Annotated in this window: 34 protein-coding genes; 15 read left to right on the top strand and 19 right to left on the bottom strand. The window is 65.8% G+C overall.

Annotation, left to right across the window (positions count from 1 at the left end; all coding sequences use genetic code 11):
• The 7 genes from ACE3SL_RS11970 to ACE3SL_RS11940 all read left to right on the top strand — a co-directional run.
• Window positions 1-835 (top strand): phosphomethylpyrimidine synthase ThiC (locus ACE3SL_RS11970; RefSeq protein WP_374525966.1); only part of this gene is annotated, 835 nt, incomplete at its 5' end.
• Window positions 836-936: 101 nt separating this feature from the next.
• The gene (gene tcmP, locus ACE3SL_RS11965) at window positions 937-1836 is read left to right on the top strand and encodes a three-Cys-motif partner protein TcmP (RefSeq protein ID WP_374525965.1); all 900 of its coding nucleotides are present in this window, start codon (window positions 937-939) and stop codon (window positions 1834-1836) included.
• Window positions 1836-2594, top strand: coding sequence for a DUF5131 family protein (locus ACE3SL_RS11960; RefSeq protein ID WP_374525964.1), 759 nt, complete (start codon window positions 1836-1838; stop codon window positions 2592-2594). Before tcmP ends, ACE3SL_RS11960 begins: the two co-directional genes overlap by 1 nt.
• A gap of 56 nt (window positions 2595-2650) precedes the next feature.
• A complete protein-coding gene (locus tag ACE3SL_RS11955) occupies window positions 2651-3157 on the top strand; it encodes a 2'-5' RNA ligase family protein (protein WP_374525963.1) in 507 nt (168 codons plus the stop codon).
• Window positions 3158-3385: 228 nt separating this feature from the next.
• Entirely contained in the window at window positions 3386-3694 is a 309-nt protein-coding gene (locus ACE3SL_RS11950) for a hypothetical protein (protein WP_374525962.1), read from the top strand.
• Between the two features lie 127 nt (window positions 3695-3821).
• Complete coding sequence (arr, locus tag ACE3SL_RS11945; protein ID WP_374525961.1) at window positions 3822-4268, top strand: NAD(+)--rifampin ADP-ribosyltransferase; 447 nt, start codon at window positions 3822-3824, stop codon at window positions 4266-4268.
• A 108-nt stretch (window positions 4269-4376) separates the two neighbouring features.
• On the top strand, window positions 4377-4832 hold the full coding sequence (locus ACE3SL_RS11940; RefSeq protein WP_374525960.1) for a glycine zipper 2TM domain-containing protein: 456 nt from the start codon (window positions 4377-4379) through the stop codon (window positions 4830-4832).
• 22 nt (window positions 4833-4854) lie between these two features.
• Here the strand turns inward: ACE3SL_RS11940 and ACE3SL_RS11935 are convergent, their stop codons facing one another.
• The 4 genes from ACE3SL_RS11935 to ACE3SL_RS11920 all read right to left on the bottom strand — a co-directional run bounded on the left by ACE3SL_RS11935 (window position 4855) and on the right by ACE3SL_RS11920 (window position 7555).
• On the bottom strand, window positions 4855-5733 hold the full coding sequence (locus tag ACE3SL_RS11935) for an arylamine N-acetyltransferase (protein WP_374525959.1): 879 nt from the start codon (window positions 5731-5733) through the stop codon (window positions 4855-4857).
• Between the two features lie 107 nt (window positions 5734-5840).
• A complete protein-coding gene (locus ACE3SL_RS11930) occupies window positions 5841-6698 on the bottom strand; it encodes a TauD/TfdA dioxygenase family protein (RefSeq protein WP_374525958.1) in 858 nt (285 codons plus the stop codon).
• A gap of 77 nt (window positions 6699-6775) precedes the next feature.
• Window positions 6776-7183 (bottom strand): DUF1801 domain-containing protein, encoded by a 408-nt coding sequence (locus ACE3SL_RS11925; RefSeq protein ID WP_374525957.1) that lies wholly within the window; start codon window positions 7181-7183, stop codon window positions 6776-6778.
• A gap of 12 nt (window positions 7184-7195) precedes the next feature.
• Window positions 7196-7555 (bottom strand): DUF1801 domain-containing protein, encoded by a 360-nt coding sequence (locus ACE3SL_RS11920; protein ID WP_374525967.1) that lies wholly within the window; start codon window positions 7553-7555, stop codon window positions 7196-7198.
• Between the two features lie 194 nt (window positions 7556-7749).
• On the opposite strand from ACE3SL_RS11920, the gene ACE3SL_RS11915 reads away from it, so the two are divergent.
• A complete protein-coding gene (locus tag ACE3SL_RS11915) occupies window positions 7750-8307 on the top strand; it encodes a hypothetical protein (protein WP_374525956.1) in 558 nt (185 codons plus the stop codon).
• 89 nt (window positions 8308-8396) lie between these two features.
• A complete protein-coding gene (locus ACE3SL_RS11910) occupies window positions 8397-8981 on the top strand; it encodes a 2'-5' RNA ligase family protein (protein ID WP_374525955.1) in 585 nt (194 codons plus the stop codon).
• Here ACE3SL_RS11910 and ACE3SL_RS11905 read toward each other — a convergent pair.
• The 4 genes from ACE3SL_RS11905 to ung all read right to left on the bottom strand — a co-directional run bounded on the left by ACE3SL_RS11905 (window position 8978) and on the right by ung (window position 11652).
• On the bottom strand, window positions 8978-9406 hold the full coding sequence (locus tag ACE3SL_RS11905) for an OsmC family protein (RefSeq protein ID WP_374525954.1): 429 nt from the start codon (window positions 9404-9406) through the stop codon (window positions 8978-8980). The genes ACE3SL_RS11910 and ACE3SL_RS11905 overlap by 4 nt on opposite strands.
• Window positions 9407-9714: 308 nt before the next feature.
• Complete coding sequence (locus ACE3SL_RS11900; protein ID WP_374525953.1) at window positions 9715-10173, bottom strand: YaiI/YqxD family protein; 459 nt, start codon at window positions 10171-10173, stop codon at window positions 9715-9717.
• Entirely contained in the window at window positions 10170-10928 is a 759-nt protein-coding gene (locus ACE3SL_RS11895) for a sulfite exporter TauE/SafE family protein (protein ID WP_374525952.1), read from the bottom strand. Before ACE3SL_RS11895 ends, ACE3SL_RS11900 begins: the two co-directional genes overlap by 4 nt.
• Before the next feature lie 10 nt (window positions 10929-10938).
• Complete coding sequence (gene ung, locus ACE3SL_RS11890) at window positions 10939-11652, bottom strand: uracil-DNA glycosylase (RefSeq protein WP_374525951.1); 714 nt, start codon at window positions 11650-11652, stop codon at window positions 10939-10941.
• Window positions 11653-11734: 82 nt separating this feature from the next.
• Between ung and ACE3SL_RS11885 the strand changes: the two genes are divergently transcribed.
• The 5 genes from ACE3SL_RS11885 (at window position 11735) to ACE3SL_RS11865 (ending at window position 22332) form a co-directional block, all read left to right on the top strand.
• Entirely contained in the window at window positions 11735-12061 is a 327-nt protein-coding gene (locus ACE3SL_RS11885) for a phosphoribosyl-ATP diphosphatase (RefSeq protein WP_374525950.1), read from the top strand.
• Window positions 12062-12072: 11 nt separating this feature from the next.
• Window positions 12073-12450, top strand: coding sequence for a histidine triad nucleotide-binding protein (locus ACE3SL_RS11880; protein WP_374525949.1), 378 nt, complete (start codon window positions 12073-12075; stop codon window positions 12448-12450).
• Between the two features lie 133 nt (window positions 12451-12583).
• Entirely contained in the window at window positions 12584-18433 is a 5850-nt protein-coding gene (locus ACE3SL_RS11875) for an alpha-2-macroglobulin (RefSeq protein ID WP_374525948.1), read from the top strand.
• A gap of 126 nt (window positions 18434-18559) precedes the next feature.
• A complete protein-coding gene (gene pbpC, locus ACE3SL_RS11870) occupies window positions 18560-20692 on the top strand; it encodes a penicillin-binding protein 1C (RefSeq protein ID WP_374525947.1) in 2133 nt (710 codons plus the stop codon).
• A gap of 101 nt (window positions 20693-20793) precedes the next feature.
• A complete protein-coding gene (locus ACE3SL_RS11865) occupies window positions 20794-22332 on the top strand; it encodes an amino acid permease (RefSeq protein ID WP_374525946.1) in 1539 nt (512 codons plus the stop codon).
• A 54-nt stretch (window positions 22333-22386) separates the two neighbouring features.
• Here the strand turns inward: ACE3SL_RS11865 and ACE3SL_RS11860 are convergent, their stop codons facing one another.
• The 4 genes from ACE3SL_RS11860 to ACE3SL_RS11845 form a co-directional block, all read right to left on the bottom strand.
• Window positions 22387-23598, bottom strand: a complete 1212-nt coding sequence (locus tag ACE3SL_RS11860; protein WP_374525945.1) for a multidrug effflux MFS transporter — start codon at window positions 23596-23598, stop codon at window positions 22387-22389.
• Window positions 23599-23854: 256 nt separating this feature from the next.
• Window positions 23855-24157, bottom strand: coding sequence for a hypothetical protein (locus tag ACE3SL_RS11855; protein ID WP_374525944.1), 303 nt, complete (start codon window positions 24155-24157; stop codon window positions 23855-23857).
• A 25-nt stretch (window positions 24158-24182) separates the two neighbouring features.
• Complete coding sequence (locus ACE3SL_RS11850) at window positions 24183-27056, bottom strand: M16 family metallopeptidase (protein ID WP_374525943.1); 2874 nt, start codon at window positions 27054-27056, stop codon at window positions 24183-24185.
• Between the two features lie 93 nt (window positions 27057-27149).
• Entirely contained in the window at window positions 27150-29303 is a 2154-nt protein-coding gene (locus ACE3SL_RS11845) for an acylase (RefSeq protein WP_374525942.1), read from the bottom strand.
• Between the two features lie 128 nt (window positions 29304-29431).
• Between ACE3SL_RS11845 and clpB the strand changes: the two genes are divergently transcribed.
• Window positions 29432-32011, top strand: coding sequence for an ATP-dependent chaperone ClpB (gene clpB, locus ACE3SL_RS11840; protein WP_374525941.1), 2580 nt, complete (start codon window positions 29432-29434; stop codon window positions 32009-32011).
• A 51-nt stretch (window positions 32012-32062) separates the two neighbouring features.
• On the opposite strand, the gene ACE3SL_RS11835 is transcribed toward clpB, so the two are convergent.
• The 7 genes from ACE3SL_RS11835 to ACE3SL_RS11805 form a co-directional block, all read right to left on the bottom strand.
• A complete protein-coding gene (locus ACE3SL_RS11835; RefSeq protein WP_374525940.1) occupies window positions 32063-32323 on the bottom strand; it encodes a hypothetical protein in 261 nt (86 codons plus the stop codon).
• Between the two features lie 80 nt (window positions 32324-32403).
• Window positions 32404-33924 carry a 2OG-Fe(II) oxygenase family protein gene (locus ACE3SL_RS11830; RefSeq protein ID WP_374525939.1) on the bottom strand — a complete coding sequence of 507 codons (1521 nt, stop codon included), beginning with the start codon at window positions 33922-33924 and terminating at the stop codon, window positions 32404-32406.
• Window positions 33921-35078: an aspartyl/asparaginyl beta-hydroxylase domain-containing protein gene (locus tag ACE3SL_RS11825; RefSeq protein WP_374525938.1), complete on the bottom strand. Its 1158-nt coding sequence runs from the start codon at window positions 35076-35078 to the stop codon at window positions 33921-33923. Before ACE3SL_RS11825 ends, ACE3SL_RS11830 begins: the two co-directional genes overlap by 4 nt.
• Window positions 35075-37078, bottom strand: a complete 2004-nt coding sequence (locus ACE3SL_RS11820) for a sulfotransferase (RefSeq protein ID WP_374525937.1) — start codon at window positions 37076-37078, stop codon at window positions 35075-35077. The genes ACE3SL_RS11825 and ACE3SL_RS11820 overlap by 4 nt, the downstream gene beginning before the upstream one ends.
• Before the next feature lie 80 nt (window positions 37079-37158).
• Complete coding sequence (locus ACE3SL_RS11815) at window positions 37159-40293, bottom strand: TonB-dependent receptor domain-containing protein (protein WP_374525936.1); 3135 nt, start codon at window positions 40291-40293, stop codon at window positions 37159-37161.
• A gap of 267 nt (window positions 40294-40560) precedes the next feature.
• The gene (locus tag ACE3SL_RS11810; protein WP_374525935.1) at window positions 40561-41481 is read right to left on the bottom strand and encodes a M23 family metallopeptidase; all 921 of its coding nucleotides are present in this window, start codon (window positions 41479-41481) and stop codon (window positions 40561-40563) included.
• Window positions 41478-41684, bottom strand: a complete 207-nt coding sequence (locus tag ACE3SL_RS11805; RefSeq protein ID WP_374525934.1) for a DUF2093 domain-containing protein — start codon at window positions 41682-41684, stop codon at window positions 41478-41480. Before ACE3SL_RS11805 ends, ACE3SL_RS11810 begins: the two co-directional genes overlap by 4 nt.
• Window positions 41685-41914 lie beyond the last annotated feature (230 nt).

The following is a 41914-nucleotide window of genomic DNA, read 5'->3' as shown; positions in this document are numbered from 1 at the left end:
GGAATCGTTCCTCTACGAACGCTTCGACGAGATTACCGAGATCATGAAGGCCTATGACATCGCCTACAGCCTCGGCGACGGCCTCCGCCCCGGCAGCATCGCCGACGCGAACGACGAGGCGCAGTTCGCCGAGCTCTACACGCTCGGCGAACTCACCAAGCGCGCTTGGGAGCAGGATGTGCAGGTGATGATCGAGGGCCCGGGCCACGTCCCGATGCACAAGATCAAGGAGAATATGGACAAGCAGCTCGAAGCGTGCGGCGAGGCGCCCTTCTACACGCTCGGGCCGCTGACCACCGACATCGCGCCGGGTTACGACCATATCACCAGCGGCATCGGCGCCGCGATGATCGGCTGGTACGGCACCGCGATGCTCTGCTACGTCACCCCCAAGGAGCATCTCGGCCTCCCCGACCGCGACGATGTGAAGGTCGGCGTCGTCACCTACAAGCTCGCCGCGCACGCCGCCGACCTCGCCAAGGGCCACCCCGCCGCCAAGGTCCGCGACGACGCGCTGTCGAAGGCGCGCTTCGAATTCCGCTGGCGCGACCAGTTCAACCTGTCGCTCGACCCCGACACCGCCGAGCAGTACCACGACCAGACGCTCCCCGCCGAGGGCGCCAAGTCGGCGCATTTCTGCAGCATGTGCGGGCCGAAATTCTGCTCGATGAAGATCAGCCAGGAAGTCCGCGAGTTCGCGAAGCTGCAAAATCAGGACAGCGCCGCCTTCATCGCCGCCGAAGAAGCCGAAAAGGGCATGGCGCAGATGAGCGAGGTTTATGAGGAAACCGGGCGCGAACTGTACATGGGCGCGGGTGGCCGGGAGCATGATTGAGGACGCGTCCATGACCCCAATCTGCATCCAGAATGGCGCGTAGAGATTGAAATCTGCATAAAAGGAGTCTATCGTTCCCCTAATGTTCTAAGGGGCACGCGATGGAACCTCAGGCTTTCGGCGATGAACACACACGGCGGAAGCTCGAAACCGTCGAAAAATACCTTGTTGCTTACACCACCGCTCTCAAAAAGCAGGGCTTTGAATTGTGGTATATAGATGCGTGTGCGGGATCGGGTGCGTCGATCCCGCGCTCTGCTCTGGCGAGCCCAAACAGTCAAAATGGTCTGGGCTTGCTTGAGACAGATGACTCAATTCTCGATGCTGACCAGATTATCGTTGGATCCGCCATTCGGGCGTTGGGGATAAATACGCCTTTCGACCGTTATCTTTTCAACGACGTCAAAAAATCGAACGTGGATGCCTTAAAGGCTCAGGTTCAGAAGAATTTTTCGCATCTCGGAAACCGAGTTTCGATAACACAATTCGACGCGAACAAGATGCTTTGCGATATGTGTGACAGGATCAATTGGCGAAGCTCTAGAGCGGTCGTGTTTATTGACCCGTTCGGACTACAGATTCGATATTCGACTCTGCAAAGGCTTGCGCAAACAAAAGCGATCGACCTTTGGTATCTCGTTCCTGTTTTCGCGATGTACAGACAAATCCGTGGAGACGGCGCAGTTCTGGAAGACGGAGGCAAGAGTGTCGACGAGGCGCTCGGCACCGACGCATGGCGCCACGTCGTCGCAATCGAAGAAAAAGGGCAGATTGACCTCTTTGGCCAGCAACAGGTGATTTCCAAGCGAGCCGTCGATGTAGCTTGGTTCGAGAAAGTTGCAAAAGACCGTTTAAAGCTGGCATTCGATGACCGGGTTGTCGATCAGGTTTTGCCTCTTGGCCGAAACGGCCTACACGAATTTTCGTTAATGTTCGCTTGGGCCAACCCCAGCGACAAAGCAAAACTTGCAGCAAAGCTGGCTCGGGCGGTACTCACATAATGGCCGGAAGTTCTGAAATAGAGTGGACAGACGTAACTTGGAATCCGGTTGCCGGATGCTCAATTGCATCGAGCGGTTGCAGCAATTGTTATGCTATGAGGATGGCTGCTCGCCTTCAAGCGATGGGACATCCAAAGTATAAGGGCACCACCCGAAAGAGCGGCGGACGCTATGTCTGGACTGGTCGAGTGAATATCGACGAGGGCAGCCTTTATGCGCCAGCTGAATGGAGAAAGCCGAAACGCATTTTCGTCAATTCCATGGCAGACCTCTTTCATCCGGACGTTCCTGATCATTTTATCAAGCGTGTTTGGGAAGTAATGTCAGCCTGCCCACAGCACCATTTTCAGATATTGACTAAGCGACCAGATCGCATGGCGGATATGTTTGAGTCTGGGGCTCTCAAAAATATCGTCAATGTTTGGGTCGGCACGTCGGTAGAAAATGCCGAAGTTTCCAATCGCGTGGAGCAGCTGAAACGGATCAAGGGCTCCACCCTGTTCATCTCTTTCGAGCCATTGATCGGTCGAATTGCCGAGATCGATCTTCAAGGCATTCATTGGGCAATTGTCGGTGGTGAGTCCGGGCCTCGAGCACGGCCAATGGAAGAAGAGTGGGTCGAGAGACTTTTCGATATATGCCGGCGCGACGACGTGGCATTCTTCTTCAAGCAATGGGGTGGGCGAAACAAAAAGGCCACCGGCCGCGAATTGCATGGCCGGACCTACGACGAATATCCATTAGAATTGGAGCCCTGAACTAGACTTAATGGTGTAGGGCTACTCCACCCCCACACCATGCTACACTCCCACCCATGCGCGCCCGGAACCCCCTCTACGTCATGGCCAAGCCGCCGCCGGAGGTGCAGGCGGCGATCGCCGCGCTGCCGCGCAACGACCCCGGGCGCGGGCCCGACCTGCTCCATGTCACGCTCATCTCGCTCTACGACCTCCATTATGCGCCGCCGGAGTGGCTACCCGCGACCGTCGCCGCGCTCGACGGCTTCGCCGCGGCGCCCTTTCCGCTCCGCTTCGACCGGATCGAGAACCGCAAGGCGGTGACTTTGCGCACGCGCGAGCCGCTCGCCGAGGCGCGGGCGTTCCAGAAGGCGCTGGTCGACCATCTGCTGCGCGAAAAGGCGCCGATCATGGACGGCACCACCCCCGAACCGCACATCACGATCAACTATCGCGGCGACCGGCTGAATGCGCAGAAAATGCCGCCGATCGGCTGGACGGTCGACGAGATCATCCTGACCGAAAGCATCGTCGGCAAGACCACCCATGTCGAACACGGCCGCTGGCGCCTCGGCGGGGGCTGACGGAGGCGACGGTTTGGGGGTGGGGAGCGGATAGCCCCTCTCCCATGGGGAGAGGGATACGCAGGCTTGGTTGCGTAGCAACCTGGCCGAAGTCGGGTGAGGGGATCGAACCTCTATCTCCCAAACACCCTAAGAGCCCCTCACCCAACCCTCTCCCAATGGGAGAGAGCTCAATAGCCGCCACCGCCCGCTTGCCCACATCCACCCCGTCAGCCTATCCTCCGCCCAATGTCGCACCCCTCGGCCATCGTCCATTGCACCGGCCCGCACGATCCGCATGCGCTCGACGGCATTTCGCCGCGCCCGCGAACCGGCGATCTCGACGTGCGTTGCCCGCTGTGCGGCGGATATGGCCAGTGGAACAGCCAGATCGACCTCGTCAGCCAGCGCTCGATCCGCGTCCCCTGCCCCAAATGCGACGGGCGCGGGTGGATCGAGACCGGCGCCGACATGGTCCCCAGCCATGACATCGCGCTGTCGCCCGACGGAAAGCCGATGTGGGTGGTCCGCCTCGACCCCTCCGACGATATCGAGTGACCCGCCGGGCGCGGCGCCCGATCGCCCTGCGATTTCATCCCTATCGCGATGCCCGGGAACCGATCCGCGCGATGGCGGTTGTTCCCGGTTCCGCCAGCCTGTCCTCTCCAGCGAAAGCGAGCCAGCGATGACCGATACCGCCAACCCCGCACCCACCGGCCCCGATGCCGGCGCCACCTTCTATCACGGCACCCGCTCCGACCTGAAAACCGGCGACCTGCTCGTCGCGGGATGGAAAGGCAATTTCCAGGCGCAGGCGCTGTCGTGGATCTATTTCTCCGCCGCGCTCGAATCGGCGATCTGGGGCTGCGAGCTTGCGAAGGGCCCGCCCGGCGACGAAACCGCGCGCGAGCGCATCTATATCGTCGAACCGACCGGCGACTGGTTCGACGACCCGAACCTCACCGACAAGAAATTCCCCGGCAACCCGACGCGCAGCTATCGCAGCCGCGCGCCGCTGCGCATCGTCGGCGAGGTCGAGACGTGGGAACCGCACGCGCCCGAAGTGCTCGCGCAGATGAAGGCGAATCTCGCGAAGCTGAAGGCCGAGGGAAAGGACGTGATCATCGATTGAGGCCACCGCGATGCGGAACCCATATCGGCTTCGCGGGTCTTGTTACGCAGAGGGGCCGTTCGCATCGCCTGCCGTTCGGCCGGCCTGCGACCAACCGGAGTAATGTCGATGAACAAGCTTCTGATCCTGCCCCTCGCCGCGGCGACCGCGATGGTCGGCGCCTGCGCCACGACCGGCAATGGCTATGCCTATGACGATGGCGGCTATGGCTATTACGACCGCAACTATTACGACCAAAATGGCCGCTACGACTGGGATCGCCCCGACCCGCGCCACGGTGGCTATTATGCCGACGATTATTACAAGAACGACCGCCGCTATCGCGAGCGCCGCCTGTCGAACAACGACCGCATCTATCGTGGCCGTAATGGCCAATATTATTGCCGCCGCAACGACGGCACCACCGGCCTGATCGTCGGCGGCATCGCCGGCGGCGTGCTCGGCAACGTCATCGCGTCGGGCAAGTCCGAAACGCTCGGCACCGTGCTCGGCGCGATCGGCGGCGCCGCGGTCGGCACCGCGATCGACCGCAGCGGTAACAAGAACGACGTCCGCTGCCGCTGACCCACGGCGGGGTGCGCTGCCGCTAGCCCGCGATCTCGGCGGTCGCCGCGCGTTCGATCGCGCGGCGCCAGCCGGGTTCGGGGGTCAGCAGAAAGATATCGGCCAGCGCCGCCTCGATCTCGTCCGCCGACAGATAGCGTTGCTCGATATTGCCGCCGACGTGGCGGATCGTCAGCCGGTTGTCGCGCAGCCCGTGCCGCGCCTCCGCCGTCGTCCGCGCCGCGATCAGCTGGTGCCGGAAATGCGAGGCGGGATGCGTCGAGGTATACCAATTGCCGATCTCGAAATCGATCGCCGGCGCCGGCGCCGCCTCGATGTCGTACAGCGTCTGCCACGTCCCGGCGATGTCGGCCTCGACCCGGTATCCGGCGTCGAGCGGCCGGACGCGGTAGGTCTCGTGCCGTGTCGGCTGCGGCATCGCATCATCGAGCGCGAGCGGCTGCGGCGGCACCGTCGCGCCGAACCCGACATCGACGAGCCATGGCCGCCCGCCGATCGTCACGCGCACCACCATATGCGTGCGCCCCGTCGCTGGCGCATCCGCGGGCAGCATCCAGCGCACCCGCCCGAGCAGTCCCTCGGCCGCGAAGCCGATCGCCTGCAGCACGCGAAGGAACAGCCCGTTCTGCTCGAAGCAATAACCGCCGCGGTGCCGGTCGATCAGCTTCGCCGCGATCGCCTGCGGATCGATATCGACGCCCTCGCCGGTCAGCGCGTCCATCGCCTCGAACGGGATCGCCGCCTGATGCGCGGCCTGCAGCGCGGCGAGCGTGTCGAGCGTCGGGGCAACCGGGCCGGCATATCCGATCCGCGCCAGATAGCGGGCAAGGAAGTCGCCGCCGGACGGCGCGGGATCGGGGAAATCGCCATCCGGAGCGGGGGCGTCAAAGCTGTACAACATGGGCGGATCGTCCTTTCGCGAATCGCAGGCCCATCCTTATGAAAGCTCAAGCCCGGTTGAGATCAAGCGCCGAATTCGGAGCGATCGGAAGCCGCCGCGCGCCGATCTCAACGCTCGTCCCTGTAGAAAGGCCGGTCGCCCGCGATCGTCACCCGCTCCATCCGCCGCACCGCGGGGAAATAGTCCGACGCGGCATAATGCTGCGCCGCGCGATTGTCCCAAAAGGCGATCGAACCCGGCTCCCAGTGGAAGCGGCACTGATATTCGGGGAACGCCGCCTGCGCATAAAGATGCTGGAGCAGCCGGTCGCTTTCCTTGGCCGACAGCCCCTCGATATGGCTGGTGAAGGCGGTGTTGACGTAAAGCGCCTGCTCGCCGGTCTCGGGATGGGTGCGCACGACGGGGTGGCGCTGCGGCGGATATTGCTCGTGCAATTCCTCGACGGGCTTGCCGAGCCGCTTGGCGAAGACGCGGGCGATGTCGTGCACCGCGGTCAGCTCGCGGCACCACGCCTGCATCGCCGGCGACAGGCCGCGAAACGCCGCCCCCATGTCGGCGAACAGCGTATCGCCGCCGACCGCGGGCACCTCGACCGCGCGCAGGATCGAGCCGAGCGACGGTTCGGCGCGCCAGGTGACGTCCGAATGCCAGAAATTCTCTCGCCCCCTGGAATCGGGGCCGTGCGCGATATGCAGCACCTCGGGGTCCGCCTGGTCCTTCGGCGTCGCCGGATGAATCTCGAGCGTTCCGAAGCGCCGCGCGAAGGCGATATGCTGCGCGGGGGTGATAGGCTGGCCGCGAAAGAAGACGACCTTGTGCGCGAGCAGCGCGGCGCGGATCTCGGCGATGACCGCGTCATCCTGTTCCCTGGACAGGTCGAGTCCCGAAATCTCGGCGCCGATCGCAGGGGTCAGCGGCGTGACCGCGAGCCGTTCGAACGCGCGCGGCGATGCGGCGATATTCATGGGCCTCTCCTATGCTGTTCTTGACGTCATTAGGGGCGCCGCAGCGCAGCGAGTCAAGTCAAGGGCCTGGATCGGGCCTATGCCTTCGCACGCGCGGGCTTCGCGAGATTGGCCGCGACCGCACCGCGTACCAGCGCCTTGAACGCCGCGGCATCGACCATATCGCCCTCGAACAGGTCGATCGCGCGCCTCACATTGCCGTCGAGGCTCGAATTGAAGAGCCCCGCGGGGTCATCGACCGCCGCCCCCTTTGCAAAGGTCAGCTTGACCTTGTCCTTATAGGTTTCGCCGGTGCAGATGACCCCCGCGCGCTCCCAGGTCGGGACGCCGGCGGGATTGGTGGGCTTGCGCCATTTGACCGCCTCCTCGATCGCCGGATCGGCTTCGCGGATCAGCGCGCGCAGCGTCGCGAGCATTGCCCCCCGCCAGTCACCGAGCGAGGCGATCTTGTCGTCGATCAGGGCCGAAACATCCTCTTCCGCCATTATCCGTGCTCCTTACATTTTCTCGCCGGGCAGCGCGCTCGCCTGGCATATCCAGCCGGCAAAGGCGGCTTCGTCGACCGCGTCCGTTTCGTGGATATGAAAATAGCGCGTGTCACCGCTCTTCGATGCGACCGGCGGAACGGGATCGAGCCTCCGGCCCTCGAAAAAGGCGACCTTGATATAGCGGTCATAGCAATGAAGGCTCAGGAACCAGTGGTTCGGCAAGGCATCCGGCGCGCCATAGAAAGGCGAATTCCACTTCACCGCTTTCCGCACCCCCGGCACCGCCCGCTCGATCAGCGCGTCGAGCCGTGCCCAGAGGGCGGACTTCCAGCCCGGCATCGCGGCGATATAGGCCTGCACCGGGACCATCGCCCTCACCCTTCGGGATTTGGGGATTGCCGCCGGACAGCAGCGCGGGCTTATCGCTCTTCGCCATGAAACGCTCCTTGCAGGTTCCGTGATGACACGACCCTGCCGACGCATCCAGCACCGATGCGCTCGCTATCGGATATTCTTCGCCCGCGCCGCGTGATACGCAAGGCATCGATAACAGGAGAAAGCCCATGTCCTTCCCTCGCGCCACCATCTTCACCCTTGCTCTGACCCTCGCTGCCTGCGGTGCGAAGGCCGACAAGGCGGCGACCGACGCGCCGAAAGACGCGACGCCCGCAGCTGTGGAGCCCGCTGGCAACCCTCCGGACGCAAGCGCCACCAAGACCGCCGCTGCCGGCCCGGCCGAAACCTCGCCACTACCGCCGACCGCAGGCAGCAAACTCGCTTCCTATGTGGGCAAATATCCGTTCGACAAGGTCGATGGCGTCGCGTGGAACGATCATGTTCTGGTCAAGGCGGGCATTGCGGCGACGGTGAAGGACGCCGCGGTACGGAAGGCCATCGCCACGACCGGAGGCCCCGCGACGCCGATCGAGATGAAGGACGGCAAGGTCGTGGCGTGGAGCTGCGAGCAGCATAATTGCGGCGCACACCAATGGTCCGTCCATATCGACCCGCGCACCGGGGCGACCGACGTCTGCTATTTCGACGAAGCCGCCGACCCCGACAAGGCGCGCTGGTTCCTCGCGAACGGCAAGGAGGAAAAGCGCGAGGCCAACTGCCAGTAACGCCGAACGCCGCTTCCCCGGACGAAGGATTCGACTCTGGCGCCGAATAAGAACATAATAGGAACATTATCCGATTCGGAGGAAGGCCGATGACCCCGATGTTCCGCTATTTTCTGGGCTTTCAGGTGCCGGTCGACCGTGCCGGCTGGCTCGCACGCCAACTGCCCGCCGTCTCGGGCGATCTGTTCGCGGGCCTGAAACCGCAAAATTATCATCTGACGCTCTGCACGATCGCCGAGACACAGGCGCAGCATCCCTTCCTGCGTCAGCGCGTGGCGCGGGCTTTTGAGGCGGGCCTGCCTGCGGCAAGCCTCATCCCCTTCGGCCGCATCGTAAGCCGCGAAATGGGGGCGGAGCTAACGACGATCGGCAGCGTCGGCGATGTTCGACAACTCTATGCCGGACTTGTCACGATGCTTGAAACGCAGGGTCTCGAACCGATGCACCGAAAGTCGGGGCTACGGCCGCACATCACACTTGGTTACGGGGCGTGCGATTTCGAACCCATACCTGCGGCCTGGCGCTGGACGCCGCGCGAACTGGTGCTGATCGAAAGCCATGTCGGCCACAGCCGCCACCGCGTGCTGCAAAGCTGGACGCTCGCGCCCCCGGCGCAAGGCATGTTCGACTTCATGGCCGACGCACTACCCCCGCCGCTGCGCTACGCCGCCTAACCCTCCAGGCTATGTTCGAGCGTGATCTCGCAATCGAGCAGCTTCGACACCGGACAATTCTTCTCGGCCTCGCCGGCGATCGCAGCAAACTCGTCCGCCGAAATCCCCGGCACCTTGCCGGTCAGCGTCAGCGCCGATTTGGTGATCGTAAAGCCGCCGTCCTGCTGATCGAGCGTCACCGCTGCGCTCGTCTCGAGCGTGCCGTCGGAATAGCCGGCGCGCGCGAGCCCGAACGACAGCGCCATGGTAAAGCAGGCCGCGTGCGCCGCGGCGATCAATTCCTCCGGGTTCGTCCCCGGCTGTCCCTCGAAGCGGGTGCCGAAACCATAGGGCTGCGCGTTCAGCACCCCCGATTTGGTTGTGATCGACCCCTTGCCCTCCTTGCCGAAGCCTTCGTAGCGGGCGGATGCGCGATTGACGGTCATGGGATACTCCCTCGGCTGGAATCGACGCAACCGATGGTGCCGCGCCAAGACGCGAAGATGCGCCGCTCGTCCCCCATGGTCAAACATTATGGACAGCGTCGGGCAATCTGTTGCTCGCGTTCGTCCGCCACCGCGCTGCCGGCAACTGACCGGCTTTTAAATCGTGCCCTTCCGCCGGAGGTCGCAATCGGCGGAAGGGCTGATTCCGCACCCGCACGGTGCGCCGGCGCGGAACGGTTCGTTCTTGAAACATCGGTTAAACCGCCCCCGCGCGCGGCGCCGTGATCGGCGTCACTGGCGCGATTTTTTCAGGCCCCGCGCTTCAGCCGCACCAATGCCGCATCGAGTGCCTGCAGGAATTGCGAGCGGTCGGCCTTCGAGAAAGGCGGCGGACCACCCATCGCATCACCCATCCCGGCGCGCAGGTCGGCCATGATCGCGCGGGTTGCGATCGCGGGGCCGATCGACGCCGTGGTGAAGGGCTTTCCCGTCGGCGCGAGCACCGTACCGCCTGCCTTCAGCGCGCGGTCGGCGAGCAAGATGTCGGCGGTAATCACGATGCTCCGCGCGTTCGCCGCCTCGGCGATCCAGTCGTCAGCGGCGTCGAAGCCGTCGGACACCACGATCCGCTCGATCAGCGGATGATCGGGCACGCGCAGCCGGCTGTTGCTGACGATCTTCACCGGCACCTCGTGCCGCCACGCGACACGATAGACCTCATCCTTCACCGGACAGGCATCGGCATCGACGAGGATCGTGACAGTCATCCGTGTACCCCGTCCCACAGCAGCTTCGCGCCGAGCAGGACCATCAGGACATAGATAATCACATAGAAACGCGCGGGATTCATGCGCTTGAGCCAGCGCACCGTCACCAATGTCGCGACGATCGCAAGCGGCATCAGCAGCAGCGCCGCGACGACCACCTCGTGCGGAAAGGCGCCGAGTGCCAGATAGGCGGGCACCTTCATCCAGTTGACGATGGCGAACAGGATCGCGCTCGTGCCGATGAAGGTCAGGTGCGGCAGGCGGCGCGGCGTGACCCACATCTGGAACGGCGGTCCGCCCGCATGCGCGATCTGGCTGGTAAAGCCCATGGCGCCGCCGAAAATCGTGCCGACCCAGCCTGGCGAGGTCGAGGCCGCGACCACGCGCCCGCCGCGCTCGACCCACAGGCGATAGAGACCGAACGCCAGCGTGATCGCACCGAGCGCCGCCATCAGCTGCGCCTCGTTCACGCGTTCGGCATAATACCAGCCCGCCGCAACGCCGACTGCAGCACCGGGTAACATCCAGCCGATGATCCAGCCGTCCCATGTCTGGCGGAACGACCAGACGCTGATCACGTCCTGCACGATCAGCACCGGCAGCAGCAGGGCGGCCGCAGTCGCGGGCGGGAGCACCAGCGCCGCGAGCGGGGTCGCGAGCGAACCGACTCCGGCAAGCCCGCCCTTCGCCATGCCGAGCAGGATCACCGCGACGACCAGCACCGCCAGCGTCAGCGGGTCGGAAAGCAGGCTCATGCGCCCGGACTCATGCTGCGGCGATGTCTGGGTTTTCGGGAAGCCGCCAGTCGATCGCCCCGCGGCCATGCGCCTCCAGAAAGGCGTTCGCCTGACTGAACGGCTTCGATCCGAAGAAACCGTTATGCGCCGATAGCGGCGAAGGGTGCGGCGCGCGCAGGATCAGATGCGGGCTGCCCGGTCCCAGCCCCGGCACATTCGCGGCCTTGCGCTGCGCATGGCTGCCCCAGAGGATGAAGGCCTTCGGCGCCGGATCGGCCGCGACCGCCGCGACCGCTGCGTCGGTGAACTTCTCCCACCCCTTGCCCTGATGCGACGCTGCCTGCCCCGCCTCGACGGTCAAGCAATTGTTGAGCAGCAGCACGCCCTGTTCGGCCCAATGCTTCAAATAGCCGTGCCGCGCGGGCGGGATGCCGAGGTCGCTCTGCATCTCCTTGTAGATGTTGACGAGGCTCGGCGGCGTCCGCACCCCCGGCTGGACCGAGAAGCAGAGCCCGTGCGCCTGCCCCGGTCCGTGATAGGGGTCCTGCCCCAATATGACGACGCGGACACCCTGCGGCGGCGTCGCGTCGAGCGCCGCAAACCAGTCGCGCGGGCGCGGATAGATCGCCTTTCCCTTTGCGCGCTCGCCGGCAAGGAAGCTCTTCAGCGCCGCCATGTAGGGCTGCTCGAACTCGCCGCCGATGCGCGCGAGCCAGTCGGGATGCAATTTGATCTCGGCCATTCACGCCCTTTGACCGGAGCCGCACGCCCTTGTCCAGCGCCTTTCCCGCCGCTAGGCACTCCGGCAACGAAAGGCAGGACGCATGGCGATCGGCGAGGCATTGACGGAACTGGAAGCGGTGGTGAGGGACCGGCTCGCCACAGGAGACGGTTCCGCCTCCTATGTCGCCAGCCTTGCCGCGAAAGGCCGCGGCAAGATCGCGCAAAAGCTGGGCGAGGAAGCCACCGAAACCATAATCGCCGCCCTGACCGAGGATGACGCCGCGCTGACCGGCGAAGCCGCCGATCTCGTCTTCCACCTTACCATCCTGCTCGCCGAGCGTGGGCTTGGCTGGGATGGGGTCGCCGCCGAACTCGCCCGGCGCCACGGCACCTCCGGCCACGCCGAAAAGGCCGCCCGCAACCAATAGGAATTCAGCCCATGCCGATCGACGCGACGCTTCCCTATGACGACAGCAATATCTTCGCGCGCATCCTGCGCGGCGAACTGCCGTCGAAGACGGTCTATGAAGACGACTATGCCCTCGCCTTCCACGACATCAACCCACAGGCGCCGCTGCACATCCTCGTGATCCCCAAGGGCCCCTATGTGAGCTGGGACGATTTTTCGGAGCGCGGCAGCGACGCCGAGATCGCCGGCTTCGTTCGCGCCGTCGGCAAGGTCGCGCGCGATCAGGGCCTCGTTGCGCCGGGCTACCGCCTGCTCGCCAATGTCGGTCTCGACAGCCATCAGGAGATCCCGCACCTCCACGTCCACATCTTCGCGGGACAGCCGCTGGGGCCGATGCTCGTTCGCTGATTTTTTCCTTGTCTATGATCGCGGTCACAGCGTTTTCGCCATCTGCGACTAACCGTGCGCGCTGTGCGGCGACGGGTGGACAGAGGTCCCTGTTTCCAGCAGGATAGGTCTGGGTTCACCGGGAGACGACGCGATGGCAACGGGATGGCAGGCGCTGGCGAAGACTGTTGCCGGCAAGATGCGGCTGGCCCTGATGATCCCTCTCGCGGCGGCGCTCGTCGCGGCGGGCGGCGACACCGTCCCGCAAGTCACCCTCGCGACGCCCGGCTCGTCGGGAACCGGCGACGGCACGATCAGCCGCTTCACCCTCCGCTTCTCCGAGGATATGGTGCCGCTCGGCGATCCCCGCGCCAAGGCCCCCGCGACGCATGACTGCAAGGTTCCCGCCGACGGCCGCTGGGTCGATTCGCGCACCTGGGTGCTCGAATTTGAAAAATCGCTTCCCGGCGGGGTGAGCTGCCACGTCGATCTGCGCGACGGCCTCACCACCGCGCGCGGTGTGAATGTCGTCGGCAACAGCCGGTTCGAGATCGACACCGGCGGCCCGTCGGCACGCGCGGTGCTCGCGGGCACGGGCTATGGCGGGATCGAGGAGGACCAGATTTTCCTCGTCGCCACCAACGTTGCCGCCGACCGCGCCTCGGTCGGGCGCTTCGCCTATTGCGCGGTTGATGGGATCGGGGAGAAAATCCCGGTCGATGTCCTGAAGCGCGAGACCGCAGCCACCATCCTCACCGGTATCGGCGACCAGTGGTCGGCGCAAAGCTTCACGCAGGATGCGGGCCTGCCGCTGCGCCTGCCGGCAGCAGGCGCCGATCGCGAGGCAGCGCTCGACCGCGTCGTCCCGGTCAAGTGCCGCCGTCCGCTACCGCCCGGGCGCGAGATGGCGCTCGTCTGGGACGCGCGCATTTCGCAGTCCGGCGTGCCGTCCCGCACCGCGGGCCGCGACCAGCGTTTCGACTATGACGTCCGCCCCGCCTTCACCGCGAAAATGTCGTGCAGCCGCGTCAATCCGCAGGCGGGCTGCAACCCGCTGAAGGACATCAACCTGAGCTTCGCCGCGCCCGTCGCGCGCGACATCGCGCTGGCCGCGACGCTTCGCACCACCGACGGCAAGACCATCGCGGCAAAGATCGATGATGATGACAAGAATGACGCGTACCTCGAACGCGTCCATTTTGCCGGCCCGCTCCCGCAAAATGTCGACGCAACGCTCGTCCTGCCCGCCGACATTGCCGACCAGAGTGGCCGCAAGCTGCAGAACCAGTCGAACTTCCCGCTGAAATTCCACATCGACAGCGCCCCGCCGATCGTCAAATTTGCGGCGGAGTTCGGCATCCTCGAAGCATCCGAGGGCGGCATCCTGCCCGTCACCGTGCGCGGGGTCGAGGCGTCGCTGATCCAGTCGAACCTCAAGATGCCCGCGAATGTCCTCAAGGTCGGCGACGACGATGCCGCGATCGCGCGCTGGTTGAAGCGTGTCGCCGACGCCGACGATACCGACTACCGCGAGGAGAAAAACGCGAAGGGCGAGGACGTCACGGTCAATTATACCGGGACCAGATCGGTCTTCGACGGCGCGCCAGCGGGTGGTGACCGCCGCAACCTGACGCTCGCACCGCCCGCCGGCGGCAAGGAATTCGAGGTCGTCGGCATCCCGCTCGCCGAAAAGGGCTTCCACGTCGTCGAAATCGCGAGCCCCGAGCTCGGCGCGGCGCTGCTCGGCCGCAAGGCGACGCGCTATGTCGCGACCGCGGCGCTCGTCACCAATATGGCGGTGCATTTCAAATGGGGCCGCGAAAGCTCGCTCGCCTGGGTGACATCGCTCGATACCGGCCTCCCCGTCGCGGGCGCCGAAGTGCGCGTCACCGACAGCTGCACCGGCCGCCAGCTCGCTCGCGGCATCGCCGACAAGGCGGGCCGCCTCGCTTTCCCGAACGGCCTGCCCGAGCCCGAAACCTATTCGAGCTGCGAGGACGATCCCGACCCCGCGAACAGCGAGGGCCATACGCTGATGGTCAGCGCCCGCTCGGGCGACGATTTCAGCTTCACGCTGACCGACTGGGGCGACGGCATCCGCCCCTATGACTTCGACCTTCCCTATGGCTGGTCCGAACGCAGCGACATCCTGCACACATTGTTCGACCGCGCGCTCGTCAAGGCGGGCGAGACCGTCCACATGAAGCATATCCTGCGCCGCCCCGTCGGCACCGGTTTCTCCACGCCGCAGCCGATGGCGGGCAAGCTTCGCCTCGTCCACCGCGGTTCGGACACCGAGTTCGAAATGCCGTTCAGCATCGACGCGGGCGGCAGCGGGGAGACGACATGGAACGTCCCCGCCTCGGCGCCGATGGGCGATTACGAACTCGTCTTCGTAACCAAGGACCCAAATGGCAAAGGGGACGGCAAGGACAAGACGATCTGGTCGAACCAGTCGGTTCGCGTCGACGAATATCGCCTGCCGACGATGAAGGCGACGGTCACCGGCCCGAAGGCGTCACTCGTGCGGCCCGCGCAGGTGCCGCTGTCGTTGTTCGTCGGCTATCTGTCGGGCGGCCCGGCACCGAACCTGCCGGTCGAACTGCGGTCGACCTTCCGCGCCGCATGGACCGCGCCCGAGGATTATCGCGACTGGGACTTCGACGGCCAGCCGGTCAAGGAAGGCGTGATCCAGCTCGACGACAGCGGCGAGGAGCCCGAGGCCGACATGCCGCTCGCGCGATCGATGCCCCTCGTCCTCGGCGCCGACGGCACCGCGACGACCAATGTCACCGTCGACCAGCCGATCATCGAGCCGACCCAGATGGCGGTCGAAATGGATTATGAGGATGCCAATGGCGAGACGCTGACGTCGAGCCGCCGCATTACCCTCTATCCTTCGGCCGTCCGCCTCGGGCTCAAGACCGACGGCTGGCTGATGCGCGACAACGATCTGCGCCTGAAATTCGTCGCGCTCGACCTCGACGGCAAGCCGATTGCGGGCCAGCGCGTCCAGGTCGCGCTCTACAACCGCGAGATCATCACCGCGCGGCGGCGCCTGATCGGCGGCTTCTATGCCTATGATAACCAGATGCGGACAACGAAACTTGCGACCACCTGCACGGCGACGACCGACAAGCTCGGCCGCGCGAGCTGCGCGATGGCGCCCGGTGTATCGGGCGAGGTGACGGTGGTCGCAACGACCAGCGACGCCGACGGCAACGAGGCGCGCGCGGTCCGCTCGGTCTGGCTCGCGGGCGACAATGACTGGTGGTTCGGCGGCGATAATGGCGACCGCATGGACGTCATCCCCGAAAAGCCGCGCTATGCCGCAGGCGAGACGGCGAACTTCCAGGTCCGCATGCCGTTCCGCGAGGCGACCGCGCTCGTCACGGTCGAGCGCGAGGGCGTGCTGTCGAGCTTCGTCGTGCCGCTGAAGGGCACCGACCCGGTCGTCAAGGTCAAGCTGCCCGCGACCTATGCGCCCGACGTCTTTGTGTCGGTGATGGCCGTGCGCGGCCGCGTCACCGGCGAGGAAAGCTGGTTCCGCCAGATGAAACGCGCGGTCGGCTTCAAGATCGAGAATAGCGAGGGCGCACCCGCGACCGCGCTCGTCGATCTCGCCAAGCCGAGCTACCGCCTCGGTATCGCGAAGATCAAGGTGGGCTGGGAAGGCCATCAGCTCGGCGTCAAGGTGAAGGCCGACAAGGAGAAATATGCGATCCGCGAGACCGCCAAGGTCGCGATCGAGGTCAAGACGCCGGGCGGCAAGGCGCCGGCGAATGCCGATGTCGCCTTCGTCGCGGTCGACGAAGCGCTGCTCCAGCTCGCCCCCAACGAAAGCTGGAAGCTGATCGATGCGATGATGGGCGAGCGCACGCTCGACGTCCTCACCTCGACCGCGCAGACGCAGGTCGTCGGCAAGCGCCACTATGGCCGCAAGGCGCTCGAACCCGGCGGCGGCGGTGGCGGCGACCTGTCGGGCCTGACGCGTGAGGATTTCCGGCCCGTGCTGCTGTGGCAGGGCCGTGTTCCGCTCGACGGGAAGGGCCGCGCAACGGTCGACGTGCCGCTCTCCGACAATTTGTCCGCTTTCCGCCTCGTGGCGCTCGCGACCGACGGATCGCAATATTTCGGCACCGGCGAGGCGAGCGTGCGCACCGTGCAGGACCTCGGCGTCTTCGCCAGCCTGCCCGATCTCGTCCGAACCGGCGACGCCTATGACGCGCGTTTCACGCTTCGCAACGGCACCGACAAGGAGATGACGGTCACCGCAACCCCGACGCTGTCACCGGCGGTCGCGACCGCGCCGCCGCTGACCGTCACGATCCCGGCGGGGGGCGCGGTGCCGATCAGCTGGCAGATGACCGCGCCCGAGCAGGTCGGCCCGATCCAGTGGACCGTCGACGCGGTATCGAAGGACGGCAAGGCCCGCGACCGCCTGGTCTTCGACCAGAGTGTCGAGCCCGCCGTTCCGGTCGAAACCTGGGCGGCGAGCCTGTTCCGCGTCGGCCCGGACACGACGCTGCCAATCGCGATCCCGGCGGGCGCGCTCCCCGGCGGCTATGTCGATGTCGCGCTCGCGGGCACACTCGCCCCGCCGCTTTCAGGCGTGCGCGACTATATGGCGATCTATCCATACAATTGCTTCGAGCAGTCGACCTCGCGCGCGGTCGCGCTCGGCGACGTCGCGCGGTGGCAGGCGCTTGCGGGCGCGATGCCGACCTATCTCGATGACGACGGCCTTCTCCGTTATTGGCCGAACGACCGGATGGAGGGTTCGCCCGAACTCACCGCCTATGTCCTTGCGATCACGGCAGCGAATGGCTTCGCGATCCCCGAGGCGTCGAAGACCAGGATGGTCAAGGCGCTGCAGGCGGTCGTCGAGGGACGGCTGACCCGCAAGGGCTATGGTCCGTACGACCTTCGCCCGATCCGCATCGCGGCGCTCGCGGCGCTCGCGCGCAACAATGCGTCGAGCGCGCAGCTGGTCGCGGCGATCGACACGGCCCCCGTCGACATGAGGACCGGGACGCTCGCCGACTGGCTCGTCGCAATCGAAAAGACGCCGGGAGTCCGGGGCGCGGTTGCGCTGCGGACGGCGGCCGAGGCCGAGCTTCGCAAGCGCCTCGTCTATGAAGGCACGCGCCTCGACCTCGTCGACGATGGAAACGCGCCGTGGTGGATGATGTCGAGCGGCGACGAAATGGCGATCAAGACGCTCGAAGCCGTCCTCGGCCGCAAGGGCTGGGAGGACGATGCCGGCAAGCTGATGGTCGGTGTCGCGCAGCGCCAGCGCAAGGGCCATTGGGATACCACCCCGGCCAATGCATGGGGCGCGGTTACCGTCCGCCGCTTCGCCGAGCTCTATCCGGCAAGCGCGATCACCGGCGTCACCCATATCAGCCTTGCCGGCGGCACTGCCTCGCAAAGCTGGCCGCTTCCGGCGGAAGCACCGTCGCCGCTTCGCGTCGCGCTTGCCGCGGCGACGATGAGCCTGAAGCATGAGGGCACCGGGGCGCCATGGGCGACCGTCAGCGTCAAGGCGGCGGTGCCGCTGAAGGAACCGCTCAACGCCGGTTACCGGATCAAGCGGTCGGTCAACATCGTGAAGGCCGCCGACCCGAGCCGCCTCACGCGCGGCGACGTGATCAAGGTGCGGATCGAGGTCGTCGCGGCCGCCGGCCGGACCTGGGTCGTCGTCAACGATCCGATCCCGCCCGGTGCGACGATCGTCGGCAACCTTGGCGGCCAGTCGGAAATGCTGGCGGCGCAGGCTGGCGGGTCGAACTGGCAGCCAAGCTATGTCGAGCGCGGCAAGGATAGCTGGCGCGGCTATTATGGCTGGATGCCCGCGGGCACGCACGCGGTCGAATATGTCGTCCGCCTCAATGGCTCGGGCCGCTTCACCCTGCCCCCGACGCGCGTCGAGGCGATGTATTCGCCCGCGATCCGCGGCCAGTGGCCGAATGCGCCGGTGACGGTGGCAAGCGCGGCGCAGTGATGACTGCTCGCCGCGCCCTCCTATCTGTGTGTCCCCGCGAAGGCGGGGACCCATCTCCGGTCGGTTCCAGATTGCGTCGGCAGAAGATGGGCTCCCGCCTACGCGGGAGCACGCGCTGAATTAACGATGGAACAGTCCCGCAAACGCCGCCGGTTCGATGCGCTGGCGTGGACAGCGCTCGCCGCGCTGATCCTGACCACCGCCACGCACCTGTTCACGCGCCCGCCGGCAATGCCCGATTACGCAGCCGTGCGAGCGGACTGGAAGCCGAGCGAGGCGTGGCTCTATGACCGCGACGGCCGCCTGCTCGACAGCGAACGCGTCAATTTCGAGCGCCGCCGCCTCGCGTGGGTGCCGCTGAAGGATATCAGCCCTGCCGTCCGCGATACCGTCGTCGCAGCCGAGGATCATCGCTTCTGGTCCCACGGCGGGGTCGACTGGCTCGCGATCGCGAGCGCCGTGAAGGCCCGCTGGACCGGCGGCCGCTCGCGCGGCGCCTCGACGCTGCCGATGCAGCTCGCCGCTTTCCTCGCTCCCGAACTCGCGCAGCCGGGCCAGCGCGGCTGGTTCGCCAAGATCCGCCAGATGCGCGCGGCGCAGGCGCTCGCATCGAACTGGACGCACGCGCAGATGCTCGAAGCCTATTTCAACCTGCTCCCGCTGCGCGGCGAAGCGCAGGGTATCGGTGCCGGCGCGCAGAGCCTGTTCGGCAAGCGGCCCGCCGAAATGAATCGCACCGACGCCGCGATTTTTGCCGGCCTGCTGCCGAACCCCGCCGCGAAAGCCGAAGTCCTGGGCAAGCGTGCCTGCCGGATCGCCAAGGCCGCCGACTGCGGCGCCATCGACGCTGCCGCCGCGACGCTCGTTTCGGGCGAACGGGCCGCACGCTTCGACCCTGCGCTCGCGCCGCATCTTGCAACGCGACTGCTCGACAAGCCCGGCAAGCGGGTGATGACGACGATCGACCGCCGCATCCAGATTGCCGCGATCGTCGCGCTCCGCCGCCAGCTTGCCGGTCTCGGCTCCGACCGGGTGCGCGACGGCGCGGTCGTCGTGCTCGACAATGCCACCGGCGACGTGCTCGCCTATGTCGGCGGCGTCGGCCTCAAATCGACCGCGGCCGAGGTCGATGGCGCCAATGCGCGGCGGCAGGCGGGCTCGACGCTGAAGCCGCATCTTTATGCGCAGGTGATCGAGCATGGCTGGCTGACCGCCGCGTCGATCCTCGACGACAGCCCGGTTCAGCTCGATACGGCGTCGGGGCTGTATGTCCCCAAGAATTACGACCACAGCTTCAAGGGGCCGGTCAGCGTGCGGAGCGCGCTTGCCTCGTCACTCAACGTGCCCGCCGTCCGCACGCTCGTCATCGACGACGTTCAGGAGTTCCGCGACCGCCTCTGGGCGCTCGGCTATCACGGCCTTGTCGAGGACGGCGAATATTATGGTTTCAGCCTTGCGCTCGGCTCGGCCGAAGTTTCCCTGGTCGAACAAGCCAACGCCTTCAGAACATTGGCGAATCTCGGAAAGTGGTCGCCGGTCCGCTTCGACGCTACGCGGCACCTTCGCGAACTTCCGCGCCAGATCGTCAACCCCGCCGCCGCCTTCATCGTCGGCGACATCCTCGCCGACGCCTCTGCGCGCGCCGACGCCTTCGGCGAAGACAGCGCGCTCCGCCTCCCCTTCTGGGCGGCGGCAAAGACCGGCACGTCGAAGGGCATGCGCGACAATTGGTGCGTCGGCTTCACCGACCGCTACACCGTCGCGGTCTGGGTCGGCAATCTGGAGGGCGATTCGATGCGCGCCGTGTCGGGCACGTCGGGCGCCGCGCCGGTGTGGCGCGACGTGATGATGGCGCTCCACGCGGGCAGCCCCGGCAAGCCGCCCAAGATGCCCGACGGCGTCGAGGTGCGCCAGATCACCCTGCCCGGCACGCGCGAGCCGCCGCGCCGCGAATATTTCATGGCGGGGACCGCGCAGGCCGAGATGGCGGCTGCGCCGCAGATCGCGCGCCGTCCGCGGATCACCAGTCCGGTCAGCGGCAGCGTCTACGCGCTCGACCCCGATATCCCGTTGGGCCGCCAGAGCCTGGGCGTGATCGTCAGCGGCGATGTGACCGGCTTCCGCCTGATCCTCGACAAGAAGACGATCGGCGATGCCGATGCCGGAGTCCAGATCCCGCCCCGCCCCGGCGTCCATATGCTGACGCTTGTCGATCCGGGCAGCCAGATGATCGACCGGGTCCGGTTTACGGTACGATAAGCTGCATTCCCCTTCACGAAATTAAGTTGCGCTGGCGGGAGGAGCGTTTACTCTCCTGCGGCAGGAGAAGGCCCGTACCGGGCCCCAAAGGGGATATTTGGATGATATTTGGTCGCGTCAAATCGCTCGACGCTATCTTGGCCACAGCCGAGAAAAAGTCACTGCACCGATCACTCGGTGCGTTCCAGCTTACCATGCTCGGCATCGGTGCCGTCATCGGCACCGGCATCTTCGTGCTGACCGCCGAAGCCGCGCAAAAGGCGGGTCCGGGCATGATGATCAGCTTCATCATCGCCGGCGTCGTATGCGCCTTCGCGGCGCTCTGCTATGCCGAGATGGCGGCGATGGTGCCTGTCTCGGGCTCGGCTTACACATACAGCTATGCCGTGATGGGCGAACTGATCGCGTGGATGGTCGGCTGGGCGCTGATCCTCGAATATGCGGTCGCCGCGGGCGCCGTTTCGGTCGGGTGGTCGGGCTATGTCGTCGGCCTCATCGAACATTTCTTTCACATAGACATACCCGATACGCTGGTCGCGGGGCCGTTCGACGGCGGCGCGATCAACCTGCCCGCGATGTTCATCGCCGGGCTCGTGACCTGGCTGCTCGTCATCGGCACCAAGGAAAGCGCGACCGTCAACGCGATCCTCGTCGCGATCAAGGTCATCGCGCTGACCATCTTCATCGTTCTCGCCGTGCCAGTGATGAACAGCGAGCAATTCTCGCCCTTTGCACCGACCGGTTTCATCGGCATATCGATGGCGGCCGCCTCGATCTTCTTCGCTTATGTGGGGTTCGATGCGGTCTCTACCGCGGCCGAGGAAACCAAGAATCCGCAGCGCAACATGCCGATCGGCCTGATCGGCAGCCTCGCGATCTGCACCATCTTCTACCTCCTCGTCGCCGCCGGCGTGATCGGTGCCCCGGGTCTCAGCACCCAGCCGGTAACCGATGCCGCGGGTGTCGCGCTCGATCCCGGCAGCCGCGAACTCGCCGCCCAGTGCGCGACGCGCGCGGCGGAGGGACTGAAGGACGTCGTCTGCTCGAAAGAAGCGCTCGCCTTCACCCTGCGTGAAATCGGCTGGCCGCAGATCGGCAACCTGATCGGCCTCGCCGCCGGGCTCGCGCTGCCGTCGGTCATCCTGATGATGATGTTCGGCCAGACCCGCATCTTCTTCGTGATGAGCCGCGATGGCCTGCTTCCTGCCGCCTTCTCGAAGATCCACCCGAAGTTCAATACGCCGCACGTCATCACGATCCTCACCGGCATCGCGGTCGCGCTGTTCGCCGCCTTCTTCCCGGTCGGACAGCTCGCCAACATTTCCAATTCGGGGACGCTGTTCGCCTTCGCCGCCGTGTCGATCGCGGTGATGGTGATCCGCCGGACCGAGCCGAACCGCCACCGGCCGTTCCGCACGCCGCTGGTGTGGGTCACGGCGCCGATCGCGATCCTCGGCTGCCTCTATCTGTTCGCCAGCCTCGATCACAAGAGCATCATTCTCTTCCTGATCTGGGCCGCCGTCGGTCTGCTTGTCTATTTCGGCTACAGCCGCTCACGCAGCCACGTCGGTCTCGGCCATGTCGAGGTTCACGAGGACGATCCCGACGCACCGCCGCAGCCGGTTCCGCCGGTCAGCTGAGTTCAAACGATCGAAAAAGGGAAAGGGGGCTTCGGCCCCCTTTCTTATGTCCGATCAATAGGGCGACTTCGGCGCGGTTCCCGGCCGCGTGAACAGCTTGCCGCGCTCGGCCCAGAAGACCAGAGTCAGCCCGACGACACCCGAAATCAGGAACGCATAGGCGAGCGGCAAGGTCGTGCCGTTATATTGCTGCCCAATCAAGGCGCCGACCGTCGCCGCGAGCAGCGTCTTGGCGAAGCTCTGATAGGAGGAGGCGACGCCTGCCATATGGCCGAAATCCTCCATCGCGATCGAGCCGAAATTACTGCCGACAAAACCGATCAGCCCGACGTTGACCATCATCAGCACGGTGAACATCCACAAAGTCTCGGCGCCGCTCAGCGCAACGAGAATCTGGAGGATAGAGGTCGCCATGAAGGCAAAGGTTGCGCTTTGCGACACGCGCCGCGCGCCGAAACGCTCGACGATCGCAGCATTCGAGAAATTCGCGGTCGCGATCCCCAGTGCCACGCAGGCGAACACCAGCGGAAACCAGCTGCGCGCATGGAAGATGTCGGCGATGATCTGCTCGCTCGAGTTGAGATAGCCGTAAAGCGCGCCCTGCATCATCCCCGAAGCGATCATATAGCCGGCGGCGCGGCGGTGCCGCGTCACCGTCGCCCAGCCCGCCGCCATCGTCCTGAGATCAAGCGGGCGCACATCCTCCGGATGAAGCGTCTCGGGCAACCGCCGCAGCCAGAGCAGCATCACCACACCCATCACCGCAAGCACGATGAAGATCGCGCGCCAGCTTGCAAAGGCAGTGATTCCTGCCCCCATGGTGGGCGCGATCGCGGGAACGATCATGAAGACAAGGAAGATCATCGACAGCCGCTTCGCCATCGCATCGCCCGAGAAGAGGTCGCGGATCACCGCGACGACGATCACCCCCAGCGCCGCACTGACCAGCCCGTGCCCGAACCGCAGCGCGAGCAGCAACGGAAAACTGTTCGCGAGCCCGCAGCCGATCGAGAAAGCCACATAAGCGAACAGCGCCGGCACAAGCACGCCCTTGCGCCCGAACCTGTCGGACAGCGGGCCATAGAAAAGCGATCCGGCGCCGATGCCGAACAGATAGATGGAGATGACATATTGGCGGTCGTTGGCGACCGTCACGCCCAGCCCCTCGCCGATCGCGGGGAGTGCGGGCAGCATCGAATCGATGGCGAGCGCATTCAGCGCCATGACCATCGCCATCATGAACACCATTTCGCGGTCGCCGGGCATACGGGACCGCTGCGCGGATTCGGTCATTTTGTGCATTGCGGGAGGGCTATGCGCTTCCGCCACCGTTTTGGATAGTCCCGAGCGGCCGAAAAGCTATGCAGGGGAGGTGGATAGGCCGCTTATGCGATGACGAATGTCGGCTTTCGATCGAAAACGGACACCCCAGAGCGACCATCGGTGCGCAACTCAGAACACCGCAATCAAAAAGGGCCGCCCCCGACAGGAGCGGCCCTTTCTGTTCCGAAACCCGGCGGGATCAGGCCTGACGGGTGCCCGTCATCGCCATCGATCCGAACGCGCCGGCCTTGATCGTGCCGGTCAGCGTGTCGCCGTCGATCACCGCCTCGGCTTCGAGCGTCATCGGCATCGGCACCTTCATATTCATGGTCCAGGTCAGCTTGTTGCCGTCGACCTTGCCATTTTCGACGTCGAGCGAGCCCATCGCGCCGGCGTTCTGGCCGGTGAAGCTGTCGCCGTCGCTCTTCACGGTGAAAACCGACTTCTGGTCGCCCATCGGCGACTTGGTTACGCAATCATAGTTGCCATCGACACCGGACATAGAAACTCTCCTACTGAAACTGATGTTAGTTAGCGGGTTTCGCTATTTCCACCGGCAGGCCCAGCCCGTCAAGCTGCGGTTTCACCACCGCGGCATCGCCGACGACGACATAGACGAGATCGCCGGTCAGCGCCTGCTTGGCAGCCGCGTCGATCGCATCGGTCGTCATCGCCTCATAAGTCGCGGGCAGCGTCTCGTAGTAAGTGTCGGGGCGGCCGAACTTCACGATCTGGCGGATCCCGCCGAGCACGTCTTCCGACGTCTCGAAGCTGCCCGGCAGTTCGCGGACACTGCCGTTGACCGTGCGTTCGAGCTCTTCTTTGGTGACGCCCTTGTCGCCGAGGAAGGCCTTGAGGTCGCTCTGGAACTCCTTGATCGAATCGCCGGTGCGGTCGGCCTGGACCGGCGCGATCGCGACCCAGGTCAGCCGATCGCGGTCGTTCGAGACGCGCGAGCGAACGCCATAGGACCAGCCCTTGGTTTCGCGCAGGTTCATGTTGAAACGCGAGAGGAAATTGCCGCCGAAAATGTCGTTCGCGGCGCGCAGCGGTTCGAGCTCGTCGCTGCCCCTCGCGGTCAGCACCTTGCCCGCCATGATCACCGACTGCGGCGATTTCGGGCGATCGAAGAGCAGGATGCGCGGCGTGGGCGTCGGGATCGGGGTTTCGAAATGCTTGCTCCCCTTGGCCGCCGCCGGCGCTTTCCAGTCGCCGAACGCGCCGTCCAGCTGCTTCTTCACCTCGGCCAGCGTCGTGTCGCCGACGACGAAGATGCGCGCATTGTCGGGGCGAATCCACGCCGCGTGGAAGGCCGCGAGCTGCTCGCGCGTCACTGCGGTCACCGCGCTCGTCGTGCCGAGCCCCGACGGCGGGATGCCATAGGGATGGTCGGCGCCGTAGAGCACCGGCATCAGCACGCGGCTCGCGATCGCATTCGGATTGTTGAGTTCGGCCTTCAGCCGGTTGAGCTGCTGGGCGCGCACGCGGTCGAGTTCCTGCGCGTCGAACGCGGGATTGCGGATATAATCGGCGAGCAGGCCGAGCGAAGCGCCGAGGTTCGGCTTGAGCGCGAACAGGTTGAAAACCGTCTCGTCGGCGGTCGCCGAGCCGTCGATCTGCGCGCCGAGACGCTCCTTCGCTTCGGCGAAGGCGATCGAATTGCGGCTCGTCGTGCCCTCGTCCATCAGGCTCAGCATCAGCGACTGGGTGCCGAGCGCATCGTGCGGATCGGCGGCATAGCCCGCATCGAAGCTGACCGTGACATTGACCGTAGGCACCGTCGTGCGGCGCGCGAAGACGATTTCGATCCCGTTCCGGAGCTTCGCGCGCTCGATCGCCGGAAAATCGAGCGATTTGAGCTCGGCGACCGGCGGCATCTGCGAGCGGTCGGCGAAGGAGGTTGCAGCGCCGCTATCGGGGCCGACATCGCCGAGCGCGGGGTTCCAGTAGCGGTCGGGCGCGACGGCGCTGACCTTGCCTTCGGTCACCGCACCGCCGCGGTTTTCGCCGCCCTCAGTGCGCTCGCCCGGCGTGTAGTTCAGCGAAAAGACCGGGCGCGACATCCACTTGTTCGCGACCGCCTTCACCTGCTCGGGGGTCGCCTTGGCGAGGCGGTCGAGTTCGGTCTTGTAATAGGCGGGATCGTTCGAATAGAGCGCACCCTCGGCCAGCGTCACCGCCTTGCCGCCAAAGCCGCCGACCGATTCGAGGCCCGAGATCGTGCCGCCGAGATAGCTCGCCGCCGCGCGCTGCAGTTCGTCGGCAGTCGGTCCCTCGGCGAGGAATTTCGCGATTTCGGCGTCGAGCTTGTCGCCGACGACCTTCGGATCGACCCCCGGCTTCACATCGGCTTGGACGATCAGGAAGCCCGCATCCTCCATCGTCTGCGCGCCCGCGCCGACGCTGACCGCTACGGGATCTTTCCGCACCATCGCATTGTCGAGCCGCGACGAGGAGAGGCCGCCGAGCACCGCGGTCGCCATCTGCAGCGGCACCGAATCGGCGTCGTTGAGCCCCGGGATCGCCCACATGCGATAGAGGCGGGTCGTCGGGATCAGGTCCTTCACCTCCTTGGCGAGCGGTGCGGGCAGCGTCGGGACCGACGTCTGCGGCGCCTTCACCTGCGGCCCGCGCGGAATGTCGCCGAACCATTCGGTTACCTTCGCCTTCGCGGTCGCCAGATCGACGTCGCCGGCGAGCACGAGCACCGCATTGTTCGGGCCATAATTGTCGGTGAACCATTTCTTCACGTCGGCGAGGCTCGCCGAGTTGAGGTCGGTCATCGAGCCGATCGTGCTGTGATGATAGGGGTGCCCCTTGGGGAAAAGATTCTCGAAAATCTCGTAGCGGAGCAGGCCATAGGGGTTGTTGTCGCCCTGACGCTTTTCATTCTGGACGACCCCGCGCTGGTTATCGAGCTTCTCCTGCGTGACCGCGCCGAGCAGATGTCCCATGCGGTCGCTTTCGAGGAACAAGGCGCGGTCGAGCGCGGCGGTCGGTACCGTCTCGAAATAATTGGTGCGGTCGACGTTGGTCGTCCCGTTGCTGTCGGTCGCGCCCACCTGTTGCAGGGGCTCGAAGAAATCGCCCGGCGCATTCTCGGAACCGTTGAACATCAGATGCTCGAACAGATGCGCGAAGCCGGTCTTGCCCGCGGGCTCGTTCTTCGACCCGACGCGATACCAGACCGACACCGCGACGACGGGCGCCTTGCGGTCCTCATGGACGATGACGCGCAGGCCATTGTCGAGGGTGAAGCTCTGATAGGGAATATCGACCGCCTTCACGAGGTCGGCGATCGGCGCGGGTTTCGCCTCCTTGCTCTTGGCGAGCGCGGAGCCGGCGGCGACGAGCGCGGTCGAAAGGGCAAGAGCGATGGCGAAACGGGAAGGACGGGGCATGGATTTCCTCTTGGATGACGGGCGCGACCGGCCCGCATGCGACCTGTGCCGAACGGCACTGTATCAGGGGTTTAGGACGGCCCCCGCGGGCTTTCAAGGCCGATAGAAGCGCGCGCCGCTGGCCCGGAGCGCCGCGGGATCGAACAGCACGGGCTTCAGCCGGTGCTGGACGAACAGCGGCGCCTGATCATTGTAGTGCGGGCTGTCGGGACGTGTCGTCGCGGCACCGAAGGGCTGGATCGATTCCGAATGCACCTGCCCGGTCTTGTCCCAGGTCACGAACATGATGAAGCTGTCGCCATGGCGGACCTTGAGCCGCCCGTCGGGCTCGACATCCCATAGGGTTGAGGCGCGCACCGTGTCGTTGCCCCCGTCGAGCGGCAGATCGACGGAGTGCGCCCCCTTGCCGTGGCGGAGCCGCAGCACCGTGCCGAGCTTCGGATCGAGCCCGCCGAAATATTGCTGCAGATGCGTGACCGTATCCTTCAGCACGGTGCGCGGATCGGGGTCCTCCTTGCGCTGGTAATGGCTGCCGTTCGCGGGGCGCAGCACCATCAGCGCGAGCGCATCGCCCTTGCCTTTGCCGTCGAGGTTCCAGTCCCACTGGCGGAGCAGCGCCTGTGCCTCGGCAAGCGCCGGATCGCCCTTCGTGTCGAGCGCGAGCAGCCGGTCCATCCAAGCCTTCGCATAGCCGGTCTTCGCATAGGCGGTATCGTACTTGATCGCCTTCAGCCGCGCCGCGTCGATCTGCCCCGACGCCTCGAACAACTCGATCAGCCGCACCGCGCGGTTGGTCATATCGTCCTCGATCCCCAGCAAGGGCGAAAAGGCGGCGGCGTCCAGTTCGTCGCCCGGCCCCGCCGCGACCCATGGCGTGTTGTTCGCGTTCATCACATAGCCCGAGCGCGGATTAACCAGCGCAGGCACGCGGTCGAAGGGCAGCGTCTTCGTCCACACATCGGCCGAGGTGTCGCCCGGCAGGATGCCGCGCCAGTTGAAGCCCGTCGGCCGATCGGGGAACATCGCATTGTAAAACATGCCGATATTGCCCTTGGCATCCGCATAGATGAAGTTGGTCGCGGGAACGCCCTGCCCCGCCATCGCCGCGCGCCATTCGGCGAAATTGCGCGCCTTGTTCAGCCGGTAATATTGGGTGACCATCTTCGCCTGATCCATCCCGGCGTAGCGGATCGCGAAGGCGCCCTTGGCGTTGTGGATCACCGGCCCCTGTACCGAGCGGTAGATGGTACGCGGCACCGGGATCACGAACGGGCCATATCTGACGCGCAGCCAGATGCGTTCTTCTTCGAGCGGCCGCCACCCGCCGTCAAAACGGTAGTTCTTGCCGCTCTCGTCGAGCACGAGCTTGTAGATGTCGATCAGGTCGGGCCGGTTCACCGTGTTGGTCCAGCCGAGATATTTGTTGTGGCCGAGGAAAGGGTATGGCGAGCCGGGGAAATTCGCGCCCGCGAAATCCCAGCCTTCGCTCGAATGGACGACGAGTTCATACCAGGCGACCCCGCCGGTCCACGGCTGGTGCGAGTTGGAGACGAGCCGCGTCGCGCCGTCGGTCGCGCGCGATGGCGCCACCGCAAAGCCGTTCGACCCGTTCGCTTCGGGGTCGCGCCCGACCGGGGTCAGTTCGCGCGGGACGAGCTTGCCCTTGGCGTCGAGCGACGGCCCGCCCTCGCGGCCCAGAACCTTATCCTCGGTCAGCCCGCCGAGCACCGAATCGAGCCCGAAGAAGAAGGGCGAGCGCAGCACGAAGCCCGCGACGACATCCTCGCCGGTCACCGGAAACAGCCCCGACAGCCGCACCTCATCCGGATGCTTGTCGGCATAGTGGTTGAGCCCCGCCGCATAGGCGGTGAACAGCTGTTTCACATCGTCGGGCAGCCGCGGCCAGTCGCGTGCGGTCGTCTTGCGCACGCCGAGCAGCGCCTCGGCATAGTCTATTTTCGCTCCGTCCGCGCCCAGCATCGCCCCCGCACGCCCGCGCGTCATCGCGAGCACTTCCTGCAAGGTCGAAAAATCATCCTCGGCATGGGCATAAGCGACGCCATAGGCGACGTCGGCATCGGTCTTTCCGAAGATATGCGGCACCCCGAACCTGTCGCGCGCGATCTGCACGTCGGCCGGCTTGAAGACCGGCGCAGCGGGCGCCTGGGCGGTCAGCGGCTCCCACAGCGCGAGCCCGACCAGAACGGCAAGGAGCAAGGTCAGAAAGCCGACGAAAAATTTGCGCATCCGCTTTCCGCTCCGTGCATTAGTGTCGCGACAGGCGTCATGGCGGAAAATTTGCGGCGCGGGAAGACATGGCCTTGTGTTGCAAATCGGCAACACTATCTCTGACGGTGAGAAAGGGGCTTACTTACATGAACCTCGAAAAATTTACCGACCGCGCCAAGGGATTCCTCCAGTCGGCGCAGACGATTGCGATCCGCATGAACCATCAGCGGATCAGTCCCGAGCATATCGCGAAGGCGCTGCTCGAGGACAAGGAAGGCATGGCCGCGGGCCTGATCCAGCGCGCGGGCGGCGACGTCGCGCGGGCCGTTTCGGGCATCGACGCGCTGCTCGCCAAGGTTCCGGCGGTGTCGGGATCGGGCGCGCAGGCGACGCCCGGCCTCGACAATGACGCGGTGCGCCTGCTCGATCAGGCCGAACAGCTTGCCGAGAAGGCCGGCGACGGCTTCGTCACCGTCGAGCGGCTGCTGCTCGCGATGGTGCTCGCCCCCTCGACTCCGGTCGGCAAGGCGTTCGCCGATGCGGGACTGAAGGCCGACGCGCTCAACACCGTCATCAACGAACTGCGCCGCGGCCGCACCGCCGACAGTGCGGGAGCCGAGGACAGTTTCGAAGCGCTCAAGAAATATGCCCGCGACCTCACCGAGGTCGCGCGCGAGGGCAAGCTCGACCCGGTGATCGGCCGCGACGAGGAAATCCGCCGTACCGTGCAGATTCTCGCGCGCCGCACCAAGAACAACCCGGTGCTGATCGGCGAGCCCGGCGTCGGCAAGACCGCGATCGCCGAGGGCCTCGCGCTGCGCATCGCCAATGGCGACGTCCCCGACAGCCTGAAGGACCGCCGCCTGCTCGCGCTCGACATGGGCGCGCTGATCGCGGGCGCCAAATATCGCGGCGAGTTCGAGGAGCGGCTGAAGGGCGTGCTCGACGAAGTGAAATCGGCTGAAGGCGAGATCATCCTCTTCATCGACGAAATGCACACGCTGGTCGGCGCGGGCAAGGGCGATGGCGCGATGGACGCCTCGAACCTGCTCAAGCCCGCGCTCGCGCGCGGCGAGCTGCACTGCATCGGCGCGACGACGCTCGACGAATATCGCAAATATGTCGAAAAGGACCCCGCGCTGCAGCGGCGCTTCCAGCCCGTGTTCGTCGGCGAGCCGACGGTCGAGGATTCGATCTCGATCCTGCGCGGGCTCAAGGAGAAGTACGAACTGCACCATGGCGTGCGAATCACCGACGGGGCGATCGTCGCCGCCGCGACGCTGTCGAACCGCTATATCTCCGACCGCTTCCTGCCCGACAAGGCGATCGACCTGATGGACGAGGCGGCGAGCCGTATCCGCATGGAGGTCGAATCAAAGCCCGAGGAGATCGAAGGCCTCGACCGCCGCATCATCCAGATGAAGATCGAGGAAGCGGCGCTGACCAAGGAGACCGACGCCGCGTCGAAAGACCGTCTCGACAAGCTGCGCGCCGAACTCGCGAATCTCGAACAGCAGTCGAGCGAACTGACGCAGAAGTGGCAGGCCGAGAAGGACAAGATCCACGCCGAGGCGAAGATCAAGGAACAGCTCGACACCGCCCGTTCGGCGCTCGATCAGGCGCAGCGTGCGGGCGACCTCGCGAAGGCGGGCGAGCTCAGTTACGGCACCATTCCCGGGCTAGAAAAGCAACTCGAGGAGGCGCAGGCCGCCTCGGGCAATGCGATGCTGCGCGAGGAGGTCACCGCCGACGACATCGCCGCGGTCGTCAGCCGCTGGACCGGCATTCCGGTCGACCGGATGATGGAAGGCGAACGCGAAAAGCTGCTCGGCATGGAAAACACGCTCGGCAAGCGCGTCATCGGCCAGGACGAGGCGGTTCGCGCCGTCTCGACCGCGGTGCGGCGCGCGCGTGCGGGACTACAGGACCCGAACCGGCCGCTGGGGAGCTTCCTCTTCCTCGGCCCGACGGGCGTCGGCAAGACCGAACTCACCAAGGCGCTCGCGCGCTTCCTGTTCGACGACGACAATGCGATGGTCCGCATCGACATGTCCGAGTTCATGGAGAAGCACGCCGTGTCGCGGCTGATCGGCGCGCCTCCGGGCTATGTCGGCTATGAGGAAGGCGGGGTGCTTACCGAAGCGGTGCGCCGCCGGCCCTATCAGGTCGTCCTCTTCGACGAGGTCGAGAAAGCGCACGGCGACGTGTTCAACATCCTCCTCCAGGTGCTCGACGACGGGCGGCTGACCGACGGGCAGGGCCGCACGGTCGATTTCACCAACACGCTGATCATCCTGACCTCGAACCTCGGCAGCCAGGCAATCGCCGCGCTCCCCGACGACGCGCCGGTCGAACAGGCGGAGCCCGCGGTGATGGAGGTGGTGCGCGCGCATTTCCGGCCCGAGTTCCTGAACCGGCTCGACGAGATCGTGCTGTTCCACCGCCTTGCGCAGCAGCATATGGGCGGGATCGTCGATATCCAGGTCGCGCGGGTGCAGAAGCTCCTCGCCGACCGCAAGGTCACGCTCGACCTGACCGACGCCGCGCGCGCGTGGCTGGGCCGCGTCGGCTACGACCCCGTCTATGGCGCAAGGCCACTGAAGCGCGCGGTGCAGAAATATCTGCAGGACCCGCTCGCCGACCTGATCCTGAAGGGCGAGGTTCGCGATGGCTCGACGATCAAGGTCGATGAGGGCGACGGCGCGCTGAAACTGACGCCGGCGTAAACCGCCGGACCCACAAGCGGGGCGCTTCCTGAAAGGGGCGCCCCGTAAAGTCTATTGCCCGTTCAGCGGACGCTGGACCTGCGCGCGTTCGATATTGCCGCGATTCTCCCGCGTTTCCTCGGCCCATTCGGCACGCGTCTTGCAGACCTTGCGGGTCGCAAGACGGCTGCCCAGCACTTCTTCCTTGCGGCACACGACCTCGTTCGGATCGGTGGTCTTCTTCTTTCCGGTCGGTTCGGCGGCGGCAGGGCTGGTCACCAGCATCGCGCCGCCAAGCAGTACGGCACCTATCAGGGATTGCACTTGGGTCATCGAAAGGAACCTTCTATAACGCTCTGAGGCGCAATCTAATTCGTGTGCGCCGCGCCGCCAAGTCTTTTGCGCCCGATAGGTCAGCACGGCGGTGCGACGTCGAACGCAACGGTCAGCCGTTCGCCCACGCCGAACGGTCGCGTGCCGTGCCACAGCCATGACGGAAACAGGACGAGGCGCCCCGGCACCGGCTCGACGAACCGCGTCGGGGGCACGTCCAGCCCGAGCGCGGCTTGCGGCTCGCCGAGCGCCAGCCAGCCGGCATCGGTTGCTTCTCCCGTTTCCCGTTCGGGCAATGCGACATAAAGCGCCGAACTGATCCAGCCCTGCGGATGAACGTGATTGGCGTGGAAGCCGCCCGCGCGCAGCCGCACCGACCAGCTTCCAGCGAAGCGCATCCGGCGGTCGCGACGCGGTGCGAGCAACGGATGATCGGCATCGGCGAGCGGCAGGTCGGCGACATAGGTTTCGACCGCCGCGACGATCGCTGCGCGCAAGGCGCGCGTGACCGGATCGATTCGCGAAAAAAGCGGGCCGTCGGTCTGGGTGCCGCCGCGCACCGACTGATCGAGATATTCGCCACGCGCGACATGAAGCGTGCGCAGATGCGCCGCCAGCCGATCCAGCGGCGGCAGGCGGTCCGCCAGATCGAACGACCGCACCAGGCCAGCATGGCCCGAAAGCCAGCCCGAACGCGGATCGCCGGTCAAGCGCCACAGCAACTCGGCATAGGGCCAAATCGCCGCCCGCCGTGTGCCGCCAGCCTCGATCTCCGCATCGATCAGCGCCCACGCCTGCGTAAAGCGCCGTGTCCTTATCAGATGCCGAACGCGCCACACACGCGTTCCGATGCGCATCGCCTCACCGGGAAGCACCTCGAACAGACGGTCGGCGCGGTCTGTCTGAGCAAGTTCGGCGGCGGCGATGACGGCGAAATCGGCGACCTCTGTTGCCGGCACGCCTGCTGCCTCCGCGCGCGCTACTTCCTCGGCAAGGGCCGCATAATCCTCGCTGCGGAGATGAAGATCGAATAATGCGCGCCACAACGGCACCGACGCCGGCTCATGCGCCACCGCGCGCTCGAATGATGCCCGGGCATTCTTGGCCCGTCCCATGAGCGACCGAAGCTGCGCGAGCTGGGCATGGCCGGCCAGCCACAACGGTACCTCCGCAAGGATCGCGTCGAGCGCAGCTTCGGCCTCGTCGCCACGCCCTGCGGCCCAGCGCGCCGCCGCCAGTCCGATCAACACGTCGCCGTTGGGCGGCCCGAGCCGCTCGGCGGCTTCGAACAGCGCCACCGCGTCGAGCCCCGCCTCATAAGCGACGCGCGCGCGGCCGTGCGCGATGCCGGCATCCTCCGGCGCACGCCGCGTGGCTTCGCCGAAAGCCCCAAGCGCGGCTTCATGCTCGTCGAGCGCGCGGTGCAGCAGGCCCGTCCATTGCCAGAGCCGCGCAGCGCCCGATCGTTCGGCCGCCGCCGCGACCAGCGGCAGCGCCGCTTCCTCCTCGCCTTCGTCGAGCGCCAGGCTGGCGAGTTCGCCGATCGCTTCGGCGCCGGCCTGCCCGGCGCGCGCCGCGGCGAGGCGGGCCGCGAAGCTCACAGGCTCTCCGGTACCCGATCCGCGTCGGCGCCGATCAGCGCCGCAACCGCCTCGCGCTCGACCGCGCTCAAATCGGGATGCCAGACGTCGAAGATGAAGACGACGCGCAAATGCTCGCTCGGATTCATCGCCTCGTGCTCGATCGTGTCATCAAAGACGAACGCCGAGCCGCGCCGCCAGTCGCGTCTCTCGGCGCCGACGCGGAACCAGCAACCGTCAGGCACGACGAGCGGCAGATGGCAGACGAGCCGTGCATTGTTGTAGCCGACGTGCGGTGGGATCGCGGTGCCCGGCGCGAGCAGCGAGAACATCGCGTTGGGTGAGGCGCCGGGGATCGCGGGCTGCCCGATCCTCTCCATCAAGGCGAGCGTGTTCGAGCAATGGCGCGCATTGGCCTCGATTCGCCGCCCGCTCCGCAGCAGGTGGATCGCGGTCCAGTCGGGGTTATGGTTGAGGCCCCGCCACTGGTCGAGCGGCTGGTGCGCGGCATATTGGACATAGGGAACCAGTTCGGCACGCTCGGCTACCATGACCACATCGAGATCGGCCGCGATCGCATCGGTCGCCGCCTCCAGTTCTTCGAGCCAGGGAAACAGGCTGCGCGGATGGAATTCGCGCTCGCGAAGACCGGGGAAATGAAAATGGGTCGGCTCGCTATGATAGGGCCGTGTGCGGCGCAGTGCATTGCTGCGAAAACGTGCGATCCGTGCGCGCTCGTCGGCGTCGGCGCGGGTTTCCGCTTCCGCCATTCGCTCGACGAGCACCGCTTCTTTCGCATCGAGCCACGCAGCGTGGCAGCGCTCGCCTGCCTCCAGCACCGCGACAAGTTGTGGCGGCAGCGCGCCATCGGGTTTTTGCGCGATCGCATGCCCCCACGCCTCGCCGGCATTAGGGTCGCCCATCCGTTCGAGCAGGCTCGCGCGCAGCATCAGCGCGGTGAAGTCGAGCGGCGCGAGCGCCAGCGCGCGATGGACCGCATCGAGTGCCACGCGCGGGCGGCCCGCGGCGCGGTGCGCGCCGGCGAGACGCAGCAGCACCGACGGATCGTCGCCGTCCTTCGCCGCTTCCTCGAACAGCGTCGCGGCGCGGGCGAAATCCTGCGCGGCGAGCGCGCGGTCGGCCTCGGCAAGGATCGCCGAGCGCCCGGCGGTCACAGACTATATCCGAATTTTTCCACCCAGGGGCGCAGGACCGGCAGGATCGGCTCCAGATGCGCGCGGTAGCCCTCCCATCGGCCGGCTGCGCGTTTGTAGATCGGCTCGACGACCTGCGCGTAGCTCGCCGTGGTGATCAGACCGCGCGCCTTTGCCGTCGCGCGGTGATCGAGCACCTCGCCACGCCATTCGAGCCCGAGAAAATCGAATAAGGGTCGCACCTCCGCCTCGACATCCTCGACCAGCCGCTCATAGACGATCGTGTGGACGTTGAGCCCGAAAAGATCGCGCGCGCGCTCCCAGTGCCGGAAGGTCAGGTCATAGAATTCGGCCGCATCCTCCAGCCGCAGAAAATTCGACATCGCGTCGTTGAGGCGGAAATTGCTCATGAAGCAGCTGAGCAGCGCATCGCACGGATGGCGCAGCGCGAGAATGAAGCGCGCGTTCGGAAACAGACGCTGGATCAGCACCGCCTTTGACAGGAACAGCGGCGACTTGTCGATCAGCATCCGTCCGGGCGCAAGCGGCTTCGGAGCGACCTTCGCGACCTCGTCGAAATAGAAGCGACGCGCATCGGCCACCACCGCGGCGTCGAGGCCCGGAATCGCCGCCATCCCCCCGATACGCTTGTCGACGAGGTTGAGCGGCGGTTGCTCCTCGAGCACCATCGTGCCGGGGTGTCCCATCAGGATCGTGTCGAGAAGCGTCGTTCCCGACCGCGGAAAGCCGAGGAGGAACACCGGATCGGGATGGTCGCGGCCAGCCGCCACCGCGGTCCAGCCCGTCGCCCATTCGGGGGTCAGCAGGTCGAGCTCGCCCCGCAGTCGGTCGCGAAGGACCGCCGCACGTTCGAGCGGGCGCGTGGGCGACATCTCGTGCAGGCGGTTCGTCTTGCTGAACGCCTCGAACGCCTCGTCGATGCGGCCGAGCCGGTCGAGCACCTGTCCCCGGAAATGCGACGTGCGTTCGGGCTCGATTTCGCTCGGAACCTGGTCGAAACAGGCGAGCGCCTCCTCGAACAGTTTGGCGCGCCGGTATTCGAGGGCGCGGATGAAGGCGAGTGCGCCCTCGCCGAGCCCATTGGCCTCAGCGAGCGCGATCAGCGGAGCGAGTTCCTCCTCGCGATTGCTATGCTCATACTGGACCGCGAGCCCGATATAGGCGTCCGTAACCGACGGGTCGAGCGCGATCACCTTGCGGAACGCCCGCTCCGCCTCGTCGATACGGCTCAGGAGTCCGCATTCGACGCCGAATTTCAGCTGCAGGCTGGCGTTGTCGGGATCGCGCGTGATCGCGCCCTCGATCGCGGGCATGGCGTCGTCCTGCCGCCCTTCCTTTTTGTACTGGACATAAAGCTCGTGCAGCGCGCGCGCGTCATCGGGAAATTCGTCGGCAGTCCGGTGAAGCAGCGCTTCCGCCTCCTCGCCCCGACCGACCGACCGGAGCGCCACCGCCAGATTGAGCCGGGTCGGCGGCGCCAGCGGTTCGAGCGCCATCGCCCGTTCGAGCGCGACGACGCTGCCCTCGAGGTCGCCGGTCGCCGAGCGCGCGTTGCCCAGATTGTTCCAGCTCTCGAAATCAGCCGGGTCGCGTTCGACGACATGGGTATAGGCCTCGACCGCCTCGTCGAAGCGCTCGAGCGACTGGGCGACATAGCCACGATAGCGCGCAATCCGCAGCGTTGCATCGGCGCGCGCAAGCTCCTGCGTGGCAACCTCCAGCGCCGCAGCCAAATCACCCTTGTCGATCAGGACCGCAATCAGATTGCACGCGATCGTCGTATCGTAGGCACGCGCTTCGTGCGCCGCGCGCAGATGCCGCACCGCCGCGTCGAGATCATTCGACCGCGCCTGCAACATGCCGAGAAAGGCATTGAGCGCAACCGTGTCGCCCCCGGCATCGAGCGCGCCTTCGGCAAGCTGACGCGCCCGCGCGACGTCTCCGGACTGGGCCGCGCCGACGGCCTGGCGCAGCACATCGGTCGTTTGGGAATCGAGCATCGAAAATCCGTAAACTGAAAGAAAAAGGGGCGGCCGGTCGAATGACCCGCCGCCCCCTATCTTAGGTCGAAATGCGGAACTTAGAAGTCCAGCGTCACACCGGCGAAGATGTAACGACCCAGGGCGTCATAGGTCGCCGGATAGGTATTGCCGTTACACGGACCGGTCGGGCACAGGTTCGACCCGTCGCGGCCGGCGTTACCCGAGGTAACCAGCGGCGGCTGCTTGTCGAAGATGTTGTTGACGCCCAGACGGAACGTATAGTTATCCGACACGGCGAACGTCGTCGACAGGTCGAAATAGCTGTACGCCTTCAGGTGGCTACCCGGATCGAAGACGAAATCGCCGTGGAGCGACTGGCTGTCCTCGAGCGTTTCCGCCTTCACCTTGCCGATGTAGCGCCACTGCAGCGAGATCCCCACGCCGTTCGGCATGTTGAAGCTCGTGCGCAGCTTGTGACGCCATTTCGGCAGCATCGAACCGCCCGCGGTCGTGCCACCGGACGAGCAGACCGGACCATAGAGGCCCGCGCAGTCATAGGCCTCGGTGATGCCGTTATCGACGCTGTACTTGTCGAGATAGGTCCCGACAAAGCTCATCGACAGCGTACCTGCGTTGCCGATTTCGTGGCTGTAGGCGCTGTTGATTTCGAGGCCGCGAGTGCGGACCTTGCCGAGGTTCGACGGGATATTGTCGACATAGCCACCCGGCGTCAGCCACAGCGAGCCGGCGGCGTCGCGGTGGATGAGGCTGCACGAATAAGGCGTGAAGGTCGCGGTCGCGTTCAGCGTACAATCCTTGAGGATCGCATCCTGTGCCGGCGGCTGGATCGCATCCTTCAGCTTGATGTCGAACCAGTCGACCGTCAGCGAGAAGCGCGGCAGGAAGCTCGGCTGCAGGACGACACCGAAGGTCTTCGTCGTTGCGGTTTCGGGCTTCAGATCCGGGTTGCCGCCCAGCAGGCCGTTATACTGGCCGGCCGGGTTCGCGGTCGTGCCCTGGCCGACGGCCAGACCCTGCGCGATACAGCCATAATCGGTCGCGGCGACCGGCGCACCGGCGCACGGATCGGTCGCGCCGTTCAGGCCAACGGTCGGGGTCGCGAACAGCTCCTGGATATTCGGCGCACGAACCGCACGGTTGTACTGGCCGCGGAAGCGAACGTCGCGGATCGGCGCGAATTCGAGCTGCAGCTTGTACGTGTCGGTGTCGTACTTGCGATCGGCGCTCGTGCGGTACCACGACTTGCGGTAACCGCCGTTGAAGCTCAGATCGTAGATGAAGCTGTCATGGACGATCGGAACCTGCGCTTCGGCGAAGAACTCATAGACCCGGAAGCTGCCAGCGAGCGGAAGCGTCGCGCCGCCCTGACCGGTGAGATCGCCGGTCGAGAAAGCATTGTCGGTCTTGAGGTCCAGCGATTCCTTGCGCCATTCGAAGCCAAGGTTGACGCCGATACCTTCATCCGCCCAAGGCGACTTGATGCCATATTCGCCGAGCTGGCCGGTGAACGAAGCGTTGGCGACCTGTTCGGACGTGGAACCCTTCTGGAAACCGACGGCCGACAGATAATTGACCGCTTCGGGGCTGGCACCGCCAGCACCGTTGAAGATGTTGTACGGAACGCAGTTCGGATCGCTACCGTCGATGACCGACCGGCAGACACTCTGTCCGAAAGTCGCGCTGCCAGCGCGGGTATCGGTAACGACGTTCAGCGCACGGTTGAGACGCGCGACCGAGAATTCGTTCGAATAGACCTGAGTATAGTTCGAACGGCCATACTGGTAATAGGCGTCATACGACCAGGCCTTGCCGAGGTCGCCCTTCGAACCGATCACGGTGCGGAAGTTGGTGTGCTGCAGATCGCTCTGGCGCGGACCGCCTTCGACGTTGCGGCGCAGCACCTGCATGAATGCCTGATTATAGGTGTTGCCGAGCGAGTCGGTAAACACCAGAGGCGCAGCGCCCGGATTCGGGTTATAGGGTGCCGCGACGGCGGTCGGGAAGTTGCCGATATAGCCGTTGATCAGGTTCGGATTCGCACAGATGATAGCGCGCTGCGCAGCCGACATCAGCGAATTGTCGCAATTGACGGTCAGCGTGTTGCCGAAGTCGCCCGACGGCGCGATCTGCGCGACCGTGCGGTCATCCATGAACATGAACTCGAGATACGGCTTGATCGACTCGTTGATCTCATAGTTCGCGAACAGGCCCGCCGTGTAGCGTTCGTCGGGGCGCTGATAGTGGTTCGTCGGCGCAAAGTTATAGCGCGACGTGGTGTTTTCGAACCCGCCACCCGGCAGGAAGCTGTACACAGTCGACGACGCGGTGTTAAGCGTCGGGTCGAAGATGATCGCGGTACCCGTCGAGTTGGTCAGCGAGCCGCCGCAGTTCGGAGCACCGCCGCCGGTGTTCTGGATCGTACAGGCGCTGTAATCGCGGCGCGACTGGAGGATCGGATTCGCCTTGCGATAGCCGGCATAGGCAACGATATGGCCGCGACCATCGTCGAACGCCGCGCCGAAAGTCGCGGTGACGTCGATCGTCCCGCCGTCGACGACGCTGCCGTCGGGATAGCCGAAGCCGCGCGCGTTGAGCGGGCCGCGGATCAGCTTGTTGCGGTTGTTGTGCTGATAGACGCTATACTGGCCGTCGAGACGGAAACCCGTGAAGTCGGTGTCCATCACGAAGTTGACAACGCCGGCAACGGCGTCGGCACCGTAGGTCGCCGAAGCGCCGCCGGTCAGAACCTGAACGTTCTTGAGCAGCGCAGCCGGGATCATGTTGATGTCGGCCGCCGAGCCGCTTCCGGGGCTCGGGTCGCCCGGCAGCAGGCGGCGGCCGTTGACGAGGCTGAGAGTACGGGTGGTGCCGAGGCCGCGAAGGTCGACCGAGGCGGTACCGTCGGCGCCGTTGGCGGCGGTGGACGACTGGCTGGCGAAGACCGACGGCAGCGAGTTCAGCATGTCCTCGACACGGGTTGTGCCCTGAAGCTTGATATCTTCGCTGCTCACGACGGTGATCGGAGCGGCCGATTCCAGATTGGCCTGCGGAATGCGCGTGCCGGTGACGATGATCTCGTCATTCGAGCTGGAGGCGTCGTCGCCGGCCTGAGCGTCCTGCGCCGTTGCGGGCGACGCGCAGGCAATCAGACCGATGCCGAGCACGAACGGCGCGGCGCCGAGCTTCAGCTTAGAAAATTGGGTGGTTTTCACAGTGCAGTCCCTTGCTACTGGTGATGATAATACCCGGACCCCCAATCGCGAGCGGCGCAATGCCGACGCAAACAGACGCCCCGATAGCCTGCGGGATGGTCCTTCATTCAGCCTGAGTAAAGGTGCTTTCCGGCCCCAGCGGCGGTTTCGCCGGCGATTGTGACGTATTTGCAACAGGCCGGAATCGGGGCGAAATAGGCCTCGCGCACGGTATCCACCGTGAAACATAATATCAAATGACAGCAATATAGAGGGTCAGCGCAGGCTTCAGCTGCCCATCGGCCCCGCGAGCTTGCCGGGGTCGAGGCGCGCATCGCGCCATTTGAGGCCCCAGTGCATGTGCGGCCCGGTCGCGCGGCCGGTTCGCCCGACGAGACCGAGCTGTTGCCCCTGTGTCACCCGGTCCCCGGCCTTCACATCGAGCCGCTGGCAATGGAGGAAGGCGCTCGACAGCCCCATGCCATGATCGACGATCAGCAGATTGCCCTCGAGCGTGAACGGTGTCGAAGCCGCCAGCGTCACCACCCCATCAGCCGGGGCATAGAAAGGTGTCCCCGCCGGCACCGCGACATCGGTGCCGCTGTGATAGCTGCCGGGCTTGCCCTGATAGACGCGCTGCGATCCGAAGAAACCCGAGAAGCGCCCGGTCACCGGCCAGCGGAATTTTTGCCGCCAGCCGTCGGATTCGACCGGCGTCGCGCGTGCCGCCGCGATCTGCGCGAGCTCGGCGGGACGTCGCCGCGCGAAGTCGGCGTCGCTCGACGCGCTGCCTCTGTACGGCGCATTGATATGCTCGATCCGCCAGCTCCCCGCGGCGATCGCCAGCGCGCGCTCGATGCGCTGCCCCGACGCCAGCGTCGCGACGAGCAGCGCCGAGGGGCCGGCGTCGCGGTCGAAGGCGATCAGGAAGGCTCCGTCGGACGCGACGGGGACAGGCTGGCTGTCGAGCGTCAGCAGCCGCGTCCCGCTCGGCGCCTGGCCGACAAGGACCGCGCCCTGCTCGGGCGTGCCGCGCAGGGTGAAATCGGCGCGAACGGGCACTGCCGCCGATATAGTCGCCGGGCGCGACGGCGGAACGGAAGACGGCGCCGGCTTCGCGGGAGCTTCCGACGACGGGACGCAACCGGCGGCGGCGATCAGCACGGAAAGAGCGGCCGCGTGGCGCCGCGCAGCAAGCGCCAGCCTCATGCCCTGCCGTCGAGCGCGGCCTGTACCGAAAGCGCGGCGGTCGCATAGGGCTCCTGCCGCGCGACCGACCAGTACCGCAGCTCGTCGAGCCCGATCGGCACCCCGGTCACCGCGCACAGCACATGGTCGCCGGGCGCGAGCACCCGAAAGCCGTTGGGGCCATAGTGCAGGCGGGCGAGGCGATTACGGCTGGCGATCAGCATGATACAAGGTCCGTTGCGAGAGAGATCATTGCGCCGGTTATAGCAGCCGGATGGCGCGCGGCCACCCCCTGCGGGTCAGAACAGCTCGCCCTGCCCCCGGCCTCGCGACGGCGGCGTCTTGCGAACCGGGCGCGGTGCGGGCGGCGGCGCATCGCCATCGGCGACCTCGGCGGGCACGTCGCCGTCGGCGAACTGCAGCCGCAGACGCCCGGCGGCGCGCGCCCTCGCCG

Source organism: Sphingopyxis sp. (assembly GCF_041916015.1).
Classification (GTDB): Bacteria; Pseudomonadota; Alphaproteobacteria; order Sphingomonadales; family Sphingomonadaceae; genus Sphingopyxis.
The sequence above is the reverse complement of the archived record's forward strand: the minus strand, read 5'-3'. Positions and strand labels throughout refer to the sequence as shown.

Excerpts from the sequence above, each read along its gene's own strand:
- tcmP (WP_374525965.1), top strand. The coding sequence starts at position 937 with ATGGAACCTCAGGCTTTCGGCGATGAACACACACGGCGGAAGCTCGAA.
- ACE3SL_RS11960 (WP_374525964.1), top strand. The coding sequence starts at position 1,836 with ATGGCCGGAAGTTCTGAAATAGAGTGGACAGACGTAACTTGGAATCCG.
- ACE3SL_RS11955 (WP_374525963.1), top strand. The coding sequence starts at position 2,651 with ATGCGCGCCCGGAACCCCCTCTACGTCATGGCCAAGCCGCCGCCGGAG.
- ACE3SL_RS11950 (WP_374525962.1), top strand. The coding sequence starts at position 3,386 with ATGTCGCACCCCTCGGCCATCGTCCATTGCACCGGCCCGCACGATCCG.
- arr (WP_374525961.1), top strand. The coding sequence starts at position 3,822 with ATGACCGATACCGCCAACCCCGCACCCACCGGCCCCGATGCCGGCGCC.
- ACE3SL_RS11940 (WP_374525960.1), top strand. The coding sequence starts at position 4,377 with ATGAACAAGCTTCTGATCCTGCCCCTCGCCGCGGCGACCGCGATGGTC.
- ACE3SL_RS11935 (WP_374525959.1), bottom strand. The coding sequence starts at position 5,733 with ATGTTGTACAGCTTTGACGCCCCCGCTCCGGATGGCGATTTCCCCGAT.
- ACE3SL_RS11930 (WP_374525958.1), bottom strand. The coding sequence starts at position 6,698 with ATGAATATCGCCGCATCGCCGCGCGCGTTCGAACGGCTCGCGGTCACG.
- ACE3SL_RS11925 (WP_374525957.1), bottom strand. The coding sequence starts at position 7,183 with ATGGCGGAAGAGGATGTTTCGGCCCTGATCGACGACAAGATCGCCTCG.
- ACE3SL_RS11920 (WP_374525967.1), bottom strand. The coding sequence starts at position 7,555 with ATGGTCCCGGTGCAGGCCTATATCGCCGCGATGCCGGGCTGGAAGTCC.
- ACE3SL_RS11915 (WP_374525956.1), top strand. The coding sequence starts at position 7,750 with ATGTCCTTCCCTCGCGCCACCATCTTCACCCTTGCTCTGACCCTCGCT.
- ACE3SL_RS11910 (WP_374525955.1), top strand. The coding sequence starts at position 8,397 with ATGACCCCGATGTTCCGCTATTTTCTGGGCTTTCAGGTGCCGGTCGAC.
- ACE3SL_RS11905 (WP_374525954.1), bottom strand. The coding sequence starts at position 9,406 with ATGACCGTCAATCGCGCATCCGCCCGCTACGAAGGCTTCGGCAAGGAG.
- ACE3SL_RS11900 (WP_374525953.1), bottom strand. The coding sequence starts at position 10,173 with ATGACTGTCACGATCCTCGTCGATGCCGATGCCTGTCCGGTGAAGGAT.
- ACE3SL_RS11895 (WP_374525952.1), bottom strand. The coding sequence starts at position 10,928 with ATGAGCCTGCTTTCCGACCCGCTGACGCTGGCGGTGCTGGTCGTCGCG.
- ung (WP_374525951.1), bottom strand. The coding sequence starts at position 11,652 with ATGGCCGAGATCAAATTGCATCCCGACTGGCTCGCGCGCATCGGCGGC.
- ACE3SL_RS11885 (WP_374525950.1), top strand. The coding sequence starts at position 11,735 with ATGGCGATCGGCGAGGCATTGACGGAACTGGAAGCGGTGGTGAGGGAC.
- ACE3SL_RS11880 (WP_374525949.1), top strand. The coding sequence starts at position 12,073 with ATGCCGATCGACGCGACGCTTCCCTATGACGACAGCAATATCTTCGCG.
- ACE3SL_RS11875 (WP_374525948.1), top strand. The coding sequence starts at position 12,584 with ATGGCAACGGGATGGCAGGCGCTGGCGAAGACTGTTGCCGGCAAGATG.
- pbpC (WP_374525947.1), top strand. The coding sequence starts at position 18,560 with ATGGAACAGTCCCGCAAACGCCGCCGGTTCGATGCGCTGGCGTGGACA.
- ACE3SL_RS11865 (WP_374525946.1), top strand. The coding sequence starts at position 20,794 with ATGATATTTGGTCGCGTCAAATCGCTCGACGCTATCTTGGCCACAGCC.
- ACE3SL_RS11860 (WP_374525945.1), bottom strand. The coding sequence starts at position 23,598 with ATGCCCGGCGACCGCGAAATGGTGTTCATGATGGCGATGGTCATGGCG.
- ACE3SL_RS11855 (WP_374525944.1), bottom strand. The coding sequence starts at position 24,157 with ATGTCCGGTGTCGATGGCAACTATGATTGCGTAACCAAGTCGCCGATG.
- ACE3SL_RS11850 (WP_374525943.1), bottom strand. The coding sequence starts at position 27,056 with ATGCCCCGTCCTTCCCGTTTCGCCATCGCTCTTGCCCTTTCGACCGCG.
- ACE3SL_RS11845 (WP_374525942.1), bottom strand. The coding sequence starts at position 29,303 with ATGCGCAAATTTTTCGTCGGCTTTCTGACCTTGCTCCTTGCCGTTCTG.
- clpB (WP_374525941.1), top strand. The coding sequence starts at position 29,432 with ATGAACCTCGAAAAATTTACCGACCGCGCCAAGGGATTCCTCCAGTCG.
- ACE3SL_RS11835 (WP_374525940.1), bottom strand. The coding sequence starts at position 32,323 with ATGACCCAAGTGCAATCCCTGATAGGTGCCGTACTGCTTGGCGGCGCG.
- ACE3SL_RS11820 (WP_374525937.1), bottom strand. The coding sequence starts at position 37,078 with ATGCTCGATTCCCAAACGACCGATGTGCTGCGCCAGGCCGTCGGCGCG.
- ACE3SL_RS11810 (WP_374525935.1), bottom strand. The coding sequence starts at position 41,481 with ATGAGGCTGGCGCTTGCTGCGCGGCGCCACGCGGCCGCTCTTTCCGTG.
- ACE3SL_RS11805 (WP_374525934.1), bottom strand. The coding sequence starts at position 41,684 with ATGCTGATCGCCAGCCGTAATCGCCTCGCCCGCCTGCACTATGGCCCC.